Raw genomic sequence first — 57,671 nt, forward strand, 5'->3', positions numbered from 1 at the left:
TAAAAATAAATTTCTTATACATTCTTAATTCATTTATAGATTCATTTATATCATAAAAAGCACTATGTTTATGTTTTTTATTTTTTAATTTATTATAAATTTCAGGATTCCATCTTTTAATAAGTTCTTTTATTGAACTAACATCAATATTACGATAATGAAAATATTTCTCTACTTTAGGCATATAATTATATAAAAAGATACGATCTATGTAAATACTATTACCACATAAAGGTGCACTTTGTGGATTAGTCCATGACTTTAAAAATTTTAAAATATATATTTCTGCTTTTTTTTCATTAAATTTACTTCTTTTAATTTTTTTTATTAAACCTGTTTTTTTATGTATTTTTTTATTCCATGAATTCATAGAATTTAAAATATTATCTGGTTGATATATTGGAATAACTATACCTTTATTGATAATATTTAAATTAATATTAGTAATAAGAAGAGCTACTTCAATTATTCGATCTTTACTAGGATTAAGACCAGTCATTTCTAAATCTAGCCATATTAAATTATTATTTATTTGCATAAATAATATCCTTATATTTATTTTTTTATAAAAAATTTAAATTTTTAAATATTATTATATATTGTTTTTTTGTATTATATTTAAATAATTAATAAAATAATTATTCATAAAATGAAAAAAAAATTATATTTATATATACAAAATATATTACCACAATTATTAATCACAAATTTTTTTGGTTATATTTCAAAAAAAAAACTTAGTATAATAACTACTTCTTTAATATTTTTATTTATTAAAATTTATAAAATAAATATGAAAGAAACAAAATATCCTAATATTTTTTATTATAAAACTTTTAATAAATTTTTTATAAGAAAATTAAATATGGATAATAGACCTATTGATAATAATAAAAATCATATTATTCAAAATACTGATGGTACTATTAATGAATTAGGTATTATAAAAAAAAATCAAATTTTTCAGTTTAAAGGTTGTAAGTATTCACTTTATAACCTTATAGGTAAAAATAATAATATAAATAAAATTTTTACTAATGGATATTTTATTAATGTATATTTATCACCTAAAGATTATCATAGAGTACATATGTCTTATGATGGTTTTTTACTTAAAATGATATATATTCCTGGTAAATTATTTCCTGTTAATAATATAATATCTCAAAATTTATGTAATTTATTCATTTTAAATGAAAGAGTAATTTTTGTATTTAAAACATCTTTTGGTCTTATGATAAAAATTTTAATTGGAGCTCAAATAGTAGGAAGTATTTATACTTCTTGGTATGGTTCAGTAATTTCTTCTAGAAAAAATAATATTCAAATCTGGAATTGGCCATATATCCAAAATTTTTATAAAAAAGATTTTATTTTTTTAAAAAAGGGGAAAGAAATGGGTTATTTTAATATAGGTTCAACAGTAATTACTTTATTTCCACCTAATACAATTAAGTTTAACCCGCTTTTAAAAAAAGGATTAAAAACTAAAATTGGTGAATTATTAGCTTATATTATTTAGTATAAAAAAATTTTAAATATTAAGAATTTTTTATAGAAAAACTAATAGATTTATGAATAGATTTTTTTTTTAATAAAAACATAATAAATCTATCTAGACCTATAGCCATACCTGAACAATTTGGTATACCATATTTTATTGCTTTTAATAAATAAGTATCAACCTTCTTTAAAGGTAACCCTATTGATTTACGTTTATTATTATCTTCATCAAATCTTTTTTTTTGTTCTTTATAATTAGTTAATTCATGAAATCCGTTACCTAATTCAACTCCTTTAAAAAATACTTCAAATCTATTTGCTATATTTTTATTATTTATATTTATAGTTTCCATAGTTTTTTGTGATGATGGAAAATTATATATTAATATCGGAGATATATAACCTAGTTTAGGTACAATATATAAATCAAATAATATTTGTACATAATTATCTTTAGTATAAAAATTATATTTTTTGTTTATAAATCCTTTTTTTTTTAATAAAAAAAATAATTTTTGTTGACTTACATGAAAAGGATTTATTTTAAAAAATTTTAAAAAAATTTTTTTATATGAATATTTTTTAAGTTTATTAAATCCAAATTTTATAAAAAAATTATTTACTTCTAATATTAATTGTTTTAAATCATAATTTTTATGATACCATTCTAACATAGTAAATTCTGGGTTATGATATTTTCCATATTCTCCATTACGGAAACTATGACATATTTGATAAATTGAATGATTTATTTTAGATGCAAGTATCCTCTTCATATGAAATTCAGGACTAGTAATTAAAAATAATTTTTTTTTATTTTTATTATTAATAAAATTTGTACTAAATTGTTGTAAATAAATATTTGTATTTTCAAATTGAGTTAATATAGGAGTTTCTACTTCAATAAAATTTTTTTCGTCAAAAAATTTTCTTATTTTTTTAATTATAAAATTACGTTTAATTAAATCATTTGTTCTAGCACTAGTTAAGTAATTTAATTTTTTCATATTATTTTAAAAATTATATATTTTATTATTTATATCTAGAAATGTATTTTTTTTTTCTTGTATCAATTTTAATAATATCTCCTGTTTTAATAAAAACAGGAACTTTTATTATTTCCCCATTACTTATTATGGCTTGTTTATTATTATTTATTGTATCTCCTTTTAAAATTAAACTTGTATTTATTACTTTTAATTTTATAAAATTAGGTAATGTTAAAAATATAGGTATTTGATTCCAAAATGTTATTGTATAATCATATTGAGAAATCAACCATTTTTTTTTATCCCCAATAATATTACTATGAATCATAATTTGTTCAAAATTATTTTTATTCATAAAATAATAAAAATAATTTTTTTCATTATATAAATATTGTAATTTTTTTTCTAAAATATCTGCAGTATTTAAATTATCAGTAGATTTAAATGTTTTATCAATTAATTTTTCAGTAATTAAATTCCTCATTTTTATTCTTACAAATGATTGTCCCTTACCAGGTTTTACAAATTCACTAGATTCTATAATATAGGGTTGATTTAAAAATATAAATTTCATCCCAATCTTAAAATTATTACTATAGTAATTTACCATTTTAAATCTTTTTTTAAAAAAATATTAATTTATAATAATATATATTTATAAAAATAAAACTATTTTATGAAAGAATTATGGTTAAAACAATTGTCAAATAATATCAATAATAATATTGATCTTATGAAAATAACAAAAATAAAAAAAACAGATAGTAATCAATTTCTATATAAAAAAAATAATATACCTTTTAATGTAAAAATACCTTTAACTTTTATAAAAAAAATAAAAAAGAAAAATTCTAAAGATCCAATTTTATTACAATTTATTTTTAATAAAAAAGAATTAGTAAAATGTAAAAAATATAATAGTAACCCATTAAATGAAAAATTTATTATTCCTGGGATGATACATAAATATAAAAATAGAGTGTTAATATTATTAACAGGAATTTGTGCAGTACATTGTAGATATTGTTTTCGAAAAAATACTAAACAGATTAATTCAATTAAAATACGTGATTGGCATAAAATTATTAATTATATAAAAAAAAAATTAGAAATTAATGAAATTATTTTTTCTGGAGGGGATCCTTTAGTTTTAAATGATCACAAAATAAATACATTTATTAATGATATAAAAAAAATATCTCATATTAAAATATTAAGAATACATACTAGAATAATATCTATTATCCCCCAAAGAATCTCTATAAATTTATTAAAAATATTCAGTAAATGTAAATTTAATATTGTAATAGTTACACATATTAATCATCCGAATGAAATTAGTAATACATTATATGAAAAAATTAACTCTTTAAAAGAGTTAGGAATAACTATTTTAAATCAAAGTGTCTTATTAAAAGATATAAATGATCATCATGAAATTTTAATTAAATTAAGTAACAATTTATTTAATATTGGAATAATTCCATATTACTTACATCTTTTAGATAAAATAGAAGGCAGTAAACATTTTAATGTTTCTGTAAATAAAGCTAAAAAAATTATGAAAAAAATTTCATCATCTCTATCAGGATTTTTAGTTCCTAGACTAACTAAGGAAAGTTATGGAGGAAAAAATAAAAAATTTATTTTTTAAAAAAATATAAAATTAAAATATTATCATAAAAAAAGCTGTGCCTAAAATTACTGCACAGCTTATATTAATATATTAATAAAATAATAAAACTATAATTTTAAATTTATTTAACAAATTTAAAAATTCTTTAATAAGAATTACATCATACCACCCATACCGCCACCCATACCACCTGGTGGTGTATTTGAAATTTCTGATTTTTCATCTTTTGGTAAATCTGTAACCATACATTCTGTTGTAATCATAAGTCCTGCTACAGATGCTGAATATTGTAATGCTGATCTTGTAACTTTAGTAGGATCTAAAATACCAAACTTAATCATATCTCCATATTCTTCATTTGCAGCATTATATCCATAGTTACCATGTCCATCTTTTACATTATTTGCAATTACTGATGGTTCTTCTCCTGCATTAGAAACTATTTGACGTAAAGGGGCTTCCATTGCTCTTAAAGCTACTTTTATACCCATATTCTGATCTTCATTTTGACCAGTTAAATTCATTAATTTAGCTGCTACTCGTACTAAGGCTACTCCTCCACCTGCTACAACACCTTCTTCTACAGCAGCTCTAGTAGCATGTAAAGCATCTTCTACTCGAGCTTTTTTTTCTTTCATTTCTACTTCAGTTGCAGCTCCAACTTTTAATACAGCTACTCCACCTGCTAATTTTGCTACTCTTTCTTGAAGTTTTTCACGATCGTAATCAGAAGTTGCTTCATCTATTTGTTGTCTTATTTGATTAACGCGACCTGAAATATCTTTTTGTTTACCAATACCATCTATAATTGTTGTTGTATCTTTATTTATAATTATTTTTTTTGCTTGTCCAAGATCTTCTAGTGTAGTTTTTTCTAATTCTAGACCTATTTCTTCTGAAATAACATTACCACCTGTAAGAATAGCAATATCTTGTAACATAGCCTTACGACGATCTCCAAAACCTGGAGCTTTAACAGCAGCTACTTTTACTACACCACGCATAGTATTAACTACTAATGTAGCTAATGCTTCACCATCAACATCTTCAGCTATAATTAATAAAGATTTACTTGATTTTGCAACCATTTCTAAAACAGGTAAAATTTCTCTAATATTTGAAAGTTTTTTATCAACTAAAAGTATATATGGATTATCAAGTTCTACAGTGCCAGATTCTGTTTTATTGATAAAATAAGGAGATAAATATCCTCTATCAAATTGCATTCCTTCAACTACATCTAATTCATCTTGTAATCCTGTACCTTCTTCAACTGTAATAACTCCTTCTTTTCCGACTCTTTCCATAGCTTGCGCAATTAAATTTCCTACAGTTTCATCTGCATTTGCAGAAATAGTTCCTACTTGAGCTATAGATTTTGAATCAGAACAAGGTACAGAAATTACTTTTAATTCTTCTACAGCAGCTATAACAGCTTTGTCTATTCCTCTTTTTAAATCCATAGGATTCATACCAGCAGCAACAGCTTTCAACCCTTCGCTTACAATAGATTGTGCTAATACACTAGCTGTAGTTGTACCATCACCTGCTACATCATTAGCTTTGGAAGCAACTTCTTTTACCATTTGTGCTCCCATATTTTCAAATTTATCTTCTAATTCTATTTCTCTAGCAACTGTTACACCATCTTTAGTTATAGCAGGTGCACCAAATGATTTATCTAATACTACATTTCTACCTTTTGGTCCAAGAGTAATTTTAACTGCATCTGCAAGTACGTTTACACCTCGTAACATTTTTACACGAGCATCATTACCAAATTTTACGTCTTTAGCTGCCATTTTAAATATTCCTTAAATTTATTTATATTAAATTAATTAAATTTTCTATAATTTTATTTATTTAATGACAAATTTTATTATTTAATAATAGCCAAAATATCACTTTCAGACATTATAAGAACTTCTTCATCATCAATTTTTTCTGTTTTAACATTATAACCATCATTAAATATGATTATATCACCTTTTTTTACATCTAATGGTTTTACGACACCATTATCTAATATACGTCCTTTCCCTACTGCTAATACTTCACCTCTAGTAGATTTTCCTGCAGCAGAACCTGTTAATACAATTCCACCTGAAGATTTAGATTCAACTTCTTTTCTTCTTACAATAACACGATCATGTAATGGACGAATATTCATTTAATAATTCTCCTTTTAAGAAGTTTAACTATTATAAATTAATTTATTTTGAATAATGTGCACTGAAAGATAAGGACATATAACCTATGTTTCAAGTCCTGTTTAAAAAAAATTTTATTTTATAAAATTAAAAATATTAAAAAAATAAAAAAAATTTTATTTATATATTTTATATTATTTTTTTAATAAAAAATATTGACGTTTACTTATAAATATTGGCATAATGAAAATATATTTTTATATATGCCCGAATAGCTCAGTTGGTAGAGCAGTGGACTGAAAATCCCCGTGTCGGTGGTTCAATTCCGCCTTCGGGCATTTTAATTTTATTATTTAATTATTTTTATATTTTTTATTAAAAATAAAAAATGCAGAAAATATTTTTATTTTCTGCATTTTTTATTTATGATTTATATAAAAATTTATTTATTAAATATAAATTTTTTTGTATTTTATACATTTGGTCTAATTTTGAAATAATATTAAAACATTGTTTATATATAAATAATTTATTTTTAAAATTATGTATTTCATTATTTAAATAATCATTATCACCATAATTATATTTATACCCTTTATGATGATTATTCATAAAAAATAATTTTTTATTAAAAACATGTTTTTTAATGATTTTTTTAGGAATTTTCAAAATTTTTATTTCTACATAACGATCTATAACTAAACATTTTTTTAAAATTTTATAATTTTTTATTTTTAAACAATTTTTATTAATTGATAAATTACTTCCTAAACCTTTCACAATAATTATTTTTTTAATTAAATCTTTATTTTTAAATGATAAATATTCAGCAATTTTTTGTGCTCTTTTTTGTGATAAAAAATTATTATTATCTTTTTCTAAATAATCAGAATGACCTAAAATTATTATTTTATTATCATTATTTTTAGATAAATTATTATTTTTAATATTATTTTCTATAACTTTATTTAATTTTTTTTTATTTTGTTTACCTAAAATAATTTTATTAGAATTAAAATAAACTTTTGTTTTAGATAGAATATTATTATTACTATAATTATTATAATAATTATTTTTTGCTTTATTTATTAAATTTCTTATTGAAGGTAAGTGATACTTATCAGTAAATTTATAAATTAAACTTAAAGTAATCATAGAATTATTTGTTTGCTGACCTAAATCATCATAATCTTTATTTCCAATCTTACCTGCAAATTGATATTCTAACCTAGATGAAAAATTATTATTTATTAAATATTCTCCTCCTAAAACCATTAATGGAGATAAATTATAATATATATTATCTAAATTTTTATTATAATTATTTTTATCATATTGTTTATTAATAGATTTAGTAAATAAACCTCCTAAACGACTATATAAATATACATTTTTAAAGATAGGATATCTAACATTAGATGTTAATTGAATACCTTTAGATTCAAAAAAATTTATAGTATTCTCATTTTTATCTTGAATATTTTTTTTAACAGCACCTAACCAATCAAAACCTATTTCAAATCCTAAAAAATTATTAGATTGATAACCAAAAAATAATCCATTTCCTATTTTATTAAATAAAGTATATTCTTTATCATCAATGTCCTTCCCTAATAATTTAATATGATTATATTGTGATAAACCAAATTTAGAACCAAAATACCAATAATCTTTAAAATCAGATTCTGCATAAGCAATATTATAAATATTCATTATAATCATTATAAAAATAATAGTTATTTTTTTCATTTTTTTGTACAAACCCTTTATTATTGAAAGAATAATATTTATTTTAAATATTTATGATTTTAAAACATTGAAATATAATTAAAAATAAAATATAAATCGATATATTTAAAAAATGTCTTTTCATTATTCAAAAATTTTAATAATAGAAAAAATACTTTTTTTGTCTTTATTTAATCTAATTAAAGAATTTTTTAAAATATTATTTTTTAATATAACTTGTATCCATATTAAATTTAATTTTATTATTAGTGATTTTAAAATAATACTACCTCTTATTATTTTCCATTTTTGAAATTTATTTTTTTTAATTTCTAACACATCATTAAATGATGGTAAAAATTTTGCTTTTCCTTCTAATAAAAATAATTGTTTATTTTTTTTATTTTTAAAATTGATATTATTAATTATTTCTTGTCCTAAGTAACAACCCTTATTTAAATCAATAGCACGAAATGATATCATATTACTTTGTTGGGGAAAAAATAAATTACAATTATCATTAATATCAATAATAGGATAACCTATCTTCATATATAGTTTATTCCAAAAATTATTTTTTTTAAAATAAATAATTTTTTCAGGATAAAATTCTTGAATAAAAAATTGAATATTTTTTTTTGATAAAATTAAAAAATAATAATTTTTAGAAAAAAAGAATTTTAAAAAAATATTTTTTTTATAAAAAAATAATGTTTTTTTTGTAGAAAAAACATTATTTTTTCTAAAAAATTTAGAAAAAAATTTTTCATATTTTATATTAAATAATCCAAAAATTTTTTCTTTTTTATGTAAAAAAATTTTTATATCATAAAATGAAAGATATTTTTTAATATCTTCTAAATATTTTTTTAATATATTTTTTTGAATAATATATTTATAATAATTTTCAGAATATTTAAAAATATGCATATTTGTTAATATTTTACCCTGAGAATTACAATGTAATGCATTAAAAAAATTTAAATTATTATCTAATTTATTAATATTGATGGTTAATTGATTTTGTAAAAATTTTTTACTATCAGGTCCTTTTATATTTATAATTTGTAGATGATCTATATTATCAATTTTTAATATTTTATTTAAATTATAGTTTTTTGTTTTAATGTTTATTTTTTTCATATTATTGAATATATGATTTTATCAAAAATATTATTTATTTTTAAATTTTAAAATTTTTTTGTTTTAAAAAATTTTTATGTAATTCTTGTAAAGAAAATATTTTTTTTGGAAAATTTTCTCCTATAGAATCTATAGTAGCTATAGCACTATTAATAGTTGTATTATAATAAATATTATTTTTTAAAGCTAATATTCTAATTAATTTAGAATTATTAATAGATTCTTTTTTTTCTGCAGTATTAATTATATAAGTATATCTTTTATTTTTTATAAAGTTAATTACATTAGGTTGTTTTTCTGTAGATTTTCTAACTGTTTTAACTAATAAATTTAATTTTTTTAAAAATTCAGCAGTTCCATATGTAGCTTCAATTTTAAATCCATAATTTATTAATTTTTGTACTATTGGAAAAATTAATTTTTTATCTTGATTATGTACAGAAATTAATATAATACCTTTATTTTTAATAAAAACTTTAGTACCTAACATTGCTTTATAAAATGCCTCAGCAAAAGAAAATCCTATACCCATAACTTCTCCTGTAGATTTCATTTCAGGACCTAAAATAGGGTCTATATTATCAAATTTATTAAAAGGTAACATTACTTCTTTTACAGAAAAATATTGTGGAATAATTTCTTTTCTAAGATTTAAATCTGATAAAGTTTTACCTATCATAACTAATGCTCCCATTTTTGCTAATGGTATATTTATTGCTTTAGAAATAAATGGAACTGTTCTAGAAGCTCTAGGATTAACTTCTATTATATAAATTTCTTTATTTTTTATAGCAAATTGAATATTTATTAATCCACATACATTAATTTTAATAGCTAATTTTTTCGTCTGATTTTTAATTTCTTTTAAAATACTTTTACTTAAAGTTCTTGTAGGAAATGAACAAGCAGAATCTCCAGAATGAATTCCTACATATTCAATATGTTCCATAATCCCACCTATAAAAACATTTTCTCGATCACAAATAGCATCTACATCAACTTCTATTGCATTTTTTAAAAATTTTTCTAATAAAACAGGAACATTATTCTGTATATTTAATAAATAATAATTTTTTAAATTTTCTTCATTATATACTATTTCCATAGATCTACCTCCTAAAACATAAGAAGGTCTTACTATTATTGGGAAACCAATTATATTTGCTTTCATTAAAGCTTCATTTAAATTTTTTACTATATAATTTTGAGATTGTTTTAATTTTAAAAAATTAATAATATATTGAAATTTTTTTCTATCTTCAGCTAAATCTATAGATCTAGGATCAGTACCTATAATATTAACATTTTCTTTTTCTAATTTTTTAGCTAAATTTAATGGAGTTTGTCCCCCATATTGTATTATTACTCCTAAAGGTTTTTCTATTCTAATAATTTCTAATATATTTTCTAAAGTAATAGGTTCAAAATATAAACGATCTGAAATATCATAATCAGTAGAAACGGTTTCTGGATTACAATTAATCATAATTGTTTCAAAATTATTTTTACGTAATATTATTGATGCATGTACACAACAATAATCAAATTCAATACCTTGACCTATTCTATTAGGTCCACTACCTAAAATTATAATTTTTTTTTTATTATTACTAGGATTAGCTTCACATTCTTTTTCATAAGTTGAATATATATAAGCAGTATTTGTTTTAAATTCAGCAGCACATGTATCAACTCTTTTATATACTGGATGTATATTTAAATTATATCTTAATGTTCTTATTTTTTTTTCAGATACATTTAATAATGTAGCTAATCTAGCATCTGAAAATCCTTTTTTTTTTAAATTAAAAAAATATTCTTTATTATATAAATATTTTATACCTAATATTATTATTTTATTTTCAATATTAATTAAATTTTCTATTTGTAATAAAAACCATTTATCTATTTTAGAATAATTATATATTTTTTTAATAGACATACCTATTCTTATAGCATCTGCAATAAATCTAATTCTATCAGGACCTGGTTTTTTTAGTTCTTTTATAATTAAATTATAATTTTTTTTGTTTTTGATTAAATCAGTTTTAGGATTAAATCCATTAATTCCTATTTCTAAACTACATAATGCTTTTTGGATAGATTCTTGAAAAGATCTACCTATAGACATAATTTCTCCTACAGATTTCATTTGTGTTGTTAATCTATCATTAGCATTATGAAATTTTTCAAAATTAAATCTAGGTATTTTAGTTACTATATAATCAATAGATGGTTCAAAAGCAGCAGTAATACGATTATTTGTTATATCATTTCTTAATTCATCTAATGTATAACCAATAGAAAGTTTGGCAGATATTTTTGCAATTGGGAATCCTGTAGCCTTAGATGCTAATGCAGATGAACGTGAAACACGAGGATTCATTTCAATTACCATTAATTTACCTGTATTTGGATGGACAGCAAATTGTACATTAGCTCCTCCTGCTTTAATACCCATAGACTCCATAATTAATATGGAAGCATTTCTCATTATTTGATATTCTTTATCAGATAAAGTTTGTGCAGGGGCTACTGTAATTGAATCTCCTGTATGTATACCCATAGGATCTAAATTTTCAATAGAACATATAATAATAGAATTACCATTTTGATCTTTTATAATCTCCATTTCATATTCTTTCCACCCTATTAATGATTCATCTATAATTAATTCATTATTAGGCGATAAATTTAATCCATTTTTACAAATTTTTTCAAATTCAATTATATTATTTGCTACTCCTCCTCCACTTCCCCCCATAGTAAATGATGGTCTCACAATACATGGAAAACCAATTTTTTTAATATTATGTTTTGCTTCATTTATATTCTTAGCAATAAAAGAAGAAGGAACATTAAATCCTAATTTTTTAATAATATTTGCAAAATAATAACGATTTTCTGCTTTATTTATAGTTTCTATTGAAACTCCAATAGTTTCTACATTAAATTTATTTAAAATATTATTTTTATGTAAATCTAAAATACAATTTAAAGCTGTTTGCCCACCCATTGTTGGTAAAATTACATCAGGTTTTTCTTTTTCTATAATTTTAGTAATAGTTTCCCAGTTCATAGGTTCTATATATGTAATATCAGCAATATCAGGATCAGTCATAATAGTAGCAGGATTAGAATTAACTAAAATTAAATTATATCCTTCTTCTTTTAAAGCTTTACATGCCTGAGTACCAGCATAATCAAATTCGCAAGCTTGTCCAATAATAATTGGGCCAGATCCTAAAATCATAATATTTCTTATATCAGTACGTTTTGGCATTTTATAATCTCTTATATTTTTTTATACAATAAATTTGAATTAATTCTATAAAATAATCAAATAAAATAGATGCATCATGGGGTCCAGGACTAGCTTCAGGATGTCCTTGAAAACCAAAAGCAGGTTTATTAATATAATGAATTCCTTGTATAGTGTTATCAAATAGAGATTTATGTGTAATTTCTAAATTTTTAGGAATATTATTTTCATCAATAGTAAATCCATGATTTTGAGTTGTAATCAATACTTTATTATTTTTTAGATCTTTAACAGGATGATTACTTCCATGATGGCCTATATCCATTTTTTTAATTTTTGCTCCACTTGCAATAGCTAATATTTGATGACCAAAACAAACACCAAAAATTGGAATATTTATTGTTAAAAATTTTTTTATAGTGTTTATAATAGAAAGACATGGAGTAGGATCTCCTGGGCCATTAGATAAAAAAATACCATCTGGATTTAATAAAATTATATTTTCATAACTAGTAAACGCTGATACAACAGTAATTTTACATTTTCTATCAATAAACATTTTTAAAATACTTCTTTTTACACCAAAATCTATTACTACAATATGCATTGAAAATATATAATTTTTAATTACTTTAATATTTTTATTTCCTTTAACCCAAGAATAATTTTCTTTTGTTGTAATATTTTTAATTAAATTTAATCCTTGTAATCCTTTATATGCATTAATTTTTTTAATAATTTTTTTATAATTAATATTTTTTTTAGTAACAATTAATCCTATTTTAGTAATTTTTTTATCACGTATTAATTTTGTTAAATATCTAGTATCTATACCTTCAATAGCAATAATATTTTTCTTTTTAAGAAAAATATCTAGATTTTCTGTACTACGATAATTACTTGATATTTTTGATAAATTATTAATAATAATGCCCTTTAAATAAATTTTTGATGATTCATTATCTTTTAAATTAGTACCAACATTACCAATGTGAGGATATGTAAAAGTTATAATTTGTTTATAATAAGACGGGTCAGTAATTATTTCTTGATATCCAGTAATTGCAGTATTAAATACTATTTCTCCTATAACTATTCCATCAACTCCTATAGATTTTCCTAAAAGTTTAGTTCCATCTTCCATTAAAACTATGGCTGTATTATTCAATTTATTCTCCATAATTTATATAAAAATACATTTTAAAATATTATATATTTATACTATTTTTTTATATAAATATTTTATATTAAAATTTTATATAAAAAATATAATTATTAATTAATTTAAAATATTTTTAAAATTTTATAAAATAAATTTTAAATGGAAAATGTTAAATTAATATTTTATATTAAAATTAAATTACTCTCCTTATAAAAAAGAAAAGAGAGTAAATTTTTTATTTTATTTTTTATTATTAACTAAAGATTTCATATGAATCATATAATTTCTTAAAAAATAACCTATTTTTTCAATAGGATGATTTCTAATATCATGGTTTAAATCACGTAAATATTTATTATTTATAAATTTATTTTTTATTTTTGTAATACCTAAATCTTCTGATGTAAGATTATCTATAAAATTTTTTAATAAAGGAATAGCATTATTAGAAAATAAATAATTACCGTATTCAGCTGTATCTGATATAACTTTATTCATTTCATATAATTTTTTTCTTGCAATAGTATTAGCAATTAAAGGTAATTCATGTAATGATTCATAATATGCTGATGCAGATGATATTCCTGATTCTATCATTAATTCAAATGCTAATTCGACACTACTTTTAATAATAGCAATTATAAAAATACCTTTATCAAAATATTCTTGTTCTTTTATATTATTATTTTTATCATTTTTCATTTTTTCAAAATTATTATTTTTATATATTTTTCTCCATTTAATTAAATTATAATTATTATTATTCCAATCTTTTATAAGTTCTTTTGAAAAATTTCCTGAAATAATATTATCAATATGTATTTTAAATAAAGGTTTTAATTTTTTTTTTAAAATTAATGATAATTCATAAGCATGTATCTTACTAAGATTATTTAATCTATCCATCATTAAACTAATACCTCCTTGTTTTAAGGCTTCTGTAATATATTCCCATCCAAATTGAATTAATTGTGAAGCATATGATGCATTAATATTTAATTTTAATAATTTATCAAATAATAAAATAGATGTTGTTTGTAGTATTCCACATAATACTGTTTGTTCTCCCATTAAATCTGATTTTACTTCAGCAGAAAAAGATGATTCTAGTACACCAGCTTTATGACTTCCAATTGCATAAGCCCATGATTTAGCTATTTTTAATCCATTTATATTTTTAGGATTATTTTGATGAATAGCAATTAAAGCTGGTACACCAAATCCTCTTTTAAATTCTTCTCTTACTTCAGTACCAGGACATTTTGGAGCTACCATAATTACAGTAATATTTTTTGGAATTTTTTCTCCTTCTTCAATAATATTGAATCCATGAGAATATCCTAATGTTGCTCCTTTTTTTATTAAATGTTTAATATTTTTTAAAACATTATGATGTTTATTATCAGGAGTTAAATTAATAATTAAATCTGCATGAGGTATTAATTCTTGATAAGTACCAATATTAAATCCATTATTATATGCTTTTTGCCAGGATAAATTTTTATTTTTTATTGATTCTGTTTTTAATGCATATGAAATATTTAATCCAGAATCTCTCATATTTAATCCTTGATTTAATCCTTGAGCTCCACAACCTATAATAACAATTTTTTTATTTTTTAAATATTTTATACCATTTACAAATTCTTCAAATTGCATTAATCTACATTTTTGTAAAGTTTTTAACTTTTTACGAAAATTTAAATTATTAAAATAATTATTCATTTAATAATCCTATATTTTATTAATAAAATTAATATTTAATTAGTTTAATAAATATTTTTAATAAAAATATTTATTAAATATTAATAAATATTATCTTATTCTTTACTAAAAAATTATATATATTTTAAATTAAAATTTTTTATTTATAAATTTATACTGTAATTAATAATGAAATTATTTTAAATTTTTTTTTAAAATATTAATTTATAATTTATTTATAATCTAATTTATTTTTATCTCTTACAGCACCTTTATCTGCACTAGTTACCCAAAAAGCATATGCTTTCAGTGCAAAAGAAACTTTTCTTTTTCTTTTTAAAAAAGGAGTATATGCTAATTTACCTCTTTTTTTTTCTTTATTAATTCTATTATTTAGTATAGAAGATGAAATATCTAATTTTATAGACCTATTTGGAATATTAATTTTAATAATGTCATTATTTTTTACCAAGGCTATAATTCCTTTATTTGCAGCTTCTGGAGAAATATGACCTATAGATAAACCAGAAGTACCTCCAGAAAATCTTCCATCTGTAATTAAAGCACAATATTTATCTAATTTCATTGATTTTAAATAAGATGTCGGATATAACATTTCTTGCATTCCTGGTCCTCCTTTAGGACCTTCATACCTTATAACAATAACATCACCAGGAAAAATTTTTTTATTTAAAATTGCATATATTGCAGATTCTTGACTATCAAATACTTTTGCTTTTCCTGTAAAAATCATTAATTTTTTATTTACACTAGCAGTTTTAACAACACATCCATCTTTAGCAAGATTACCATATAAAACAGCTAATCCTCCATCTTTACTAAATGCATATTTATAAGAACGAATACACCCTTTTTTTCTATCTTGATCTAAACTATGCCACATTTTATTTTGTGAAAAAGGGTGTATTGTTTTTATATTACCAGGAGCTGATTGGTAAAATTTTTTAATTTTTATATTTTTTGTAATAGTAATATCATATTTATGAATAGTTTCTTCAATTGTTAATCCTAATATATTTTTAGCACTTTTATTTATTAACTTAATTTTATTTAATTCTCCTAAAATTCCTATTACTCCACCTGCTCTATGAAAATCTTCCATATAAAATTTATTTGTACTAGGAGAAATCATGCATAACCACGGTGTATTTTTTGATAATTGATCAATTTTTTTTAAATTAAATGAAACTTTTGTTTCTTGTGATAATGCTAACATATGCAATATTGTATTTGTTGACCCACCCATTGCAATATCTAACATAGTTGCATTTTCAAATGCTTTTTGATTAATAATGTTTTTAGGTAAAAAACTAATTTCATTATTTAAATAATATTTTTTTGTAATTTCTACTATTTTTTGTGCTGATTTTATACATAACTTTTTACGATTTATATGAGTAGATAATAAAGATCCATTTCCTGGTAAAGCTAATCCTAAAGCTTCAACTATACAATTCATAGAATTAGCTGTAAACATTCCAGAACAAGAACCACAAGTTGGACAAGCATTTAATTCTATTTCTTTTATATATTTATCAGATTGTTCTAATTTTCCTGATTGAACCATAGCATCTACTAAATCAATCTTTTGAATTTTTTGTGTTCCTTTTATATTAATTTTTCCTGCTTCCATTGGACCACCAGATATAAATACAGTAGGTATATTTAATCGTAAACTAGCCATTAACATTCCTGGAGTAATTTTATCACAATTAGATATACAAATCATAGAATCAACACAATGTGCATTTATAACATACTCTATAGAATCAGCAATAAGTTCTCTAGAAGGTAAAGAATATAACATACCATTATGACCCATAGCTATTCCATCATCTATTGCTATAGTATTAAATTCTTTTGGTACTCCTCCATTTTTTTTAATTTCAGTAGCAATAATTTTACTTAATGTTTGTAAATGTATATGGCCAGGAACAAATTCTGAGAAAGAATTAACTATAGCAATAATAGGTTTGTTAAAGTCTTCATCATTCATACCTGTAGCTCTCCAAAGAGCTCTAGCTCCAGCCATATTACGGCCTTTTGTTGTAGTAAACGAACGATAATTAGGCATTTTTTCTTCTTTTTTAAAAAAATTTATAAAATAATTATTTTTTAATATAATCTAACCAATTCCATTTATCTTTTATTTTCCCTTCAAATAAATATAAAAATTCTTTTTGTATATTTTTTGTAACTCTTCCTCTTTTTCCATTATTAATTAATATATTATCTACACTACATACAGGAGTAATTTCAGCTGCTGTTCCTGTTAAAAATATTTCATCAGATAAATATAAAGATTCTCTTAAAATTAAACATTCTTTTATTTTTAAATTAAGATTTTTAGCTATTTTTAAAACTGAATCTCTAGTAATTCCTGGGAGGATTGATGAATTTAGTGGGGGAGTAAATAAAATATTATTTTTAATTTGAAAAATATTTTCACCAGCTCCCTCTGAAACAAAACCAAAACTATCTAAAGCAATTCCTTCATCATATCCATTTCTACGTGCTTCACTTCCAATTAATAAAGAAGATAAATAATTACCTCCTGCTTTTGCTAAACTAGGTATAGTATTAGGTTTTATTCTATTCCATGAAGATATCATTGTATTAATACCATTTTTTTTTGCATTATTACCAAGATAATCTTTCCATGGAAATGCACTAATCATTATGTCTGTATAATAATTTTTAGGTGGATTAATACCTAAACCTACATCTCCTATAAATACTAAAATTCTAATATAAGCTTCATCTAATTTATTAATATTTATTATAATATGAATAGCATTCATTATTTCTTGTATAGTAAATTTTAATGGAAAACGATAAATTTTAGCAGAATTATATAAACGATTAATATGATCTTTATGACGAAAAATAGCTGGTCCTTTATGTGATTTATAACATCTAATGCCTTCAAAAACAGATGTTCCATAATGTAATGCATGAGTCATAACACTAATTTTAGCATCTTCCCATTTTATAATATTACCGTTTAACCAAATAAAATCTGCTTTTTTTATAGACATTATTATATTTCCTTATTTTAAGTAATAATAATGTTATCATAAAATTTATGATATTATTATAATATCTAGTACATCTATTAATTTCCTGATTTGTTTAATTAGAAAATTTATAGATTTATAACTTCTTAATATTAATCTAAAATTAATATTTTTTAATTTATTTATTACATTAATATTTATTGTTTTAATTAAAAATCCTCTATGACGAATAATCCTTATTATTCTTTCACTAATTTCAGGACTAATATTTGTTTTAATAAATAATTGATATTTATTCATTTAATTTTTCTCCATCATATTATCATTACTATATCCAGGTGGAACTAATGGCCAAACATTATCATATTCATTAATTAAAACATGTAATATATAAGGTTTGTTTATAGAAAATATTTTTTTTAAACTTGTATTAATTTGATTAGTATAACTAATACTATGACCTGATATTCCAAACGATTTTGCTAATTTTATAAAATCTGGATTATCATATAAAGTAGTTTCACTATATCTTTTTTGAAAAAAGAGTTGTTGCCATTGTCGTACCATACCTAATCTTTTATTATCTAATAATATAATTTTTATAGGTAAATTTTTTCTTTTAATTGTACTTAATTCTTGGATATTCATTATAAAAGAACCATCACCTGAAATACATATAACATTATTATTAGGTTTTGCAATTTGTGCACCAATAGCAGCTGGTAATCCAAAACCCATTGTTCCTAATCCACTAGAAGTAATAAAATTTTTAGGATTAGAAAAAGTTATATGTTGTGCAGTCCACATTTGATGTTGTCCTACATCAGTAGTAATAATTGTATTCTTATTTTTAATATCTGATAATTTTTTAAGTAAAAAAGGAGCATAAATTTTTTTTTTTTTTGTAAAAAAATTATATTTATGAGTATATTTTTTTTTTATTTTTTTTATATAATTTTGCCATTTTAAAATATTTTGAGGAATTGCTAATAAGGGAATTAAATAATTTAAATTACCTAATAATTCTACATTTACTTGGCAAATTTTGTTAATTTCAGCTGGGTCTATATCCATATGAATAATATTAGCATATGGAGCAAATTTTTTTATATTACCTGTTACTCTATCATCAAACCTAGCCCCAACAGCTATTAACAAATCACATTTTTGAACAGTATAATTAGCTGCCTTATTTCCATGCATACCTAACATACCTAAATAATAAGGATTTTTACTATCAATAGTACCTAATCCTTTCAGAGTTACAACAGTAGGTATTTTAGAATTATTAACAAACTTTCTTAATGTATTAACTGCATTACCTATATTAACTCCTCCTCCTATATATAATATAGGCATATTAGATTTTTTTAACAAAAAATTAGCTTTTTTGATTTTTTTTTTGGAATATTTTTTTTTTTCTACAAAAAAAAATGTTCTTTTTTTTAATTTTATTTTTTTTGGTAAATTAGATAATTGTATATCTTTTGGTATATCTATTAATACAGGACCTGGTCTATCTGATAATGCTATAAAAAAAGCTTTTTCTATAATAGAAGATAATTCTAATGGTGAAGTTATTAAAAAACTATGTTTAGTACATGATAAAGACATTCCTATAATATCTATTTCTTGAAAAGCATCAGTACCAATTAATGGGAGAGATACTTGTCCAGTAATTGCAATAAGAGGAACTGAATCTACCATTGCATCTGCAATACCTGTTATTAAATTAGTAGCTCCAGGACCTGAGGTAGCAATACATACTCCTGCTTTTCCAGTAGCTCTAGCATATCCAATTGCTGCTATAGCGGCTCCTTGTTCATGTCGGCATAAAACATGATCTATATCTCCGTCATATAATGCATCATAAAGAGGCATAATAGCTCCGCCAGGATATCCAAATACTGTTTTAACATTTTGTTTTTTTAATTCTTGAATTATACATTGTGCTCCATTCATACTTAAACCTCTTTAATTTTATAAAATAATATGCATAATTCAATTTATTTAAATTTTTAAGATTTTAAAAAAAATATGGTTTTATTTTATTTGATATGTTATTAAAATTTTTAAAAATTATATAATTATTAATTTTAATATATTAAATATATATGAATATATATTTATATTATTATTTTTACTATAAATTTATTAAATTTTTTAAAATTTTATATATTTAAAAAATATAAGTATTAATTTAAACAGGGGTGGAGGGATTTGAACCCCCAACCATTGGTTTTGGAGACCAATATTCTACCAATTAAACTACACCCCTTATTTTTATATATTAAGAATAGATTTTAATACACATATTATAATTTATTAATATAATTGATTCAATAAAAATATATATAAATATTTATTTTAAATATATTAATTTAATTAATAATTTTTAAAAAAAAATATAAATATAAAATATTTTATAATAAAAATTTTTTTATTTGTTAATTTTTTATAAAAAATATATTATAAATTATAATTTGTAATTTTTTAAAAAAAATTATATTTTGTAAAAATATTATTTTTTAACAAAAGGGATAAAATATGACAGAATGGAGTATAGGTAAAATAAAAAACATAAAATATTGGACAAAAGATTTATTTAGTATTATTTTAAATGCAAAAATTAATAATTTTTTTGCAGGTCAATTTACAAAATTAGCTATAGAAATTAATGGTAAAAAAATAAAAAGAGCATATTCTTTTATTAATTCTCCTAAAAATCAGAATTATGAATTTTATATTTCTAATATTAGAAAAGGTCAATTAAGTCCATATTTATATAATTTAAAAATTAATGATAAAATTTTTATTTCTAAAAATTCATCAGGTATTTTTATTTTAAATAATATTAAATCTTGTGAAAATTTATGGATGTTTTCAACAGGAACAGGTATAGGACCTTATCTTTCAATATTACAAGATGGTATATGTTTTAAAAAATTTTCAAAAATAATTTTAGTTCATTCTGTTAGATATATAAAAGATTTTAGTTATTTAAATTTATTAAAAAAAATAAAACAAAATTATTTTAATAAATTAATCATTCAAATTGTTTTAACTAGAAAAATTAATATAAATGAAAATATTTTATATGGTTATATTCCTGATTTATTAAAAAATAAAAAATTAGAAAAAAAAATTGGCATAAAAATTAATACTGAAAACAGTCATGTAATGTTATGTGGTAATCCAAAAATGATTAAACAAACACGAAATTTTTTAGAAAAAAATAGAAATTTATCTCAAAATTTAAGAAATAAAAATGGTAATATAACATTTGAAAAATATTGGTAATATAATTAATTACAAAGAGAAAAAAATGAAAAAATTTTTAATTATTGCTAATTGGAAATTAAATGGTAATTTTAATTTTATAGATAAAAATATTAATTTGATTAAAGAAAAAATAAATAATTCTTTATATTTTTGTAATTTATCTATAGCACCTCCTTATGTATATTTAAATTATATAAATAATTTATTAAAAAAAACATCTATATCTTTAACTGCACAAAATGTTGATATTCATATAAAAGGATCTTTTACAGGTGAAATATCAATTAAAATGTTAAAAGATGTTGGAGTAAAATATGTTATAATTGGACATTCAGAAAGAAGATTATTTCATAATGAAAATAATAATTTTGTTTCAAAAAAATTTTTTTTAATTAAAAAATATGGATTAATTCCAATTTTATGTTTAGGAGAAACAGAAGAACAAAAAAAAAATAATCAAGCAGAAAAAATTGTTATTAAACAAATTAATGATATTATAGAAAATAATAATATTGATATTTTAAATAAAATTATTATAGCTTATGAACCTGTTTGGGCAATTGGATCAGGCAAAAATGCCAATATAGATGAGATACAAAAAATTGTATTATTTATTAAAAATTATTTAATATCTTTAAATACTAAAATAGTAGAAAACATATATTTTATATATGGTGGTTCTGTTAATAATTCTAATATAGATATTTTCTTTAAAAAAAATATTATTAATGGTTTTTTAATAGGGAAAGCTTCTTTAGAAGCAGAGAAATTTATATCTTTAATTAAAAAAACAAAAAAATATTTAGTTAATTAAATAGATCTTAACATTGGAAATAAAATTACATCTCTAATTGATTTTGTATTAGTAAATAACATAATTAATCTATCTATACCTATACCTAATCCTGCAGTAGGAGGAAGTCCATGTTCTAATGCATCTATATATTCTTGATCATAAAAATTTTCATAAATATTTTTATTATTATCTATATTTTTTATATTTTGTTGTTCTTTAAATCTTTTTTTTTGTTCTTCAGGATCATTAAGTTCAGAAAAACCATTTGCTATTTCCATTCCACAAATAAAAAATTCAAATCTATCAGTTATGGATGTATTTATATCATTATTCCTGGATAATGGAGAAATTTCAATAGGATATTCTGTAATAAATGTAGGTTCTATAATTTTTTTTGTAATTTTTTCTTCAAAAATTTCAGAAATAATTTTACCTTTACTCCAATTTTTATTTATTTCAACATTTAACAAATTAGCAATTTGTATTAATTCTTTATTATCTTCTAAATTTTCTAAAGAAAAATTAGGATAAAAATATATAATAGATTCTTTCATTGTTAATTTATTAAATTTTTTATTTAAATCAAAAGTATAATTATTATATTTTAATAAATAATTTTTAAATATTATTTTATATATTTTTTTAAATAATTTTTCAAATAGAATCATTAAATCTTTATAATCAGAATATGTTATATATAATTCCATCATAGTAAATTCAGGATTATGTTGTGTTGAGATCCCCTCATTTCTAAAATTTTTATTAATTTCAAAAATTTTATTAAAACCTCCAATTATAAGACGTTTTAAATAAAGTTCTGGAGCAATACGTAAATACATATTTTTATTATAAGTATTATGATATGTTACAAATGGTCTAGCTAAAGCCCCTCCGGGGATATTATGTATCATAGGGGTTTCTACTTCTATAAAACCTTGTTTATTCATAAAATTACGAATATTAAATATAATTTGAGTTCTTTTTTGAAAAATATAACGTGTTTTTTTATTAACAATTAAATCTAAATATCTTTTTCTATATTTTATTTCTTTATTTTGTAAACCATGATATTTATCTGGTAATGGTCTAATTGATTTTGTTAATAAAAAAATTTTTTGACAAAAAATAGACAAAATATTTGTTTTTGTTTTAAAAATATAACCAACTACACCTATAATATCTCCAAGATCATATGTATCTAAAAATTTTTTATATTCTTTTAAAGAAACTCCATTTTGAGATATATAAATTTGTATTTTTCTTGTATAATCTTGAATATTGATAAAAGATGCTTTTCCCATAATTCTTAAATTTACTATTCTACCTGCAATATGAAATATTTTTTTATTTAAAAAATTAGTTTCGTAATTATATTTTTCATATATTTCATTTAATGAAATATTAATTTTAAAATTATTAGGAAAAGTTATATTATTATTTTCTCTTAATTCTGCTAATTTTTTATGTCGAAATTTTATTTCATTATTATTAATATTTTTTTTATTTTCGGACATAATAAAATAATCCTATATTTATAAACCTAATTTTAGACTAGCTTGAATAAATTTATCTAGATTACCATTAAGTACAGATTGTATGTCATTACTTTCTATACCTGTTCTTATATCTTTAATTCTTGAATTATCTAATATATAAGAACGTATTTGATATCCCCAGCTAATATTAAATTTTTTTTTTTCTATATTTTTTTGTATCTTTTGTTTTAATTTATTTTGTAATTCATATAATTTAAATTTTATTTGTTTCATTGCTTGACTTTTATTTTTATGTTGTGACCTATTATTTTGACATTGTGTAACTAATCCAGTAGGAATATGTGTAATACGTACAGCAGATTCAGTACGATTTATATGTTGTCCTCCTGAACCAGATGCTCTATATACATCAATACGTAAATCATCAGAATTAATAGATATATTCATATTTTCTTTAATTTCTGGATATATAAAAGTTGAAACAAAAGATGTATGTCTTCGCCCAGAAGAACTAAAAGGACTTTTTCTAACTAAACGATGAATACCATTTTCTGTACGTAACCAACCATAAGCATAATCACCTATAATATGTAATGTTGATGATTTAATTCCTATAATTTCTCCTGGAGATTTATTTATTATCAAAACTTGAAAATTTTTTTTTTCTGCCCATTTTAAATACATATTCATAATTATTTTTGCCCAATCTTGAGATTCAATACCTCCTGAACCAGATTGTATATCAATAAAACAGTTTTTTTTATCATTTTTTTGAACAAAAATTTTTTTAAATTCTAAAATATTTATTTTATTTTGTATATTAAATAATATTTTTATTGATTCTTTTAATATTATTTTATCATTAGTATCAATAGCTAAATTAATTAATTCATAAATATCAATAATTTCTTGATTAATATTATCTAAAGATAATAATAAATTTTCTATATTTATTTTTTTTTTATTTAGAATATTTATATAACGAAAATTATTCCAAAAAATAGGATTTTTAAGTTTATTTTTTATAATTAATAATTTTTTTTTATATTTTGAATAATTAAAGAAACCCCCTAATAAAAATATTTTTTTTTTTTATTTCTTTTAATTTATTTTTTATTAAGTTAATTTCTAACATATTTTTCCTAATTTTTTTGATTAAAAAAAATTTAAATTAAATTTAATATAAAAAACATTTTATTTATATTAAATTTAATTGTTAATAAAATTAACATAAATAAAAAAAAATATTTTTTAGTTAAAAACTGGCCCTTGTTGGATTTGAACCAACGACCTAACGATTATGAGTCGTTTGCTCTAACCGCTGAGCTAAAGGGCCATTAATTTCTTAAACAGTATGTTATATTTTAAAATTTTTTTCAATAAAATTTATATTTTTTTTTAATTCATTAAATATAATTTTTTTGTTCCTCTTAAAATATATAAGAGTATTAATATTGGATGTTTATCTAGTATTTTCTTTACACTTTTTATACTAGTCATACGTTTTCTATTAATTGATAATATTACATCATCTTTTTTTAAGCCTATTATTGCTGCAGGAGAATTAGGAATTACTTTTATAATTTTAACAGCAGTATTTTTACCTTTTTTAAAAAATATATTTTTACTTTTTAAATCAATATTACTTAAATATCCTCCTTCTATTCCATAATACATCATATTTTTTTCAAGAGAATTATCATTACAATAATCATTTAATTTTATTTTTATACTTTTAAAAACACCTTTTCTTATAATTCCTAATTTAATAATTGTACCTTGCATAAAAATGCTTATTCTTGCTTTTAATAAAGCATAATTATCAATTTGTTTACCATTTAATGTAATAATAATATCCCCAGGTTGTAATTTATTATTTTTGGATGATATAATATCACGTATAAAAATACCTTTACTAATATTAGAGATATTCATGATTTTAGCTAATTGAGGAGTAAGTTCTACTCCATAAATTCCTAGAGAACCTCTTTTAACTTTACCAAATTTAATAAATTGATTAACTAAACTTATAACAGTGTTGCTGGGTATAGCAAAACCAATCCCAATATTACCCTCATTAGGAGTTAAAATAGCAGTATTTATTCCGATTAAATCTCCATTTAAATTAACTAATGCTCCTCCAGAACTACCACGATTAATTGCTGCATCTGTTTGTATAAAATTTTCAAAATTTTCAATATTAAGTCCTGTACGTCCTAGTGCAGAAATAATACCTGATGTAACAGTCTCACCTAACCCGTATGGATTACCTATAGCTAGGGTATAATCACCTACTTTTAAATTATCAGAATTAGCTATTTTAAGACTTTTTAAATTTGCTGTTTTATCTTTAATTTGAATTAAAGCTATATCCATTTGTGGATCTTGTCCTATAATTTTAGCTTCATAAGTTTTACCATTATTTAATTCAACTGAAATATAATTAGCATGATCAATAACATGATTATTAGTAATAATCATCCCTTTTTTAGGATTTATGATAACACCAGATCCAATTGAATGAAATTTTTGTTCAAGAACATTATTATTATTTCCACAAATAGGAGTATTTTCATATGGTGATCCTATTTTACATAATGAAAAATGATCATTTAAATATTCTTGTATTTTAGGAGGTAATCGAAATTGTGATACAAAAGTACTTCCTTGTACATTAATAGTAACAACTGCAGGAGTAACTTTTGATAATATTTTTGATAAACTTGGTAAAGATTTATTATTATTTTTTTTTGTTAAATAAAATGGTAATAGTTTAGCATTAACATTATTATGTGTTAGTACTAACATAGTAATAAAAAAAAATGTATAAAAAAATATTTTGCATTTTTTCATAAAAAAATCTCATAATAAAATTTATAGAATAAAGTTTATATAAATTTATCTAATACATTATTAAATAAATAATTTTATATAATTATTATAAATATTTTTTTTAATTAAATATTTATAAAAAAATTTTTTGTAAAAATTTTTAATTAATTAAAATATAAAAATTTTTACAAATTATTATACTTAATATAATATAAAATTTATCTTATATAAAGATATAAATATATATGGTTAATAAATTAAAAGATATTGCAGTTAAAACTGCAATAAAATATATTAAAGATAATAGTATTATTGGAATTGGATCAGGAACAACAATATCTCATTTTATTGATATTTTATTTGCTAAAAAGAAAAATATTAAAGGTTTAGTATCAGCATCAAAAATATCTACAAATAAATTAAAAAAATATAATTTTAATATTTATAAAGTTAATAAAATAGAAAAAATTGGTATATATTTTGATAGTGCTGATGAAATTAATTATAAAATGCAAATGATAAAAGGGGGTGGGGCAGCATTAACAAATGAAAAAATTATATCTAGTATAGCAGATATATTTATTTGTATTATTGATGAATCTAAATATGTAAAAAATTTAGGATTACATCCAGTACCTATAGAAATTATTCCTTTGGCAAAAAAATTTATTATTAAAAAATTATTATATATAGGTGCTATTGCTAAACCACGTATAAATACAATTACAGAACATGGGAATATAATATTAGATGTATATAAATTAAATTTATATAATCCTATCAAAATAGAAAAATATATAAATAATATTCCTGGAGTTATAACGGTAGGTTTATTTACACAAAGATGTGCTGATATAGTTATTATAGGAAAAAGTAATAATACAGTTTCTGTAATACATAAAAAAAGTTAAATTTTTTCAAAAAATAAATTTTTTACATTTAATTTTCTAAAATTTGTAATATATTATATGAAAATAAAATTTACTAAAATGCATGCATTAGGAAATGATTTTGTTATTATAAATAATATAAAAAAAAAATTTTCTTTAAAAAAAGAAATAATAAAAAAATTATCAAATAGATATTTAGGAATAGGATTTGATCAACTATTATTACTAGAATTATCATTAAATAAATGTAGTGATTTTCATTATAGAATTTTTAATTCTAATGGTAATGAAGTAGAACAATGTGGTAATGGTGCACGTTGTCTTGCTTTATATTTAAAAACAAAAAAATTAACTATTAAAAATGAAATATGTGTAAGTACAAAGAATCGTTTAATATATATAAAAATATTAAATGATAATATTTTTTCTGTAAATATGGGTGTACCTTTATTTAACCCAAAAGATATTCCATTTATAACTAATAATATTAAAAATACTTACAGAATTTTTTTTCAAAAAAAATATATTTATTTTAATGTTGTTTCATTAGGAAATCCACATTGTGTTATTCAAGTACAAGACTTATTAAATACTCCAGTATCATTGATAGGTTCTTTTTTTGAAAAAAATAAATTATTCCCTCAAAAAATTAATGTAGGTTTTATGCAATATTTAAATAGGAATAATATTAAATTAAGAGTATTTGAACGAGGAGTAGGAGAAACTAATGCCTGTGGATCAGGAGCTTGTGCAGCTGCAGCAATAGGGATAAAAAAAAATTTTTTATCTAAAAAAGTATATGTGCATCTTACAGGAGGTATCATCATTATATCTTGGAAAGGTAGTAATAATAATTTATTTATGAAAGGTAATGCTAATTATGTTTATGATGGTGAAATAATATTATAATAAATTCTATTTTAAAAATGGCATTTCAGTAAATGAAAAATCTTGATTTATTAAAAAATTTAAATAGTAAACAAAAAGAAGTTGTATCTGAAATAAGAAAAAATTTATTAATATTAGCTGGTGCCGGTAGTGGGAAAACACTCGTATTAATTCGTAGAATAGCATGGTTAATTTATAAAGAAAATTGTTCTCCTAAATCTATTTTAGCTGTTACTTTTACAAATAAAGCAGCACTAGAATTAAAAACTAGAATTATATCATTAATTAAAAATTATCAGAATGATATTTGGATAGGTACATTCCATAGTTTTGCTTATTATATATTAAGAATTCATTATTTAGAAGCAGGATTAACAAAAAATTTTCAAATTATAGATAATTCTGATCAGAAAATTTTAATTAAAAGAATCTTAAAAAGATTATCTTTACAAAATAAAAATTATTCAATAAATAATATTTTAAAACATATAAACAATTTTAAAAATAATTTTTTTGATAAAAAAGAAAATTATTTTTATGAAAATAATTTATACAATATAGATTTATCTAAAATTTATGATGAATATCAAAATTATTGTAAAATTACAGAAGTAATTGATTTTAATGAATTAATATTATGTTTATATAAATTATTTTTACATAAACCTAATATATTACAAATATATCAAAAAAGATTTCAAAATATTTTAATAGATGAATTTCAAGATACAAATGATCTACAATATAGATTTATATCTTTACTATATAATAAATTTTATAATACTAAAATTGTACTTGTAGGTGATGATGATCAGTCAATCTATGGATGGAGAGGTGCGCAAGTTAAAAACATGCATCGTTTTTTAAAAGATTTTGATAAAGTGAAAACTATTTTACTAGAACAAAATTATCGTTCTACTTCAAATATTTTGGAAGCTGCAAATAAATTAATTTCTCATAATAATATTCGATTAAAAAAAAAATTATGGACTCATAAAAATAATGGAAGACTTATTTATATATATTCTGCATTAAATGAATTTGATGAAGCAAGGTATATTGCAAAATATATATATCATAATTTTATCAAAAAAAATATAAAATTAAATAATTGTGCAATTCTTTATAGAAATAATTCTCAATCCCGTATTTTAGAAGAAATTATGTTAAAATTTTGTATTCCTTATAAGATATATGGTGGAATACGTTTTTTTGAACGTCAAGAAATAAAAGATACTTTATCTTATTTAAGATTAATTTCTAATTATAATGATGATAATTCTTTTGAAAGAATCATAAATACACCTAAAAGAGGAATTGGAGATAATACATTAAATGTAATAAAATATATTTCTAAAAAATATTTTTTAACATTATGGAAATCTAGTATTTTTCTTTTAGAAAATAATCAATATTTAAATACCATGTCATTTAATTCATTAAAAAAATTTATTATTTTAATTAAATTTTTAAAAAATAATATAAAAAATAAAAAGTTATCAATAATTATTAAAGAAACTATAATAAATTCTGGTTTATGGGAAATGTATAATAAAAGTAGTTTGGCTGAAAAAAATTTTTCTAAAATAAATAATTTAAAAGAATTAATTAATGCCGCAAATTATTTTACAAAAATTTCATTAAAAAATGAAAATATTAAAAATAATCTATTAATAGATTTTCTTTCACAAACATCATTATTAACAGATAATAATGATTTAAATAACATAAATCAAGAAACTAATAATTATATACAAATGATGACTATACATGCATCTAAAGGATTAGAATTTTCTGAAGTATTTATTATAGGTATGGAAGAAGGTATTTTCCCTAATAAAATTTCTTTTACTAATAAAAATATAAATGAAGAAAGACGTTTAGCATATGTAGGTATTACTAGAGCAAAAAAAAAATTAACATTAACTTATACAAAAAAACGTTACTTATATGGTAAAGAAATTAATTCAATACCATCAAGATTTATTAATGAATTACCAGAAAATTGTGTGAAAAAAGTTAATTTTTTAAAAGAAAAAAGTATTTGTTTTAAACAAAATAATTCTTTAAATAAAGAAAAATATTTTATAGGACAAATTGTTTATCATGCAATATTTGGTAAAGGAATTATTCTAAACATAGAAATTATTAAAAATAATATAAAATTACAAATTAAATTTAAAAATGCAATAATAAAATGGATAATGTCTAATTATATAAAATCTTATATATAAAAAATATATTTATGAAATAAAATTATAATTTTAAAAAAATATATAATTTTTTTTAAATATTAATTTAAATAATATCCTAATTAGGAGTTATTATGTTAACTGCTTATAAAATATATAATAAACATTTAATTTATCTAAAATTAAATAATAATTATAATAATCTTTTAGATGCAATTTGGATTGATTTAATAAAACCAGAAGATAATGAAAGAAAAAAAGTTTATAATTTATTGGGACAAAATTTAGCTACTAGACCAGAATTAGAAGATATAGAAGCATCAGCAAGGTTTTTTGAGAATAAAGAAGGATTACATATCCATTCCTTCTTTTTTTATAGAAATAAAAATGAATATGTAGGTACAACTACTGTTGCATTTACAATCAAAAATAATAGATTATATACTTTAAGAGAAAAAGAATTATCTGCTTTTCGTTTATATAGAATACGTATGCATAATAATAATACTATGACATATGGTAATCCTTATGAATTATTATTAGATATATTAGATACTAAAATTGAACAATTAGCCGATGAAATAGAAAATATATATAGTGATTTAGAATTATTAAGTTGTATTATTATGAAAGGACATAAAAATGATCAATTTGATAATGCTCTTTCTACTTTAGCGGAATTAGAAGATATCGGTTGGAAAGTAAGATTATGTTTAATGGATACACAAAGAGCAGTAAATTTTCTAATGAGAAAAACTAGATTACCGAAAATTCAAATAGAACAAGCAAGAGAAATCTCAAGAGATATTGAGTCACTTTTACCTCATAATGAATCATTATTTCAAAAAGTTAATTTTTTAGTACAAGCTGCAATGGGTTTTATTAATATAGAACAAAATAGAATTATTAAAATTTTTTCATTAGTATCTGTTATTTTTTTACCTCCTACTTTAGTTGCTTCTAACTATGGTATGAATTTTTCTTTTTTACCAGAATTAAAATGGAAATATGGTTATATTTATGCTATTATTATAATGTTAATTTCTGCTTTAGCTCCTTATTTTTATTTTAAAAGAAAAAAATGGTTATAATATGTAAAAAAGATTTTTATTTTAAAATCTATATAATATTTTATTATAAATAATTAATAAATTTATAATAAAATATTAATTAACATATTATATAAAAAGATTAACCAACAAAAGGTAAATTAATTATTATATAATTAGTTTGCCTATGTAATAATAAAAGATTCTAAAAATTTTTTCTAATATTTAACCATCCTAAATATAATATTATAAATATAATTGGTAAAACATAAACTGTTGCATATGTCCCATCAGGATAATTTAAAAAAATTAATATACACATAAAAAAAAGAAATGTTAAAGTTAACCATGTAGTAAAAGGTGCTCCCGGCATTTTATAATCAATTTTTTTAATTTTTCCTTGATTTATTGCTTTTCTTAATTGTATCTGACAGATTAAAATAAAAATCCATGAAATTATAACAAATAAAGATGCTAAATTTAAAAAAATTTCAAAAATCTTATTAGGAAAAAGATAATTTATATATATTCCAATAATATAAATAAAAAGTGTTGATATTATACTAGTATAAGGTACTTTATTTTTATTCATATATCCCAATATTTTAGGTGCTACCCCATCTAAAGCCATAGAACGTAAAATTCTACCCACTGAATATAATCCTGAATTTAAACTTGAAAGTGCTGCAGTAATAATTATAAAATTCATAATATTATTAATATAAGGTATACCTAAAATATGTAAAAAAGTTACAAAAGGGCTTTCATATCTCTTATATAAAGATAATGGTAATAATAATATTAATAAAGATATAGAACCTATATATAAAAACATAATTCTCCAAAAAACACTATTAATAACTTTTGGTAAAATTATTTTAGGATTTTTACATTCTTCTGAAGTTATACCAATTAATTCTATAGAAGCAAAAGAAAATATAACTCCTTGAGTCAATAATATTGACTGCCACATCCCATGAGGAAAAATATTATATTTACCATTTTTATTAAAAAAATTATGTGCCAATATAATTGGTTTTTTTAAAAAATAATGAAAATGAAAAATATATTTATTAAATAACAAAAATATACCTATAATAATAAAAATTATTATTGATAATACTTTAATAAAAGATAACCAAAATTCTATCTCAGCAAACCATTTTACTCCAATAATATTGATTATTCCTATAATAAATATAGTAATTAATGAAAATAACCATTGGGGAATGTGATTAAATAAATACCAATAACGCATATATAATGAAATTGCTGTAATATCTACAATCCCAGTCATAACCCAATTCATAAAATATATCCAACCAGAAAAATATCCCGCTTTTATTCCTAAAAATTCTCTAGAATATGAAATAAAGCTTCCACTAGAAGGTCTATATGAAATTAATTCGCCTAATGCTCTCATTATAAAAAAACAAAAAAAACCACATATTAAATAAATAATAATTAATAAAGGACCTATAATTTTTAAACGATTACTTGAACCTAAAAATAATCCAGAACCTATTGTCCCACCTATAGCAATCATTTGTATTTGACGACTACTCATAACTTTATTATATTCAATTTTTTGTAATTGATTTTTTTTTTCATTATTTATTATAATGTTCCTTTTTTTTTTATTCATTGTTCTTCCTAATTTAAACTATAATAATTATATTATTTTTTATAATTTTAATAATTTTAATAGAAGAATATAATTTTTTTAAGCATATTTTTAGAAAAAAATATCAAGTAATTGTTAAAAATCTATTAATATTTATTAATATTAATTTTGTTAAAAAAATTTTATTTATATAATTATTTATTATAAATAAAATTTTTAAAATTAATATAAAAAACTAATTATTTTAAAAATTTTACAAAAATATATTTATAAATTATATTTTATATATATTGATATATATTTTTTTATTAATATCAACATATAATAAATATTATCTTATTAAAATAAGAGATTATAATGAATAATTATTACTTTAAAAAAAATATTTTATATGAAAATATTTTATATATTGAAAAATTATATAAAAATTTTTTGATTAATCCTAATTCTTTAGAAGAAGAATGGATTAAAATTTTTATAAATTTTCAAAAAAAAAATAAGGATTTAGATAAAAATAATCAATTAAAAAATAAAGATTTTTATAAAAAAAAAATTTTAAAAATAAAAATTAATCAATTAATAAATAATTTTAGAATTTTAGGACATTATTATGCAAATATAAATCCTTTAACTTTAAATAAAAAAAAATTGAGTAATATTTTACAATTAAAAAATTATCAAATTAATAAAAAAGATTATAAAAAAAAAATTAAATTAAATTTATTTTTAAAAAATGAAACAATAATTGATATTCATCGTTTTTTTCGAAAAAAATATTGTACTTCTATAGGTATAGAATATTACCATTTATTAGATAATGAAAAAAAATGGATACAAGAAAATATAGAACTAAAACAATATAATTTTAAATCTAAAGAAAAAAAAATTTTTTTAGAAGAATTAATTGCTGCTGAAATTTTTGAAAAAAATATAGGAAAAAAATTTCCAGGTGCCAAAAGATTTTCTTTGGAAGGTTGTGATGTTTTAATACCCTTAATAAAAGAAATAATACGTTATTCAAGTAAATTAGAAAAAAAAACAAAAAAAATAATTTTTAGCATGGCACATAGAGGTAGATTAAATTTTTTAGTAAATATAATGGGTAAAAAAATTAAAAATATAATTAATGAATTTTCAAATATTTTTCCAGAAAAAAATAATATAGACGATGTAAAATATCATTTGGGTTATTCTTCTTTAATTAAAATTAATAAAGAAAAAATAGAATTACAATTAGCATTTAATCCTTCTCATTTAGAAATTATTAATAGTATTACTATGGGTATTACTAGATTACAAAATGATTTATTAAAGGAAAAAAATATTAATAATGTTAATATTTTACCTATAAATATACATGGTGATGCATCTTTTAGTGGTCAGGGAATAATACAAGAAATTTTAAATTTATCTCAAACTAGAGGATATGGAGTTAATGGTACTATTCATATTATTATTAATAACCAAATTGGGTTTACTACTTCAAAAATTATTGATATGAGGTCTAGTTATTATTGTACTGATATAGCAAAAATGATTCAATGTCCTATTTTTCATGTAAATTCAGATAATTTAGAAAGTGTTATATTTATCACAAGATTAGCAATTAACTATAGAAATATCTTTCATAAAGATGTTTTCATAGATTTAGTATCATATAGAAGACATGGACATAATGAAATGGATGATCCATTTATAACACAACCATTAATGTATAATATTATTAGAAACCATAAAAAAATACAAGATTTATATTTTAATCAATTATTATTAGAAAATAATATAAATAATCAAAAAAAGAAAAATTTATATAAAAAATATCAAATTTTATTTGATAAAAATGATTTTTTTACTAAAACATGTTTTTTTATCAAAAAAAAATCTAAAATTTTAAAAAATAAAAATATAAAAATTGATGAATTAAAAAAATTACTTTTTAAAATTAGTGATTTACCTAAAAATTTTAATATTCATCCTCGAGTAAAAAAAATTTATTTAGATAGAATTAGTATGAGTAAAGAAGAAAAAAAAATAGATTGGGGTACAGCTGAGAATTTAGCTTATGCAAATATTTTAACTCAAGGAATATCTTGTCGTTTATCAGGAGAAGATGTTAAAAGAGGTACTTTTGCTCATAGACATGCTGTAATATATGATCAACATAGTGGTAATTCATATATACCTTTAAAAAATATTAATTTACAACAAGGTAAATTTTATATTTATAATTCTATTTTATCAGAAGAAGCAGTTTTAGGGTTTGAATATGGTTATTCTTTAAATAATATAAATACTATTACAATATGGGAAGCCCAATTTGGTGATTTTATTAATGGAGCACAAATTATTATAGATCAATTTATTAGTTCAGGAGAAATAAAATGGAATTATAAAAGTGGATTAATAATTATACTTCCACATGGATATGAAGGACAAGGACCTGAACATTCTTCTTCAAGAATAGAAAGATTTTTACAACTATGTGCTAAAAATAATATGAAAATTTGTATTCCTTCCAATGCATCACAAATATATTTTTTATTATGTGAACAAGCTTTTAATCAAATAAAAAAACCACTTATTATAATTTCACCAAAATCTCTTTTAAGACATCCATTAGCATGTTCTTCTTTAAAAAATTTTGTAAATAATTATTTTAAATTAATTATAGATGAATCAGACATAAAAATTAACATTGAAAATATTGAATATATTGTTTTCTGTTCTGGAAAAATATATTATGATTTATTAGAACAGAAGAATTATTTAAAAAATAATAATATTATTTTAATTAGAATAGAACAATTATATCCATTTCCAAAAAAAGAATTAAAAAAAATATTTCAAAAATATATAAAAATAAAAAAAATTTTTTGGTGTCAAGAAGAACCAAAAAACCAAGGAGCATGGATATATATTCATGAATGTTTTAAAAATAAATTAGATTTTAATATTAATTATATTGGAAGAAATAAATCTCCTTCTCCTTCAACAGGATATCTTTCTATTCATAAAAAACAACAAAAAAAAATAATAGATTCTGTTTTTAATATTATATAAGAAATTAATTTATAAGGATAAAAAATGGATAATATTAATATTATTGTTCCTGAATTACCTGAATCAATAAATAATGCAATTATAATTCAATGGTATAAAAAACCAGGAGAAAAAGTAAAAATTGATGATATTCTTCTAGAATTAGAAACAGATAAAGTAGTATTAGAAATTCCTTCAACTATTGATGGTTTTTTAGAAAAAATTTTAGTAAAAACAGGAGAAAAAGTAAAATCACAACAAATTATTGGAATTTTAAAAAAGGAAAAATTTTTAAAAAATCAAGAAAATAATAATAAAAATATTACAAAACTTAATAATACTGTTATTAATCAAAAAAAAATATTAAATAAATTAAATGATTTTAGTCCTTCTCTTAGAAGAAATATAAAAAAAAACAACCTTTTATTAGATAAAATAAATAATTTGAATAATCTAGAAAATATTAAAAAAAATGAAGAAAAAATTTTAAAAAATAATGATACTGAAAAAAAAGAAATGAGTCCAATAAGAAAATATATTTCTAAAAAATTAATGGATTCTAAAAATAATACTGTTATGTTGACAACTTTTAACGAAGTTAATATGAAAAAAATTGTTAAGATAAAAAATAACTATAAAAATTTTATTTTGGAAAATTATAATATTAAATTAGGATTTACATCTTTTCATGTTAAAGCTGTTACACAAGCATTACAATCATTTAAAAAAATTAATGCATTTATTGATGGAGAAAATATTATTTACAATAATTTTTATAATATAAATATTGCAATTGCAACAGAAAGAGGATTAGTTGCTCCTGTTATATATAATACAAATAAATTATCATTAATAGATATTGAAAAAAAAATCAAAAAATTAATATTAAAAAGTAATAAAAATAAATTATCTATCAAAGACTTAGTTAGTGGTACATTTACAATCACTAACGGAGGTGTTTTTGGATCTTTAATGTCTACACCTATTATTAATCCACCACAAAGTGCTATTTTAGGAATGCATGTTATTAAAGAAAGACCTATTGTTTTAAATAATAAAATATGCATCATGCCTATGATGTATTTAGCATTATCATATGATCATCGTTTAATAGATGGTAAAGATGCTATAGGTTTTCTTATGTTGGTAAAAACATTATTAGAAGATCCTATAAAATTATTTTTATAACTTTAAATAAAGTTATTTTTTTAATATTTTATTTTTATAAAAAATTTATTTTTATAAAAATCTATATTTAAAATATTTACATGTTTTTAAAAAAAAATTAATAAATATTTAAAAAATCTAAGGATTTATAATGTTAAATGTTATTGATTTATCAAGATTACAATTTGCATTAACAGCAATGTACCATTTTATATTTGTACCATTAACGTTAGGACTTTCTTTTTTATTAGCTATAATGGAAACATTATATATTTTATCTAAAAATAAAATATATAGAGATATGACCCAATTTTGGGGAAAATTATTTGGAATTAATTTTGCTTTAGGAATAGTAACTGGATTAACAATGGAATTTCAATTTGGAACAAATTGGGCTTATTATTCTCATTATGTAGGAGATATTTTTGGTGCTCCATTAGCAATAGAAGGTTTAGTAGCATTTTTTTTAGAATCAACTTTTGTTGGACTATTTTTTTTAGGTTGGGATCGTTTAAATAAAATACAACATTTATTTGTAACATGGTGTGTTGCTTTAGGATCAAATCTTTCTGCTCTTTGGATTTTAATTGCTAACGGATGGATGCAAAATCCTATTGCATCTTCTTTTAATTATCAAAATATGCGTATGGAAATGAATAATTTTTGGAAATTAATTTTTAATCCTATTGCTCAAGTAAAATTTCTTCATACTGTAACAGCCGGGTATACGACAGGTTCAATATTTATTATTGGGATTAGTGCATATTATATTTTAAAAAAAAGGGATATAGAATTTTCTAAAAAATCTATAATTATTGCTTCTTGTTTTGGTTTATTTTCAATTATTTCAGTAATTATATTAGGTGATGAATCAGGATATCAATTAAGTAATACTCAAAAAACTAAATTAGCAGCTATTGAAGCTGAATGGGAAACACAAAAAGCACCTGCATCATTTAATATTATATGTTTACCTAATCAAAATAAAGAATTAAATAGATTCTCTATAAAAATTCCATATATATTAGGAATAATTGCAACGCGATCTGTTCATTTACCTATTTTAGGTATAAAAAATTTAATAAAAAATAATGAGTTAAAAATTAAAAAAGGATTAAAAGCATTAATTGCACTTGAAAAAATTAAAAATGGAAATATTAAATTATATAATATTAAAATATTTAATAAATATAAAAAATATTTAGGATATGGTTTTTTATTTAAACAATATTATAATAATATTTATAATGTAAATCGTTTACAAATAAAAAGAGTAGCTAAAAATTCTATTCCAATAATAAGTCCTTTATTTTTCTCTTTTAGAATTATGGTTTTATCTAGTTTTATTTTACTTATTGTATTAATAATAGTTTTTATTTCGATTATTATACAAAATAATATTGAAAAAAAAAAATACTTATTAAAAACATGTTTATATATAATACCTTTACCATGGATCGCATCTGAATCAGGATGGTTTATTGCTGAATATGGCAGACAACCATGGGCTATAAAAGAAATATTACCAACATACATGGCTGGGTCTTCTTTACAATTTACGGAAGTATTATTTTCAATAATAATAATTTTTATTTTTTATACAATTTTATTAATAATAGAATTATATTTAATATATAAAATATCTAGTATAGGACCAAGTTTTTTAAAAACTGGTAAATATTTTTTTGAGAAAAATCTTAAAAATAAAAAAATTAATTAGGTTATTTAAATGTTAAATTATGAATTTTTACGTTTAATTTGGTCAATAATAATTGGTATATTAATTACAGGATTTATTATTACTGATGGATTAGATATGGGAGTTGGTATTTTATTATTTATAATAGGAAAAAATAATATTGAACGTAGAATAATGATAAATACTATAGCTCCTCATTGGGATGGTAATCAAGTATGGCTAATTACAACTGGAGGAGCATTATTTGCTGCATGGCCTATTGTTTATGCAATAATGTTTTCACATTTCTATATAGCAATGATATTATTATTAATATCATTATTTTTAAGACCTGTAGGTTTTGAATATCGTTCTAAAATTAAAAATAGAATATGGCAAATAATCTGTGATTTATGCATTTCGATAGGAAGTATTATACCCCCTGCTATTATTGGAATAATATTAGGAAATATATTTAAAGGTATTCCATTTTATATCGATAAATATTATTTTATTCATTCTAAGGAAAATTTTTCTAAATTATTTAATTTATCTAGTATTATTATCAGTATAACAACTATAATTTTATTTATAAACCATGCTGCATCTTATTTACAAATTAGAATACAAGATGTTAAAATGAACAATCGATTAAATTTTATTTTAAAATTATCTTCTATATTATTAATAATATTTTTTATTTTATCATTAATAAATGTTTTATTTTTTACAAAAGGATATAAAATTAATAATATTCTTCATCATAAAACAAATATTATTTTTGAAAATAATAATAATATATTATATGAAAAAAAAGCATGGATGTCTAATTTCCAAAATCATATATATTTATATTTAATACCATTATTAAGTATAATTTTCCCATTTTTAACATTTTTATCATCTACATATAAAAAAATAATAATAACATTTTTATGTTCTTCCTTAACTATTATTAGTATCCTATTAACTATAGGAATTATAATGTTTCCTTTTATTATTCCTTCAAGTATAAAATATTATCAAAGTTTAACTATTTGGAATTCTACATCTAGTCAATTAACATTAAATATAATGTTATATGTAGTTATTATATTCATGCCTATTGTATTATTTTATACTTTTTGGTGTTATAAAAAAATGTTTTTTTATCTTAATAAAGAAAAAATTAAAAAAAAATCTGATTTTTATTATTAAAAATAATTATAAATTTAACAATGGATAAAAATAAATGTGGTATTTAATATGGTTATTAATAATGTTTTTTTCATGTAGCTTAACTATTTTAATATCTTTAAAAAAAGAATATAGAAAAACATAAAAAATATATTTTATTATAAAATAATAAATAAAATGGCTAATTTATTTTTTTAAATAAAAATGTTACAATTAATAATATTAAGTTTTCAGTTTATATATTAAAAAATAATATAATAATTAATATTAAATTCTAATATTAATTGATGTATATAATAAATATTAATTAAAATTGATTGACTTAAAATGGATTTTTTTTATATTTTATTTAAATATAAAATTATTATATACTTAATAAAGATGAACCATTTAAATCAATATAACGCTGATTCTATAGAAGTTTTAGAAGGTTTAGACCCTGTAAGACGTAGACCTGGTATGTATACAGACCTTACTAGACCAAATCATTTAGCTCAAGAAGTAATAGATAATAGTGTTGATGAAGCACTAGCTGGTTATGCAAAAAATATTTTTGTTACTTTATACAAAGATCAATCATTAGAAGTTATTGATGATGGAAGAGGAATGCCTATTGATATACATTCTCAGGAAGGTATTCCTGCTATTGAACTTATTTTATGTCGTTTACATGCTGGGGGAAAATTTTCTAATAATAATTATAATTTTTCTGGAGGATTACATGGTGTAGGTATTTCTGTTGTTAATGCATTATCAAAAAGAATGGAAGTAAGTATTTTCCGTAAAAATAAAGTTTATACAATAATTTTTGAAAATGGATACAAAATTCAAAATCTTTCATTTTATGAAAATTTAAATAGTCAAAAAACTGGTACAAAAATTAAATTTTGGCCTAATGAAAAATTTTTTGAACATCATAATTTTTTAACTTCTAATTTAATTAATTTATTAAAAGCAAAAGCAGTTTTATGTTCAGATTTAACAGTATATTTTACAAATAAAAATACTAAAGATAAATATTGTTGGACTTATAAAAATGGTTTATCTGAATATTTAATTAATTCAGTTAAAAATATATTAACTATACCAACTATGCCATTTATAGGAGAGTATTTAAATGATACTAAACATTTAAATTGGGCATTATTTTGGATTCCAGAACATAATCATAATATTATTACTGAAAGTTATGTTAATTTAATACCTACTACATATGGAGGTACACATGTAAATGGATTACGTTTAGGATTATTAGATGCAATACGTCATTTTTGTAATTTTCATAATATATTACCTAGAAATATAAAATTATTAGGAGAAGATATTTGGAATCAATGTTCTTATGTATTATCTATTAAAATTCAAGATCCTCAATTTACAGGTCAGACAAAAGAACGTTTATCTTCAAGACAATGTACTATGTTTGTTGCAAATATAGTAAGAGATTCTTTTATTTTATGGTTAAATCAAAACTTTAAAATCAGTACAGTTTTAATTGATATTTTTATTACAAATGCTCAAAAACGTATTAGAGAATCTAAAAAATTTATAAAAAAAAAAAATTATAATACAAATTCAATTTTACCAAGTAAATTATCTGATTGTCTTATTAATAATAAGAAAAAAACAGAACTTTTTTTAGTAGAAGGTGATTCTGCTGGAGGATCAGCTAAACAAGCAAGAAATAAAAATTTTCAAGCTGTAATGCCATTAAAAGGAAAAATTTTAAATACATGGGAAATTAATTCTGAAGATATTTTATCTTCACAAGAAATATATGATATTTCTTTAGCAATAGGTATTTATCCTAATAATGAAGATCTGAAAAAATTAAGATATAACAAAATTTGTATTCTTGCAGATGCTGATTCAGATGGATTACATATTGCTACTTTATTATGTGCTTTATTTATAAAACATTTTTTACCATTAGTAAAAAATGGACATATTTATGTTGCAATGCCTCCTTTATATCGAATAGATTTAGGAAAAAAAATTTTTTATGCTTTAGATGAAAATGAAAAAATAAAAATTTTAAAAAAAAATTATAATAAAAATAATAAACAACAAATTAATGTACAAAGATTTAAAGGATTAGGTGAAATGAATCCAACTCAATTAAGAGAAACAACTTTTAATCCTAGTAGTCGTAGATTAATACAGCTAGTTATAAATAATACTGAAAAAGAAATAAAAAAAACATTTTCTATTATGGATATGTTATTAGCTAAAAAGAGATCAGAAGATCGTCGTAAATGGTTACAAAAAAAAGGCGATATTACAACAATAATAAATATTTAAATCATTAAAAATGATAAAATATTTATAAAATTAATTATAATTACTTTTATTAAAATAAATATATTATAAATAAAAATTAATAAATAAGATTTTATTTTATAAAATAATTAAAATTTAGTTATATATAATATAATTTTTTACCAAAATAAGGAATAATAACCATGTCAGATAATTATATATTTTATAATGACGTGGATCCAATTGAAACAGATGATTGGATACAATCAATAGATTCTGTAATAAAAGAAGATGGAATTGAAAGAGCTAAATTTTTATTAAAAAAAACTATAATACATCTTAATAATAATGGAATTAATTTGAATTTTTATGAAAATAATTATATGAATTCTATTCCTAAAGAACAAGAGGATATATATCCTGGAAATTTAATTTTAGAAGAAAAAATAAGATCTTTTATTAGATGGAATGCAATAATGATTATTTTAAGAGCTTCTAAAAAAAATTTAGATTTAGGAGGTCATATTTCTTCTTATCAATCATCTTCATATATTTATGAAGTTTGTTTTAATCATTTTTTTAAAGCATCTAATAAGATTGATAATGGAGATATTATTTATTTTCAAGGACATATATCACCTGGAATTTATGCAAGATCATTTATAGAAGGACGTATAAATATTGATTATTTAGATAATTTTCGTCAAGAAATATTTGGTAAAGGTTTATCATCTTATCCTCATCCTAAACTTATGCCAAATTTTTGGCAATTCCCTACTGTATCAATGGGTTTAGGACCAATATCTGCAATATATCAAGCTAAATTTATTAAATATTTAGAAAATAGAGAATTACAGAAAAAAACAAATAGAAAAATTTTTGCATTTTTAGGCGATGGTGAAATGGATGAACCAGAATCTAAGGGAGTTTTAAATATAGCAGCAAGAGAAAAACTAAATAATTTAATTTTTATAATAAATTGTAATTTACAAAGATTAGATGGTCCTGTATATGGTAATGGAAAAATTATTAATGAATTAGAAAATATTTTTAAAGGAGCTGGATGGGAAGTTATTAAAGTAATTTGGGGAAATACTTGGGAAAATTTATTATTTAAAGATAAAACTGGTAAATTAATTCAATTAATGAATAATACTTTGGATGGAGATTTTCAAAACTTAAATTCTAAAAATGGATCTTATATTAGAAAGAATTTTTTTGGAAAATTTCCAGAAACATTAGAACTTGTTAAAAATTTAACTGATAAAGAAATAGAACAATTAAATTATGGAGGTCATGATTCTAAAAAAATTTATGCAGCTTTTAAAAAAGCTTATAAAGTTAAAGATAAACCTACAGTAATATTATTTCATACCATAAAAGGATTTGGTTTAGGTAAAATAGCTGAAAGTAAAAATATTGCTCATCAAATTAAAAAAATTAATATTGATACGATAAAATATATACGTAATAATTTAAATATTCCTATAAATGATAAAGATTTATATAAATTACCTTATATATCTTTTAGTCCAGATTCTTTAGAATTTAAATATTTACATAATCAACGTAAAAAATTAGGAGGATATATTCCATATAGAAGAATAAATTTTACAGAAAAATTAATATTACCAAAATTAGAAGATTTTAATATATTGTTTAAAGAACAATATAGAATATCAACAACAATTGCATTTGTACGTATATTAAATATTTTACTAAGAAATAAACATATTACTAAAAGGATTGTACCAATAATTGCAGATGAAGCTCGTACATTTGGTATGGAAGGATTATTTAGAAAAATAGGAATATATAATTCTAAAGGACTACAATATACTCCTCAAGATAAATCTTTATTAGCATATTATAAAGAAGATATTAAAGGACAAATTCTCCAAGAAGGAATTAATGAATCTGGAGCTTTTGCATCATGGTTAGCTGCTGCTACATCTTATTCTACAAATAATTTACCTATGATCCCATTTTATATTTATTATTCTATGTTTGGTTTTCAACGTATTGGAGATTTTTGTTGGGCTGCTGGTGATCAACAAGCAAGAGGATTTTTAATTGGAGCAACTTCAGGACGTACTACTTTAAATGGAGAAGGATTACAACATGAAGATGGACATAGTCATATTTATTCTTTAACAATTCCTAATTGTATTTCATATGATCCTACTTATGCATATGAACTAGCAGTTATTATCCATAATGGTTTAAAAAGAATGTATGGGAAAAAACAAGAAAATATATATTATTATATAACTACTATGAATGAATTTTATAATATGCCAGCAATGAATATAAAAGATACATATGGTATTTGTAAAGGAATATATAAAATATTTTCTATGGGAAATAATATAAAAAATATTACAATACAATTATTAGGTTCAGGATCAATATTATGTAATATGTTTAAAGCGGCAGATATATTATATTATGAATATAATATTTATTCAGATATTTTCAGTGTTACTTCTTTTACTGAAATTGCTAGAGAAGGACAGGATTGTGATCGTTGGAATTTATTACATCCTTTTGAAAAACGTCGTATTCCTTATATTACAAATATAATGAAAAATTATCCAACAGTAGCAGCAACAGATTATATGAAAATTTTTGCTGAACAAATTCGTAAATATATACCAACAAGTTATTATTTTGTTTTAGGTACTGATGGCTATGGTCGTTCAGATAGTCGTAAAAATTTACGTGATTTTTTTGAAATTAATGAATTATATATAGTACTTGCTGTATTAAATATATTATTAGATTTAAATCTTATTGATTTAAAAAAAATTTTACATTTTATTAAAAAATATAAAATTAATATAAATAAAAATAATCCTAGAACTTCATAAAAAAGGAATCATATGTATAAAAAAATAACACTTCCAGATACAGGAATAGAAGAGATGAGGATTACTGAAATTTTAGTAAAAAAAGGAGAAAAAATTTTACAAGAACAACCAATTATTACAGTAGAAAGTGATAAAACATCAATGGAAATACCTTCTAACCAAAGTGGTATTGTAAAAAAAATTTTAATATCTGTAAATGATAAAATACATAAAGGAGATATAATATTAGAAATATTAAATAATGAAAAAAATAATTTTATTAAAGATTTTAAAAAAATATCAGAAGAAAATAAAATAGAAGCAAAATCATCACAAATTCATGAAATAAAAAATCAAAAAAATAAAATCTCTCATATTTTAAGACAAAATGATGATATCATAAAAAATGATGATTTAAAAAAAAATAAAAGTTTGAATACACAAAAATATATATATGCTTCACCTATTATTCGTAAAATGGCAAGAAAATTAAATATTAATTTAGAAAATATAAAGGCAAGTGGTTTAAAAAATAGAATTCTTAAAGAAGATATTTTAAAATATATTAATAATAAAAATAAATTAGAAAATAATAATTCTGAAAAATTTTTATCAAAATTTAAAAAATTTGGTCCTTGTGAAGAAATCATTTTAAATAATATACAGAAAACTACTAGTAAAAATTTATCCAATAATTGGAAAAATATTCCTCATGTTACACAACATATTGAAACTGATATTACAAAATTAGAAGAATTTAGAATTAAAAAAAATAATGAATTTTATAAAAAACAAAAAAATATTAAGTTAACTTTATTAAGTTTTATAATTAAAATATGTGCACATGCTTTAAAAAAATATCCTAATTTTAATTCTTCTTTATCTAATATTAACCAAAATTTAATAATAAAAAAATATTTTAATATTGGAATAGCTATTAATACCAAAAAAGGTTTATTTGTTCCTGTAATATTTGATGTTTTAAATAAAAGTATTAATGATTTATCTAAAATAATACTTAATCTTGCTAATAAAGCAAAAAACAATAAATTACATCCTTTAGATATGCAAGGTGGTTGTTTTACAATATCTAATTTAGGACAATTTAAAGGAAATTTTTTTACACCTATAATTAATTCTCCAGAAGTAGCAATTTTAGGTATATCTCAAGCTAATATTAAACCAATATGGAACGGTGATAAATTTATTCCAAAATTAATGTTACCATTATCTTTATCTTATGATCATAGAGTAATAAATGGAGTAGAAGGTATTGATTTTTTAAATTATATTTGTACATTAATATCAGATATTAGAAATATATTAATATAAATTTTACAAATTTTAACATTATACTATTAATAGAGATTAATATTATGAATAATATAATAAAAACTCAAGTTGTTGTAATTGGAGGAGGACCTGCAGGATATTCTGCAGCTTTTCGTTGTAGTGATTTAGGTTTAAAAACAATAATAGTAGAAAATTATCAAAATTTAGGTGGAGTTTGTTTAAATGTAGGATGTATACCCTCTAAAACAATATTACATATTGCAAAAATTATTAAAGAAAATCAAAATTTTTTAAAAGAAGGAATATTTAATAATATTCCTGAAATTAATATTAATAATATTATTAAATTTAAACAGAATATTATTAATAAATTAACTAATGGGTTAAATTTTCTTGCAAAAAAACGTAATGTAAAAATCATAAATGGTATGAGTTTTTTTGAAACAGAAAATTGTTTAAATGTTATTAATAATGATAATATTCAAATTTTATTTGAAAATGCAATTATAGCAACAGGCTCAAGTCCTATTACACTACCTTTTATTCCTTATAAAGATAATAGAATTTGGAATTCTACAGATGCATTACTTTTAAAAAAAATTCCTAAAAAAATGATGATTTTAGGTAGTGGTATTATTGGCTTAGAAATAGCAACAATTTATCAAACTTTTGGTTCTACTATAGATATAGTAGATATTTCAAATAATTTTTTACCAGAAGTTGATCATGATATTATTAATGTTTATAAAAAAAATATAAAAAATAAATTTCATTTTATGTTAGGAACAGAAATTTTATCAATAGATAATAATCAAAATTTATTACAAGTACATATGACTAATGATAATAATAAATCTGTTTATTCTAAACAATATGATAATATTCTTATTTCTATAGGTAGAAAACCTAATTCTGATTATATTAATAAAAAATTAAATAAAATTTTAATTAATAATGATGGTTTTATTAATGTAGATAATCAAATGAGAACTAATATTCCTAATATATATGCAATAGGAGATGTTATTGGTAATCCAATGCTTGCACATAAAGGAATACATGAAGGTCATCTAGCTGCAGAAGTTATTGCTGGAAAAAATCATTATTTTGTTCCTAAAGTTATCCCATCTATAGCTTATACTAATCCAGAAATAGCTTGGGTAGGAATAACAGAAAAAAAAGCTCTTAAAGAAAATATAAATTATAAAGTTTCTTCCTTTTCTTGGAATTCATTAGGAAGAGCAGTTTCTTCAAATGAAAAAAATGGATTAACTAAATTAATTGTAGAAAAAGACTCTAATAGAGTTATAGGTGGTAGTATTATTGGATATAATGCAGGAGAATTATTAGGAGAAATAAGTTTAGCTATTGAAATGGGTTGTGATATAGAAGATATTGCATTAACTATTCATGCACATCCAACTTTTTATGAATCTATTGGTATAACTGCCGAAATATATACAAAATCAGCAACAGATATTATTAATATCTAAATATTATTTTAATATTAAAAATATTATTTATAATTATATATTTAAGAAAATTTATTTTAATAAATAGTTTAATTAATAATTAATTAAATTATTTGTTTTATAAGTTATCTTTTTCATAAATTTTAAACAAGAAAAATTTTTTTTATTATTTTATAATATATTTTATATAATATATATAAATCATTAATATTAATATGTTCATTAATTTTATGAATAGTTGTATTTAGTAATCCTAATTCAACAATTTGTGCTTGTGTTTTTATTATAAAACGTCCATCTGAAGTACCTCCATTATTAATTAAAGTTGGATATATATGATTTATTGAATAAATACTTTTTTTAACTAATTCTATTAAATTTTTTTCTTTTATAATTTTTTTTTGAATACTTAAAAAAGGTAATCCTGATAATTTCCATTTAATTTGATAATTAATTATATATTTTTTTACAATATTATTAAAAATTTTTAATATATTTTTATAACATATTTCATTATTAAAACGAAAATTTATATATATAATAATATTTCCTGGTATTATATTATTATTTTCTATATCTGAACTAATTTTAGTTATTTGCATACTAGTTTCTGGAAATAAATTATTTTTTTTATTCCATTTAATTAATATTAATTTATTAAGTAATGGTATTACCATATGTATCGGATTTTGTGCTAACTTATGATACGCAACATGTCCTTGTATACCTATAATTTTTAATTTAATATTTAATGACCCCCTTCTTCCATTCTTAATATTATCTCCAATAATTTTATTACTTGTGGGTTCACCTAATATACAAAAATTTAATTTTTCTTTTTCTTTTAATAAATTATTAATAATTTTAATAGTTCCATTTTTTGCACTTCCCTCCTCATCTGAGGTGATAAGAAAAGCTATACGCCCATTATAATTACGATATTTTGTAATAAAATTTTTAGCCGCAAAAATCATTGCGGCTAAAGAACCTTTCATATCACATACTCCTCTACCATATAAAATATTATTATCTATAATAGCTTCAAATGGGTTAAACTTCCATTTTTTAATATCTCCTGGGGGGACTACATCTGTATGGCCAGCAAATACTAAAGTATTATTAATATTCTTATGATAGTTATGAACTGCCCAGAAATTATTTGTATCTTTAATATTTATTATTTTAATATTAAAATTTAATTTTTTTAAAATTTTGATTAAAATATTTTGACATCCTGCATCATCAGGACTAATAGAACGACATCTAATGAGTTTTTTTGTTAAATTAATTATTTGTTCTAACATATTTATTTTACTTTAAATTTTAAGATTAATTTTTAATATGGTTTGTTTTGTAATGCTAATACTAATACTTCTTCAATATTTTTTACTGTTAAAATTTTTAAGTCTGTAATAATATTTTTTGGTATATCTTCTAAATTTCTTTTATTTTGTTCAGGAATTAAAACAATATTAATACCACCTCTATGCGCTGCTAATAATTTTTCTTTTAATCCTCCAATTGCTAGTACTTGACCTCTTAAAGTAATTTCTCCTGTCATAGCTACATTAGCTTTTACAGGATTATTAGTTAAACTAGAAACAAGAGCTGTACACATAGAGATACCAGCACTTGGCCCATCTTTTGGCGTAGCTCCTTCAGGAACATGAACATGAATATCTATATTTTTATAAAATTCAGTATTAATATTTAATTTTTTTGTTCTTGCTTTTACTACAGTTAAAGCTGTTTGTATTGATTCTTGCATAACTTCACCTAAAGAACCTGTATATGTTAATTTACCTTTACCTGGTATACATACAGTTTCAATAGTTAATAATTCTCCTCCGACTTCTGTCCATGCTAATCCAGTAACTTGACCTATTAAATTTTCACTTTCTGCTTTACCATAATCAAATTTTTTTACACCTAAATATTTTTTTAAATTTAAATGATCTATTTTAATAGATTTAATATTTTTCTCTATTAAAATAGCTTTAACAGTTTTTCTACATAATGTAGATAATTCTCTTTCTAATCCTCTAACTCCTGATTCTCTAGTATAATATCTAATTATATCTATAATTGCTTTATTATTAATAACTAATTCTTTTTCTTTTAAAGCATTACGATGAAATTGTTTAGGTAATAAATATTTTTTTGCTATATTAAGTTTTTCATCTTCTGTATAACCAGTAATTTTAATAACTTCCATTCTATCTAAAAGAGGTAAAGGTATATGTAATGAAGAATTTGAAGTTGCTACAAACATAACATTAGACAAATCATAATCTATTTCAAGATAATGATCATTAAAAGCAATATTTTGTTCTGGATCTAATACTTCTAATAAAGCTGACGCAGGATCTCCTCTCATATCATATGAAATTTTATCTATTTCATCTAATAGTAATAATGGATTTTTTACTCCTGCTTTTGCCATTTTTTGAATAATTTTACCAGGCATAGAACCAATATATGTTCTACGATGTCCTCTAATTTCTCCTTCATCTCTTATACCTCCTAAAGCTATCTTAATAAATTTACGTCCTGTAGCTCTTGCAATAGATTTTCCTAAAGAAGTTTTACCAACACCTGGAGGACCTACTAAACATAATATAGGGCCTCTAATTTTATTAGATCTATTTTGAACAGCTAAATATTCTAAAATATGTTCTTTTACAGATTCTAAGCCAAAATGATCTTGATCTAATATTTTTTTTGCTTTACATAAATCTTTTTTTAATCTACTTTTTATATTCCATGGAATTTGTAACATCCATTCTATATATCCTCTAACAACAGTTGCTTCTGCTGACATAGGCGACATCATTTTCAATTTTCTTAATTCAGAATATGTTTTTTCTTTTGCTTCTTTGGGCATTTTTACTAATTCTATTTTTTTTTTTAAAATTTTATTTTCATCAGGATGTTCATCTATTTCTCCTAATTCTTTTTGAATAGCTTTCATTTGCTCATTTAAATAATATTCTTTTTGACTTTTTTCCATTTGTTTTTTAACTCTATTACGAATTTTTTTTTCTACTTGTAATAAGTCAATTTCAGATTCCATTATAGCCATTAAATATTCTAATCTTTCATTAATATTAGACATTTCTAATACTAATTGTTTATTAGCTAATTTTAAAGGCATATGTGCAGCAATAGTATCTGCTAATTTAGCTGCATCATTAATATTATTTAATGAACTTAATACTTCTGGAGGAATTTTTTTATTTAATTTTGTATATCTTTCAAATTGATTAATAGCTGTTCTTACTAAAATTTCTTGTTCTTTAATTTTGAGTACTGGAGATGATAAATATTCTATTTTTGCTGTAAAATAATTCTTATCATCAAATAGAGTATTTAATTTTGCTCTTTGTAATCCTTCTACTAAAATTTTAACAGTACCATCAGGTAATTTTAACATTTGTAAAATAGAAGTAATAGTTCCTACAGTAAATAAATCACAAATACTAGGATTATCATTAGATGCTTCTTTTTGTGCAACTAACATTACTTTTTTATCATTATTCATTGCTGCTTCTAAACAACGAATAGATTTCTTTCTTCCAATAAATAAGGGAATTACCATATAAGGATATACAACTACATCACGTAATGGTAAAACAGGAATTATAATATTTTCTGAATTCTCAGAATTCATAGATTTCTCTCTTTATTATTATAATATGTTAAAAAACATATTTTTATATATATAAAAAATAATTAATTTTTTCTATATTCTATAATAGGTTCAGATAAATTATTAATAACTTTACTATCAATTTTTATTTTATATATATTTTTTTTTATTGAAGGTACATTATACATTATATTTAATAATGATTTTTCTAAAATAGTTCTGAGTCCTCTAGCTCCAATATTTAACAAAAATGCTTTTTTAGCAATTGCTTCAATTGCGCTATTATCAAATTCTAATTTAATATTTTCATATTCAAACAAAGTTTGATATTGTTTAATTAGAGCATTTTTCGGTTTTAATAAAATTTGTATTAATTTATTCTCATTAAGTTCATTTAATGATATTGTGATAGGTAAACGTCCTATAAATTCTGGAATTAATCCAAATTTAATTAAATCTTGAGGAAGTACTTTTTTTAAAAGATTATATTTATTTGTAAATTTATTAATATTTTTTTTTATTTTTGAATGGAAACCTATATTATTAGATATATTAATTCTATTAGAAATAATATTTTCTAATCCATAAAAAGAACCAGCGCAAATAAATAAAATATTTTTAGTATTTACCTGAATAAAATCTTGTTGTGGATGTTTACGACCTCCTTTAGGAGGTACAGAAGAAATAGTGCCTTCAATTAATTTTAATAAAGCTTGCTGAACCCCTTCTCCAGAAACATCTCTAGTTATAGAAACATTTTCTGATTTACATGCAATTTTATCAATTTCATCAATATATATTATACCATGTTGTGCTTTTTTTATATCATAGTTAGCATTTTGTAATAGTTTTTGTATAATATTTTCAACATCTTCTCCTACATATCCTGCTTCAGTTAAAGTAGTTGCATCTGTAATTGCAAATGGTACGTTAAGAAAACGTGCCATTGTTTCAGCTAATAATGTTTTTCCACTTCCTGTAGGACCTAATAAGAGAATATTACTTTTTTCAATTATATTATTATTTTTATTATAATTATGTATTTTTTTATAATGATTATATACTGATACTGCAAGTATTTTTTTAGCTTGTGATTGACTAATAACATAATTATTTAAATAATCAAAAATTTTATGTGGTGTTATTATTCCTGAATTTTCGTTATTAAAAAATTTATTATATTTATTTATATTTTTTTTTTTTAAAATACTATAATATAATTTGATACATTTATCACAAATAAAAATAAATTGATCTCCTGAAATTAATTTATTTACTTCATTTTGATTTTTTTTACAAAAGGAACAATAAATTTTTGTATTTAAATTTTCCTTTTTATGTGTCATTACAAACCTCATTAATAAATGAAACAAAAAATTTTATAATTATATTTTTATAAATTTTAATATTGATATTATTTTTTATTAAAAATAATATTATCTACTAAACCATATTCTACCGATTCTTGAGCTGATAAAAATCTATCTCTATTAGTATCTTTCTCAATAATTTCAATAGATTTACCTGTATGTAATGACATAAGTTTATTGATATAATTTTTCATTCTTAAAATTTCTTTAGTTTGAATTTCTATATCTGTAACTTGTCCTTGATAGTTTCCTATAGGTTGATGTATCATAACTCTAGAATGAGGTAAACAAAATCTTTTTTTTTTTTCACCAGAAGCTAATAAAAAAGCAGCCATTGAACATGCTTGACCTATACAAAATGTACTAATGTCTGAATTTACAAATTGCATAGTGTCATAAATAGACATTCCTGATGTAATTACACCTCCAGGACTATTTATATATAAAAATATATCTTTATTTGAATTTTCTGAATCTAAAAATAGAATTTGTGCAACTATTAAATTTGCCATATTATCTTCAATAGGTCCTGTTAAAAAAATAATACGCTCTTTTAAGAGTCTAGAAAAAATATCATATGATCTTTCACCTCTTGAGGTATGTTCAATTACAATAGGAATTGTATGAATTTCATTTTTTTCAGTAGTTTTATGATTTTTTTGATATGACATTATTATCCTTTAAATATAATATTATTAATTTTTAAATTTTTAATTTTTTTTTATATTTTTAAATTTTTCCCATTCACTTAATGTATAAGTATGTAATGATAATGAATGAATATTATTTATTTTATTACCGATAATATGATAAATTAGTCTATGTCTAGTAATTAATGATTTATTCATAAATAAATTACTTACAATAATAATTTCTATATGAGTTATTAAATTGATAATATTATCAATATGATTATTATGATGTTGACTATTATCATTAATTTTTAAATATATAGGTTGTAATTTAGATATTATTTTTTTTTTTATTTTTTTTAAAATCATGATGATATATCCAAAAAAATTAATTTTTATAATCTAAAATATATTTTCAATATTAGAAATTACTAATTTAAGAATATTAGAATTACCAGATAATATATTTGAAGAGTTTTTGTAATTATAATGTCCCATAAAGTTTGTTAATAATCCTCCTGATTCTTTTATTATTAATTCTCCAGCAAGTAAATAATTAAAATTTTGTACATTATTATTAATATAACAATCAATTTTATTTGCAGCTAAATATGCTAAATCTAGAGATATAGAACCACTAATTCTAATTGAAATTAAATTATTTTTAAATAATTTAGATAAATTAATATTTTTTTTTTTAAAAAAAAAATAATTAGTATTTAAAGCAAATAACAGAAATTTTTTTTTTGTATATATATCACAACGTAATTTATATCCATTTAATTGTGCATTTTGTCCTCTTATTGCTGTAAACAAATCATTTTTTAATGGATCATATATTAAAGAAATTTCTGTTTTTCCTTTTATACAAATAGCTATAGATATTGAAAAATGGGGTAATTTTTTTAAAAAATTCATAATTCCATCTAGAGGATTAATAATCCATATAGTTTTTTTATATTTAAAAATAAAAAAATTTTCTTTATTTAAAATAACAATATTTTTTTCATATATATTATAAAATATTTTAGTAATTGTATTAATTAAATTTTTTTTAATTTTTTTTATAAAAAAATCACTATCATAATTATTATTATTATATATATTTATATTCTGCATCTCATAATTTTTTATGATAATATTTCCAATATTACGTATCATACGTATAGCAATATTAAGCATTGGAGAACGCATATATTATTTCTCATTTATATTCATTATTATATTATAAACTAAGTAATTAAATAATATTTTTTTATTTTATAATAAAAAATAAATATTTTAAATATTTATTTTTATAAAATATTTTTTATAAAAAATATTGTTTTTTAACAAAAAACATTTATTATAAAAATAAATAATTTTTTATTTCATTATGTTACAAATAACAGAATCAGCGCAAAAATATTTTTTAAAATTATTATCTAAAAAAAATAATAATATACAAATTAGAATTTCAGTATTAATTAAAAATAATACATTTAAAGGTAATATATCTTTTTGTCATATAAAAAAAATTAAAAATAATGATATTAAACTAAATTTTAAAAAAATAAATATATTTGTAGAATTTCATAGTTTAAAATTTTTAAAAGATATTAAAATAGATATTATAAAAAATAACTTATCTACAAAATTACAATTTATAGTTTTAAATAATAAAAAAATAAAAAACAATAAAAATATAAAAGATTTAAAAAAAGATATTAATAATTTTTTAAAAAATATGATTAATCCAAAATTACTCCATCATGGAGGTTTTATTATATTAAAAAATATAACAAATAATAATATTTTATTATTAGAATTTCATGGAGGTTGTCAAGGATGTTCAATGAGTAATCATACACTTAAAAATTGGATTGAAAAAGAAATATTATATAATTTTCCAAATATAAAAGGAGTACATGATATAACTCTTCATAAAAAAAATAAATTAACTTACTATTAAATAAAAAATATATATCATTTTTTATTTAAATATTTTATGATTTTTAAAATATATATTTATTAATTTAGTAATTTAAAAAATATTTATTTAAATATTTAAATAAGGAATAAAGATATATGCCAGTAATAGTTCCAAAAAAATTACCTGCTATTAATATTTTAAAAAAAGAAAATATATTGTTATTAACAAAATCTCAAAAATATGAAAAATATACAAAAAAATTAAAAATACTTTTTTTGAATTTAATGTTTGAAAAAATTGAAACAGAAAATCAAATAATTAGGTTATTATCTAACTCTTCTTTATTTATAGATTTATCATTATTATCTGTAAGAGATAATAAATCATCTAATAATTTATCTATTAAACATATAAATAAATATTATCTAAATTTAGATCAAATATATAATAAATATTATGATGGATTAATTATTACAGGTGCCCCATTAGGTTTAATTAATTTTACAGATATTAGATATTGGAAAGAATTTGTAAAAATTATACATTGGGCACAAGAACATGTAAATTCTATTTTATCTATATGTTGGTCTGTACAAGCAATTTTAAATATACTATATAATATTCCAAAAAAAATTAATCATTCAAAATTGTTAGGTATATTTAAACATAAAATTTTATTAAAAAATAATTTTTTAGTTCAAGGATTTGATGATTATTTTTTTGTTCCTCATTCTAGATACTCTAATTTTTCTTTAAGTTTTATACAGTATTATACTGATTTAAAAATTATTTCTTTTTCAGAAAAAGCAGGTGTATATATTTTCTCAAGTAATCAAAATAAATATATATTTATTACTGGACACCCAGAATATGATGCATTAACAATAAATAAAGAATATTTAAATGATTTACAAAATGGAAAAAATATTAAAATACCATATAATTATTATCCTTTAAATAATCAAAATTTAATGCCTCAAGTTAAATGGAGAAGTCATGGTAATTTGTTATTTTTAAATTGGTTAAATTATTTATTTTATAAATAAATTATTTTAAAATATTTAATTTATAAAAGGAGTTTTAATGTTAACAACTAAATATCTATTTTTTACATCTAAAAATAAAATATGTGATAATAATATAAATAGTTATTCTTTAATGCTTAAATCAGGAATGGTTAGAAAATTATCTTCTGGAATATATACTTGGTTACCTACTGGATTAAGAGTAATTAATAATTTTAAAAAAATAATACGTTATTTTATGAAAGATATAGGTGCAATAGAATTATTATTACCTATATTACATCCATGTAATATATGGGAACAAAGTGGACGTATAAATGATTATGGAAAAGAATTATTAAAAATTTTAGACCGAAAAAAAAATAGTTTTATTTTAGGACCAACACATGAAGAAGTTATTACTTATTTAATAAATAATGAAATTAAATCATATAAATCTTTACCTATTCATTTATATCAAATTCAAACAAAATTTAGAGATGAAATAAGATCTCGTTTAGGAGTTATTCGATCTAAAGAATTCTTAATGAAAGATAGTTATTCATTTCATATAAATGAAGTTTCTTTAAAAGAAACTTATAATATTGTATTAAAAACTTATAAAAAAATATTTAATTTAATTAATATAAAATATTTGATAGTAAAAGCTAACAATAGTGTTATTGGAGGTGATGTTTCTCATGAGTTTCATATTTTATCTAAAAATGGCGAAAATTCACTTGCTTTGTCTCAAAATAAAAAATATATTTTTCATCAAGAATTAGGAAAATATTTTATTTATAAAAA

Annotated in this window: 43 protein-coding genes and 3 tRNA genes (2 of these 46 only partly in view); 20 read left to right on the forward strand and 26 right to left on the reverse strand. The window is 20.4% G+C overall.

The annotated features are described in order from the left end of the window. Window positions 1-538 carry the 5' portion of an oligoribonuclease gene (gene orn, locus GJU02_RS00855; protein ID WP_168919214.1) on the reverse strand. The gene continues 8 nt to the left of window position 1, outside the view, so only the first 538 of its 546 coding nucleotides appear in the window; the start codon lies at window positions 536-538; its stop codon lies beyond the left edge, outside the window. Between the two features lie 111 nt (window positions 539-649). Between orn and asd the strand changes: the two genes are divergently transcribed. After that, window positions 650-1,522, forward strand: coding sequence for an archaetidylserine decarboxylase (gene asd / locus GJU02_RS00860; protein WP_168919215.1), 873 nt, complete (start codon window positions 650-652; stop codon window positions 1,520-1,522). Between the two features lie 19 nt (window positions 1,523-1,541). Here the strand turns inward: asd and epmA are convergent, their stop codons facing one another. Together epmA and efp are read right to left on the reverse strand one after the other, a co-directional pair. Next, the gene (gene epmA / locus GJU02_RS00865; protein ID WP_168919216.1) at window positions 1,542-2,510 is read right to left on the reverse strand and encodes an elongation factor P--(R)-beta-lysine ligase; all 969 of its coding nucleotides are present in this window, start codon (window positions 2,508-2,510) and stop codon (window positions 1,542-1,544) included. Between the two features lie 25 nt (window positions 2,511-2,535). After that, complete coding sequence (efp, locus tag GJU02_RS00870) at window positions 2,536-3,102, reverse strand: elongation factor P (protein WP_168919217.1); 567 nt, start codon at window positions 3,100-3,102, stop codon at window positions 2,536-2,538. A 66-nt stretch (window positions 3,103-3,168) separates the two neighbouring features. Between efp and GJU02_RS00875 the strand changes: the two genes are divergently transcribed. Next, the gene (locus GJU02_RS00875; RefSeq protein WP_168919218.1) at window positions 3,169-4,146 is read left to right on the forward strand and encodes a KamA family radical SAM protein; all 978 of its coding nucleotides are present in this window, start codon (window positions 3,169-3,171) and stop codon (window positions 4,144-4,146) included. A gap of 137 nt (window positions 4,147-4,283) precedes the next feature. On the opposite strand, the gene groL is transcribed toward GJU02_RS00875, so the two are convergent. Both groL and GJU02_RS00885 read right to left on the reverse strand, forming a co-directional pair. Continuing rightward, window positions 4,284-5,930 carry a chaperonin GroEL gene (gene groL, locus GJU02_RS00880; RefSeq protein ID WP_168919219.1) on the reverse strand — a complete coding sequence of 549 codons (1,647 nt, stop codon included), beginning with the start codon at window positions 5,928-5,930 and terminating at the stop codon, window positions 4,284-4,286. Between the two features lie 77 nt (window positions 5,931-6,007). Next, on the reverse strand, window positions 6,008-6,298 hold the full coding sequence (locus GJU02_RS00885; protein ID WP_168919220.1) for a co-chaperone GroES: 291 nt from the start codon (window positions 6,296-6,298) through the stop codon (window positions 6,008-6,010). Between the two features lie 245 nt (window positions 6,299-6,543). Here GJU02_RS00885 and GJU02_RS00890 point away from each other — a divergent pair. After that, window positions 6,544-6,616, forward strand: a tRNA-Phe gene (locus GJU02_RS00890). An 85-nt stretch (window positions 6,617-6,701) separates the two neighbouring features. Here GJU02_RS00890 and GJU02_RS00895 read toward each other — a convergent pair. The 10 genes from GJU02_RS00895 to GJU02_RS00940 all read right to left on the reverse strand — a co-directional run bounded on the left by GJU02_RS00895 (window position 6,702) and on the right by GJU02_RS00940 (window position 20,593). After that, on the reverse strand, window positions 6,702-8,027 hold the full coding sequence (locus GJU02_RS00895) for an OmpA family protein (RefSeq protein ID WP_168919221.1): 1,326 nt from the start codon (window positions 8,025-8,027) through the stop codon (window positions 6,702-6,704). Between the two features lie 123 nt (window positions 8,028-8,150). Next, window positions 8,151-9,149: a CAF17-like 4Fe-4S cluster assembly/insertion protein YgfZ gene (ygfZ, locus tag GJU02_RS00900; protein ID WP_168919222.1), complete on the reverse strand. Its 999-nt coding sequence runs from the start codon at window positions 9,147-9,149 to the stop codon at window positions 8,151-8,153. A gap of 40 nt (window positions 9,150-9,189) precedes the next feature. Beyond that, complete coding sequence (gene carB / locus GJU02_RS00905; RefSeq protein ID WP_168919223.1) at window positions 9,190-12,432, reverse strand: carbamoyl-phosphate synthase large subunit; 3,243 nt, start codon at window positions 12,430-12,432, stop codon at window positions 9,190-9,192. A gap of 1 nt (window position 12,433) precedes the next feature. Further along, on the reverse strand, window positions 12,434-13,579 hold the full coding sequence (carA, locus tag GJU02_RS00910) for a glutamine-hydrolyzing carbamoyl-phosphate synthase small subunit (protein WP_168919459.1): 1,146 nt from the start codon (window positions 13,577-13,579) through the stop codon (window positions 12,434-12,436). Between the two features lie 234 nt (window positions 13,580-13,813). Further along, entirely contained in the window at window positions 13,814-15,298 is a 1,485-nt protein-coding gene (gene ilvC / locus GJU02_RS00915; protein ID WP_168919224.1) for a ketol-acid reductoisomerase, read from the reverse strand. 211 nt (window positions 15,299-15,509) lie between these two features. Then, on the reverse strand, window positions 15,510-17,372 hold the full coding sequence (ilvD, locus tag GJU02_RS00920; RefSeq protein WP_168919225.1) for a dihydroxy-acid dehydratase: 1,863 nt from the start codon (window positions 17,370-17,372) through the stop codon (window positions 15,510-15,512). Between the two features lie 34 nt (window positions 17,373-17,406). Further along, window positions 17,407-18,336: a branched-chain amino acid transaminase gene (locus GJU02_RS00925; RefSeq protein ID WP_168919226.1), complete on the reverse strand. Its 930-nt coding sequence runs from the start codon at window positions 18,334-18,336 to the stop codon at window positions 17,407-17,409. A 45-nt stretch (window positions 18,337-18,381) separates the two neighbouring features. Continuing rightward, window positions 18,382-18,615: an acetolactate synthase 2 small subunit gene (gene ilvM, locus GJU02_RS00930; RefSeq protein ID WP_168919227.1), complete on the reverse strand. Its 234-nt coding sequence runs from the start codon at window positions 18,613-18,615 to the stop codon at window positions 18,382-18,384. Further along, a complete protein-coding gene (gene ilvG / locus GJU02_RS00935; protein WP_168919228.1) occupies window positions 18,616-20,277 on the reverse strand; it encodes an acetolactate synthase 2 catalytic subunit in 1,662 nt (553 codons plus the stop codon). Between the two features lie 243 nt (window positions 20,278-20,520). Then, window positions 20,521-20,593: transfer RNA gene (locus GJU02_RS00940), tRNA-Trp, on the reverse strand. A 269-nt stretch (window positions 20,594-20,862) separates the two neighbouring features. Here GJU02_RS00940 and GJU02_RS00945 point away from each other — a divergent pair. Further along, on the forward strand, window positions 20,863-21,615 hold the full coding sequence (locus GJU02_RS00945) for an FAD-binding oxidoreductase (protein ID WP_168919229.1): 753 nt from the start codon (window positions 20,863-20,865) through the stop codon (window positions 21,613-21,615). Between the two features lie 25 nt (window positions 21,616-21,640). Beyond that, on the forward strand, window positions 21,641-22,411 hold the full coding sequence (gene tpiA, locus GJU02_RS00950; RefSeq protein WP_168919230.1) for a triose-phosphate isomerase: 771 nt from the start codon (window positions 21,641-21,643) through the stop codon (window positions 22,409-22,411). On the opposite strand, the gene lysS is transcribed toward tpiA, so the two are convergent. From lysS to GJU02_RS00970, 4 genes are all read right to left on the reverse strand, one after another. Then, the gene (gene lysS, locus GJU02_RS00955) at window positions 22,408-23,907 is read right to left on the reverse strand and encodes a lysine--tRNA ligase (RefSeq protein ID WP_168919231.1); all 1,500 of its coding nucleotides are present in this window, start codon (window positions 23,905-23,907) and stop codon (window positions 22,408-22,410) included. The two genes, tpiA and lysS, sit on opposite strands and share 4 nt — an antisense overlap. Window positions 23,908-23,925: 18 nt before the next feature. Further along, window positions 23,926-25,024, reverse strand: a protein-coding gene (prfB, locus tag GJU02_RS00960; protein ID WP_246208774.1) for a peptide chain release factor 2 whose coding sequence is annotated in 2 segments (ribosomal slippage) — window positions 23,926-24,948 and window positions 24,950-25,024 — 1,098 coding nt in all. Because the reading frame shifts where the segments join, the coding sequence is not laid out codon by codon here. A gap of 128 nt (window positions 25,025-25,152) precedes the next feature. Beyond that, window positions 25,153-25,225, reverse strand: a tRNA-Ile gene (locus GJU02_RS00965). Between the two features lie 62 nt (window positions 25,226-25,287). Next, window positions 25,288-26,742, reverse strand: coding sequence for a Do family serine endopeptidase (locus GJU02_RS00970; RefSeq protein WP_168919233.1), 1,455 nt, complete (start codon window positions 26,740-26,742; stop codon window positions 25,288-25,290). A 224-nt stretch (window positions 26,743-26,966) separates the two neighbouring features. Here GJU02_RS00970 and rpiA point away from each other — a divergent pair, with 224 nt between their 5' ends. The 4 genes from rpiA to corA all read left to right on the forward strand — a co-directional run bounded on the left by rpiA (window position 26,967) and on the right by corA (window position 31,782). Further along, window positions 26,967-27,632, forward strand: a complete 666-nt coding sequence (gene rpiA / locus GJU02_RS00975; protein WP_168919234.1) for a ribose-5-phosphate isomerase RpiA — start codon at window positions 26,967-26,969, stop codon at window positions 27,630-27,632. A gap of 63 nt (window positions 27,633-27,695) precedes the next feature. Further along, a complete protein-coding gene (gene dapF / locus GJU02_RS00980; RefSeq protein ID WP_168919460.1) occupies window positions 27,696-28,520 on the forward strand; it encodes a diaminopimelate epimerase in 825 nt (274 codons plus the stop codon). Window positions 28,521-28,552: 32 nt separating this feature from the next. Then, the gene (locus tag GJU02_RS00985; protein ID WP_168919235.1) at window positions 28,553-30,733 is read left to right on the forward strand and encodes a UvrD-helicase domain-containing protein; all 2,181 of its coding nucleotides are present in this window, start codon (window positions 28,553-28,555) and stop codon (window positions 30,731-30,733) included. Window positions 30,734-30,825: 92 nt separating this feature from the next. After that, entirely contained in the window at window positions 30,826-31,782 is a 957-nt protein-coding gene (gene corA / locus GJU02_RS00990; RefSeq protein ID WP_168919236.1) for a magnesium/cobalt transporter CorA, read from the forward strand. A 163-nt stretch (window positions 31,783-31,945) separates the two neighbouring features. Here corA and GJU02_RS00995 read toward each other — a convergent pair whose 3' ends face one another. Continuing rightward, entirely contained in the window at window positions 31,946-33,385 is a 1,440-nt protein-coding gene (locus GJU02_RS00995) for an amino acid permease (protein WP_168919237.1), read from the reverse strand. A gap of 336 nt (window positions 33,386-33,721) precedes the next feature. On the opposite strand from GJU02_RS00995, the gene GJU02_RS01000 reads away from it, so the two are divergent. The 8 genes from GJU02_RS01000 to lpdA all read left to right on the forward strand — a co-directional run bounded on the left by GJU02_RS01000 (window position 33,722) and on the right by lpdA (window position 48,318). After that, window positions 33,722-36,424: a 2-oxoglutarate dehydrogenase E1 component gene (locus tag GJU02_RS01000; RefSeq protein ID WP_168919238.1), complete on the forward strand. Its 2,703-nt coding sequence runs from the start codon at window positions 33,722-33,724 to the stop codon at window positions 36,422-36,424. A 24-nt stretch (window positions 36,425-36,448) separates the two neighbouring features. Continuing rightward, window positions 36,449-37,591 carry a dihydrolipoyllysine-residue succinyltransferase gene (gene sucB / locus GJU02_RS01005; protein WP_168919239.1) on the forward strand — a complete coding sequence of 381 codons (1,143 nt, stop codon included), beginning with the start codon at window positions 36,449-36,451 and terminating at the stop codon, window positions 37,589-37,591. Window positions 37,592-37,721: 130 nt separating this feature from the next. Continuing rightward, window positions 37,722-39,290 (forward strand): cytochrome ubiquinol oxidase subunit I, encoded by a 1,569-nt coding sequence (locus tag GJU02_RS01010; RefSeq protein ID WP_168919240.1) that lies wholly within the window; start codon window positions 37,722-37,724, stop codon window positions 39,288-39,290. Between the two features lie 9 nt (window positions 39,291-39,299). Beyond that, window positions 39,300-40,445: a cytochrome d ubiquinol oxidase subunit II gene (gene cydB / locus GJU02_RS01015; RefSeq protein ID WP_168919241.1), complete on the forward strand. Its 1,146-nt coding sequence runs from the start codon at window positions 39,300-39,302 to the stop codon at window positions 40,443-40,445. A gap of 360 nt (window positions 40,446-40,805) precedes the next feature. Beyond that, window positions 40,806-42,725: a DNA topoisomerase IV subunit B gene (parE, locus tag GJU02_RS01020; protein WP_168919242.1), complete on the forward strand. Its 1,920-nt coding sequence runs from the start codon at window positions 40,806-40,808 to the stop codon at window positions 42,723-42,725. A 161-nt stretch (window positions 42,726-42,886) separates the two neighbouring features. Continuing rightward, a complete protein-coding gene (gene aceE, locus GJU02_RS01025; RefSeq protein WP_168919243.1) occupies window positions 42,887-45,553 on the forward strand; it encodes a pyruvate dehydrogenase (acetyl-transferring), homodimeric type in 2,667 nt (888 codons plus the stop codon). Window positions 45,554-45,565: 12 nt separating this feature from the next. After that, entirely contained in the window at window positions 45,566-46,864 is a 1,299-nt protein-coding gene (locus GJU02_RS01030) for a 2-oxo acid dehydrogenase subunit E2 (protein WP_168919244.1), read from the forward strand. 44 nt (window positions 46,865-46,908) lie between these two features. Further along, window positions 46,909-48,318 carry a dihydrolipoyl dehydrogenase gene (lpdA, locus tag GJU02_RS01035; protein WP_168919245.1) on the forward strand — a complete coding sequence of 470 codons (1,410 nt, stop codon included), beginning with the start codon at window positions 46,909-46,911 and terminating at the stop codon, window positions 48,316-48,318. Between the two features lie 122 nt (window positions 48,319-48,440). Here lpdA and dapE read toward each other — a convergent pair whose 3' ends face one another. From dapE to GJU02_RS01065, 6 genes are all read right to left on the reverse strand, one after another. Then, complete coding sequence (dapE, locus tag GJU02_RS01040) at window positions 48,441-49,601, reverse strand: succinyl-diaminopimelate desuccinylase (protein WP_168919246.1); 1,161 nt, start codon at window positions 49,599-49,601, stop codon at window positions 48,441-48,443. 32 nt (window positions 49,602-49,633) lie between these two features. Beyond that, entirely contained in the window at window positions 49,634-51,967 is a 2,334-nt protein-coding gene (gene lon, locus GJU02_RS01045; RefSeq protein ID WP_168919247.1) for an endopeptidase La, read from the reverse strand. Window positions 51,968-52,029: 62 nt separating this feature from the next. After that, entirely contained in the window at window positions 52,030-53,292 is a 1,263-nt protein-coding gene (clpX, locus tag GJU02_RS01050; protein ID WP_168919248.1) for an ATP-dependent Clp protease ATP-binding subunit ClpX, read from the reverse strand. Window positions 53,293-53,360: 68 nt separating this feature from the next. After that, entirely contained in the window at window positions 53,361-53,987 is a 627-nt protein-coding gene (gene clpP / locus GJU02_RS01055; RefSeq protein ID WP_168919249.1) for an ATP-dependent Clp endopeptidase proteolytic subunit ClpP, read from the reverse strand. Between the two features lie 39 nt (window positions 53,988-54,026). After that, window positions 54,027-54,317, reverse strand: a complete 291-nt coding sequence (locus tag GJU02_RS01060) for a BolA family protein (RefSeq protein WP_168919250.1) — start codon at window positions 54,315-54,317, stop codon at window positions 54,027-54,029. 33 nt (window positions 54,318-54,350) lie between these two features. Beyond that, complete coding sequence (locus GJU02_RS01065; RefSeq protein WP_168919251.1) at window positions 54,351-55,142, reverse strand: inositol monophosphatase family protein; 792 nt, start codon at window positions 55,140-55,142, stop codon at window positions 54,351-54,353. Window positions 55,143-55,323: 181 nt separating this feature from the next. On the opposite strand from GJU02_RS01065, the gene GJU02_RS01070 reads away from it, so the two are divergent. The 3 genes from GJU02_RS01070 to GJU02_RS01080 all read left to right on the forward strand — a co-directional run. Beyond that, window positions 55,324-55,899 carry a NifU family protein gene (locus GJU02_RS01070; protein WP_168919252.1) on the forward strand — a complete coding sequence of 192 codons (576 nt, stop codon included), beginning with the start codon at window positions 55,324-55,326 and terminating at the stop codon, window positions 55,897-55,899. A gap of 116 nt (window positions 55,900-56,015) precedes the next feature. Further along, window positions 56,016-56,906, forward strand: coding sequence for a homoserine O-succinyltransferase (locus GJU02_RS01075; RefSeq protein ID WP_168919253.1), 891 nt, complete (start codon window positions 56,016-56,018; stop codon window positions 56,904-56,906). A 37-nt stretch (window positions 56,907-56,943) separates the two neighbouring features. Then, window positions 56,944-57,671: the 5' end (the start) of a proline--tRNA ligase gene (locus GJU02_RS01080; RefSeq protein WP_168919254.1), read on the forward strand. It continues 1,027 nt past the right edge of the window; only the first 728 of its 1,755 coding nucleotides appear in the window; it begins with the start codon at window positions 56,944-56,946; the stop codon falls past the right edge of the window.

This window comes from Enterobacteriaceae endosymbiont of Donacia thalassina, from assembly GCF_012568245.1.
Lineage (GTDB): Bacteria > Pseudomonadota > Gammaproteobacteria > Enterobacterales > Enterobacteriaceae.

Excerpts from the sequence above, each read along its gene's own strand:
- parE (WP_168919242.1), top strand. The coding sequence starts at position 40,806 with ATGAACCATTTAAATCAATATAACGCTGATTCTATAGAAGTTTTAGAA.
- GJU02_RS00945 (WP_168919229.1), top strand. The coding sequence starts at position 20,863 with ATGACAGAATGGAGTATAGGTAAAATAAAAAACATAAAATATTGGACA.
- dapE (WP_168919246.1), bottom strand. The coding sequence starts at position 49,601 with ATGTTAGAACAAATAATTAATTTAACAAAAAAACTCATTAGATGTCGT.
- GJU02_RS00925 (WP_168919226.1), bottom strand. The coding sequence starts at position 18,336 with ATGTCTATAAAAAAAGCAGATTTTATTTGGTTAAACGGTAATATTATA.
- rpiA (WP_168919234.1), top strand. The coding sequence starts at position 26,967 with ATGGTTAATAAATTAAAAGATATTGCAGTTAAAACTGCAATAAAATAT.
- GJU02_RS00895 (WP_168919221.1), bottom strand. The coding sequence starts at position 8,027 with ATGAAAAAAATAACTATTATTTTTATAATGATTATAATGAATATTTAT.
- GJU02_RS01060 (WP_168919250.1), bottom strand. The coding sequence starts at position 54,317 with ATGATTTTAAAAAAAATAAAAAAAAAAATAATATCTAAATTACAACCT.
- GJU02_RS00985 (WP_168919235.1), top strand. The coding sequence starts at position 28,553 with ATGAAAAATCTTGATTTATTAAAAAATTTAAATAGTAAACAAAAAGAA.
- sucB (WP_168919239.1), top strand. The coding sequence starts at position 36,449 with ATGGATAATATTAATATTATTGTTCCTGAATTACCTGAATCAATAAAT.
- tpiA (WP_168919230.1), top strand. The coding sequence starts at position 21,641 with ATGAAAAAATTTTTAATTATTGCTAATTGGAAATTAAATGGTAATTTT.
- carB (WP_168919223.1), bottom strand. The coding sequence starts at position 12,432 with ATGCCAAAACGTACTGATATAAGAAATATTATGATTTTAGGATCTGGC.
- epmA (WP_168919216.1), bottom strand. The coding sequence starts at position 2,510 with ATGAAAAAATTAAATTACTTAACTAGTGCTAGAACAAATGATTTAATT.
- lysS (WP_168919231.1), bottom strand. The coding sequence starts at position 23,907 with ATGTCCGAAAATAAAAAAAATATTAATAATAATGAAATAAAATTTCGA.
- GJU02_RS00970 (WP_168919233.1), bottom strand. The coding sequence starts at position 26,742 with ATGAAAAAATGCAAAATATTTTTTTATACATTTTTTTTTATTACTATG.
- groL (WP_168919219.1), bottom strand. The coding sequence starts at position 5,930 with ATGGCAGCTAAAGACGTAAAATTTGGTAATGATGCTCGTGTAAAAATG.
- lon (WP_168919247.1), bottom strand. The coding sequence starts at position 51,967 with ATGAATTCTGAGAATTCAGAAAATATTATAATTCCTGTTTTACCATTA.
- ilvD (WP_168919225.1), bottom strand. The coding sequence starts at position 17,372 with ATGCCTAATTATCGTTCGTTTACTACAACAAAAGGCCGTAATATGGCT.
- efp (WP_168919217.1), bottom strand. The coding sequence starts at position 3,102 with ATGGTAAATTACTATAGTAATAATTTTAAGATTGGGATGAAATTTATA.
- lpdA (WP_168919245.1), top strand. The coding sequence starts at position 46,909 with ATGAATAATATAATAAAAACTCAAGTTGTTGTAATTGGAGGAGGACCT.
- GJU02_RS01000 (WP_168919238.1), top strand. The coding sequence starts at position 33,722 with ATGAATAATTATTACTTTAAAAAAAATATTTTATATGAAAATATTTTA.
- ilvM (WP_168919227.1), bottom strand. The coding sequence starts at position 18,615 with ATGAATAAATATCAATTATTTATTAAAACAAATATTAGTCCTGAAATT.
- GJU02_RS01030 (WP_168919244.1), top strand. The coding sequence starts at position 45,566 with ATGTATAAAAAAATAACACTTCCAGATACAGGAATAGAAGAGATGAGG.
- GJU02_RS01010 (WP_168919240.1), top strand. The coding sequence starts at position 37,722 with ATGTTAAATGTTATTGATTTATCAAGATTACAATTTGCATTAACAGCA.
- cydB (WP_168919241.1), top strand. The coding sequence starts at position 39,300 with ATGTTAAATTATGAATTTTTACGTTTAATTTGGTCAATAATAATTGGT.
- corA (WP_168919236.1), top strand. The coding sequence starts at position 30,826 with ATGTTAACTGCTTATAAAATATATAATAAACATTTAATTTATCTAAAA.
- clpP (WP_168919249.1), bottom strand. The coding sequence starts at position 53,987 with ATGTCATATCAAAAAAATCATAAAACTACTGAAAAAAATGAAATTCAT.
- clpX (WP_168919248.1), bottom strand. The coding sequence starts at position 53,292 with ATGACACATAAAAAGGAAAATTTAAATACAAAAATTTATTGTTCCTTT.
- aceE (WP_168919243.1), top strand. The coding sequence starts at position 42,887 with ATGTCAGATAATTATATATTTTATAATGACGTGGATCCAATTGAAACA.
- GJU02_RS00875 (WP_168919218.1), top strand. The coding sequence starts at position 3,169 with ATGAAAGAATTATGGTTAAAACAATTGTCAAATAATATCAATAATAAT.
- GJU02_RS01065 (WP_168919251.1), bottom strand. The coding sequence starts at position 55,142 with ATGCGTTCTCCAATGCTTAATATTGCTATACGTATGATACGTAATATT.
- GJU02_RS00995 (WP_168919237.1), bottom strand. The coding sequence starts at position 33,385 with ATGAATAAAAAAAAAAGGAACATTATAATAAATAATGAAAAAAAAAAT.
- GJU02_RS01070 (WP_168919252.1), top strand. The coding sequence starts at position 55,324 with ATGTTACAAATAACAGAATCAGCGCAAAAATATTTTTTAAAATTATTA.
- GJU02_RS01075 (WP_168919253.1), top strand. The coding sequence starts at position 56,016 with ATGCCAGTAATAGTTCCAAAAAAATTACCTGCTATTAATATTTTAAAA.
- GJU02_RS00885 (WP_168919220.1), bottom strand. The coding sequence starts at position 6,298 with ATGAATATTCGTCCATTACATGATCGTGTTATTGTAAGAAGAAAAGAA.
- ilvG (WP_168919228.1), bottom strand. The coding sequence starts at position 20,277 with ATGAATGGAGCACAATGTATAATTCAAGAATTAAAAAAACAAAATGTT.
- ygfZ (WP_168919222.1), bottom strand. The coding sequence starts at position 9,149 with ATGAAAAAAATAAACATTAAAACAAAAAACTATAATTTAAATAAAATA.
- asd (WP_168919215.1), top strand. The coding sequence starts at position 650 with ATGAAAAAAAAATTATATTTATATATACAAAATATATTACCACAATTA.
- ilvC (WP_168919224.1), bottom strand. The coding sequence starts at position 15,298 with ATGAATAATTATTTTAATAATTTAAATTTTCGTAAAAAGTTAAAAACT.